Annotated in this window: 55 protein-coding genes, 1 pseudogene and 1 riboswitch (1 of these 57 cut by a window edge); of the genes and pseudogenes, 24 read left to right on the top strand and 32 right to left on the bottom strand. The window is 67.6% G+C overall.

What is annotated here, in order from left to right; all coding sequences use genetic code 11:
- The 5 genes from V1Y59_RS21350 to V1Y59_RS21330 all read right to left on the bottom strand — a co-directional run.
- Window positions 1-74, bottom strand: the 5' portion of a protein-coding gene (locus tag V1Y59_RS21350) for an enoyl-CoA hydratase/isomerase family protein (RefSeq protein WP_330507046.1). 961 nt of this gene lie to the left of the window's left edge; 74 of the gene's 1,035 nt are visible here — the first part of the coding sequence; the start codon lies at window positions 72-74; its stop codon lies off the left edge, out of view.
- Between the two features lie 20 nt (window positions 75-94).
- Window positions 95-1,381, bottom strand: a complete 1,287-nt coding sequence (locus V1Y59_RS21345; RefSeq protein ID WP_431309259.1) for a cryptochrome/photolyase family protein — start codon at window positions 1,379-1,381, stop codon at window positions 95-97.
- A gap of 21 nt (window positions 1,382-1,402) precedes the next feature.
- On the bottom strand, window positions 1,403-1,771 hold the full coding sequence (locus V1Y59_RS21340; RefSeq protein WP_330507045.1) for an FKBP-type peptidyl-prolyl cis-trans isomerase: 369 nt from the start codon (window positions 1,769-1,771) through the stop codon (window positions 1,403-1,405).
- Between the two features lie 78 nt (window positions 1,772-1,849).
- Window positions 1,850-3,172 (bottom strand): citrate synthase, encoded by a 1,323-nt coding sequence (locus V1Y59_RS21335; RefSeq protein ID WP_330507044.1) that lies wholly within the window; start codon window positions 3,170-3,172, stop codon window positions 1,850-1,852.
- Between the two features lie 10 nt (window positions 3,173-3,182).
- Window positions 3,183-4,187: a carbohydrate kinase family protein gene (locus tag V1Y59_RS21330; protein ID WP_330507043.1), complete on the bottom strand. Its 1,005-nt coding sequence runs from the start codon at window positions 4,185-4,187 to the stop codon at window positions 3,183-3,185.
- A 73-nt stretch (window positions 4,188-4,260) separates the two neighbouring features.
- Here V1Y59_RS21330 and V1Y59_RS21325 point away from each other — a divergent pair, with 73 nt between their 5' ends.
- The 4 genes from V1Y59_RS21325 (at window position 4,261) to V1Y59_RS21310 (ending at window position 7,883) form a co-directional block, all read left to right on the top strand.
- Window positions 4,261-4,911, top strand: a complete 651-nt coding sequence (locus tag V1Y59_RS21325) for a 5-oxoprolinase subunit B family protein (protein WP_330507042.1) — start codon at window positions 4,261-4,263, stop codon at window positions 4,909-4,911.
- Complete coding sequence (locus V1Y59_RS21320; RefSeq protein ID WP_330507041.1) at window positions 4,908-5,792, top strand: 5-oxoprolinase subunit C family protein; 885 nt, start codon at window positions 4,908-4,910, stop codon at window positions 5,790-5,792. The genes V1Y59_RS21325 and V1Y59_RS21320 overlap by 4 nt, the downstream gene beginning before the upstream one ends.
- 61 nt (window positions 5,793-5,853) lie before the next feature.
- Window positions 5,854-6,891 carry an oxygenase MpaB family protein gene (locus tag V1Y59_RS21315; RefSeq protein ID WP_330507075.1) on the top strand — a complete coding sequence of 346 codons (1,038 nt, stop codon included), beginning with the start codon at window positions 5,854-5,856 and terminating at the stop codon, window positions 6,889-6,891.
- Window positions 6,888-7,883 (top strand): oxygenase MpaB family protein, encoded by a 996-nt coding sequence (locus tag V1Y59_RS21310; RefSeq protein WP_330507040.1) that lies wholly within the window; start codon window positions 6,888-6,890, stop codon window positions 7,881-7,883. The genes V1Y59_RS21315 and V1Y59_RS21310 overlap by 4 nt, the downstream gene beginning before the upstream one ends.
- A 96-nt stretch (window positions 7,884-7,979) precedes the next feature.
- Here the strand turns inward: V1Y59_RS21310 and V1Y59_RS21305 are convergent, their stop codons facing one another.
- The 3 genes from V1Y59_RS21305 to pdxH all read right to left on the bottom strand — a co-directional run bounded on the left by V1Y59_RS21305 (window position 7,980) and on the right by pdxH (window position 11,272).
- Entirely contained in the window at window positions 7,980-9,110 is a 1,131-nt protein-coding gene (locus V1Y59_RS21305; RefSeq protein WP_330507039.1) for an HNH endonuclease signature motif containing protein, read from the bottom strand.
- A 219-nt stretch (window positions 9,111-9,329) separates the two neighbouring features.
- Window positions 9,330-10,412, bottom strand: a complete 1,083-nt coding sequence (locus tag V1Y59_RS21300; protein WP_330507038.1) for an isopenicillin N synthase family dioxygenase — start codon at window positions 10,410-10,412, stop codon at window positions 9,330-9,332.
- A 164-nt stretch (window positions 10,413-10,576) separates the two neighbouring features.
- Entirely contained in the window at window positions 10,577-11,272 is a 696-nt protein-coding gene (gene pdxH, locus V1Y59_RS21295) for a pyridoxamine 5'-phosphate oxidase (protein ID WP_330507074.1), read from the bottom strand.
- Between the two features lie 179 nt (window positions 11,273-11,451).
- On the opposite strand from pdxH, the gene V1Y59_RS21290 reads away from it, so the two are divergent.
- Both V1Y59_RS21290 and V1Y59_RS21285 read left to right on the top strand, forming a co-directional pair.
- Window positions 11,452-12,582 carry a citrate synthase 2 gene (locus V1Y59_RS21290; RefSeq protein WP_330507037.1) on the top strand — a complete coding sequence of 377 codons (1,131 nt, stop codon included), beginning with the start codon at window positions 11,452-11,454 and terminating at the stop codon, window positions 12,580-12,582.
- A 273-nt stretch (window positions 12,583-12,855) separates the two neighbouring features.
- Window positions 12,856-14,685, top strand: coding sequence for a BCCT family transporter (locus tag V1Y59_RS21285; RefSeq protein ID WP_330507036.1), 1,830 nt, complete (start codon window positions 12,856-12,858; stop codon window positions 14,683-14,685).
- On the opposite strand, the gene V1Y59_RS21280 is transcribed toward V1Y59_RS21285, so the two are convergent.
- The 3 genes from V1Y59_RS21280 to V1Y59_RS21270 are packed head-to-tail and all read right to left on the bottom strand — an operon-like array spanning window position 14,642 to window position 17,858.
- The gene (locus tag V1Y59_RS21280) at window positions 14,642-16,291 is read right to left on the bottom strand and encodes an ABC transporter permease (RefSeq protein WP_330507035.1); all 1,650 of its coding nucleotides are present in this window, start codon (window positions 16,289-16,291) and stop codon (window positions 14,642-14,644) included. The two genes, V1Y59_RS21285 and V1Y59_RS21280, sit on opposite strands and share 44 nt — an antisense overlap.
- Window positions 16,288-17,205 (bottom strand): ABC transporter ATP-binding protein, encoded by a 918-nt coding sequence (locus tag V1Y59_RS21275; protein WP_330507034.1) that lies wholly within the window; start codon window positions 17,203-17,205, stop codon window positions 16,288-16,290. Before V1Y59_RS21275 ends, V1Y59_RS21280 begins: the two co-directional genes overlap by 4 nt.
- On the bottom strand, window positions 17,202-17,858 hold the full coding sequence (locus tag V1Y59_RS21270; RefSeq protein WP_330507033.1) for a TetR/AcrR family transcriptional regulator: 657 nt from the start codon (window positions 17,856-17,858) through the stop codon (window positions 17,202-17,204). The genes V1Y59_RS21275 and V1Y59_RS21270 overlap by 4 nt, the downstream gene beginning before the upstream one ends.
- A 97-nt stretch (window positions 17,859-17,955) precedes the next feature.
- On the opposite strand from V1Y59_RS21270, the gene serC reads away from it, so the two are divergent.
- The 3 genes from serC (at window position 17,956) to V1Y59_RS21255 (ending at window position 21,264) form a co-directional block, all read left to right on the top strand.
- On the top strand, window positions 17,956-19,101 hold the full coding sequence (gene serC / locus V1Y59_RS21265) for a phosphoserine transaminase (protein WP_330507032.1): 1,146 nt from the start codon (window positions 17,956-17,958) through the stop codon (window positions 19,099-19,101).
- A 376-nt stretch (window positions 19,102-19,477) separates the two neighbouring features.
- Entirely contained in the window at window positions 19,478-20,464 is a 987-nt protein-coding gene (gene sepH / locus V1Y59_RS21260) for a septation protein SepH (RefSeq protein ID WP_330507031.1), read from the top strand.
- 8 nt (window positions 20,465-20,472) lie between these two features.
- Window positions 20,473-21,264 carry a DUF6928 family protein gene (locus V1Y59_RS21255; RefSeq protein WP_330507030.1) on the top strand — a complete coding sequence of 264 codons (792 nt, stop codon included), beginning with the start codon at window positions 20,473-20,475 and terminating at the stop codon, window positions 21,262-21,264.
- 18 nt (window positions 21,265-21,282) lie between these two features.
- Here the strand turns inward: V1Y59_RS21255 and V1Y59_RS21250 are convergent, their stop codons facing one another.
- Window positions 21,283-21,588: a DUF2537 domain-containing protein gene (locus tag V1Y59_RS21250; RefSeq protein ID WP_330507073.1), complete on the bottom strand. Its 306-nt coding sequence runs from the start codon at window positions 21,586-21,588 to the stop codon at window positions 21,283-21,285.
- 29 nt (window positions 21,589-21,617) lie between these two features.
- Entirely contained in the window at window positions 21,618-22,472 is an 855-nt protein-coding gene (locus V1Y59_RS21245) for a TrmH family RNA methyltransferase (protein WP_330507029.1), read from the bottom strand.
- A 101-nt stretch (window positions 22,473-22,573) separates the two neighbouring features.
- Here V1Y59_RS21245 and V1Y59_RS21240 point away from each other — a divergent pair, with 101 nt between their 5' ends.
- Window positions 22,574-23,818 (top strand): GNAT family N-acetyltransferase, encoded by a 1,245-nt coding sequence (locus V1Y59_RS21240; protein ID WP_431309255.1) that lies wholly within the window; start codon window positions 22,574-22,576, stop codon window positions 23,816-23,818.
- Between the two features lie 21 nt (window positions 23,819-23,839).
- Here the strand turns inward: V1Y59_RS21240 and V1Y59_RS21235 are convergent, their stop codons facing one another.
- Together V1Y59_RS21235 and V1Y59_RS21230 are read right to left on the bottom strand one after the other, a co-directional pair.
- Window positions 23,840-24,277 carry a MarR family transcriptional regulator gene (locus V1Y59_RS21235; protein WP_330507027.1) on the bottom strand — a complete coding sequence of 146 codons (438 nt, stop codon included), beginning with the start codon at window positions 24,275-24,277 and terminating at the stop codon, window positions 23,840-23,842.
- A 189-nt stretch (window positions 24,278-24,466) separates the two neighbouring features.
- Window positions 24,467-25,882, bottom strand: coding sequence for an NCS2 family permease (locus tag V1Y59_RS21230; protein WP_330507026.1), 1,416 nt, complete (start codon window positions 25,880-25,882; stop codon window positions 24,467-24,469).
- Between the two features lie 178 nt (window positions 25,883-26,060).
- Here V1Y59_RS21230 and V1Y59_RS21225 point away from each other — a divergent pair, with 178 nt between their 5' ends.
- Complete coding sequence (locus V1Y59_RS21225; protein ID WP_330507025.1) at window positions 26,061-26,309, top strand: DUF2530 domain-containing protein; 249 nt, start codon at window positions 26,061-26,063, stop codon at window positions 26,307-26,309.
- Window positions 26,310-26,410: 101 nt separating this feature from the next.
- Here V1Y59_RS21225 and V1Y59_RS21220 read toward each other — a convergent pair whose 3' ends face one another.
- Together V1Y59_RS21220 and V1Y59_RS21215 are read right to left on the bottom strand one after the other, a co-directional pair.
- Window positions 26,411-27,265, bottom strand: a complete 855-nt coding sequence (locus V1Y59_RS21220) for an aldo/keto reductase (protein WP_330507024.1) — start codon at window positions 27,263-27,265, stop codon at window positions 26,411-26,413.
- 32 nt (window positions 27,266-27,297) lie between these two features.
- Window positions 27,298-27,693 (bottom strand): (R)-mandelonitrile lyase, encoded by a 396-nt coding sequence (locus V1Y59_RS21215; protein ID WP_330507023.1) that lies wholly within the window; start codon window positions 27,691-27,693, stop codon window positions 27,298-27,300.
- Window positions 27,694-27,792: 99 nt separating this feature from the next.
- Here V1Y59_RS21215 and V1Y59_RS21210 point away from each other — a divergent pair, with 99 nt between their 5' ends.
- Window positions 27,793-28,467: a TetR/AcrR family transcriptional regulator gene (locus V1Y59_RS21210; protein ID WP_330507022.1), complete on the top strand. Its 675-nt coding sequence runs from the start codon at window positions 27,793-27,795 to the stop codon at window positions 28,465-28,467.
- A 9-nt stretch (window positions 28,468-28,476) separates the two neighbouring features.
- Here V1Y59_RS21210 and V1Y59_RS21205 read toward each other — a convergent pair whose 3' ends face one another.
- Window positions 28,477-29,064 (bottom strand): TetR/AcrR family transcriptional regulator, encoded by a 588-nt coding sequence (locus V1Y59_RS21205; RefSeq protein WP_330507021.1) that lies wholly within the window; start codon window positions 29,062-29,064, stop codon window positions 28,477-28,479.
- 75 nt (window positions 29,065-29,139) lie between these two features.
- Between V1Y59_RS21205 and V1Y59_RS21200 the strand changes: the two are divergent.
- A pseudogene (locus tag V1Y59_RS21200) lies at window positions 29,140-29,988 on the top strand (alpha/beta fold hydrolase).
- Window positions 29,989-30,060: 72 nt separating this feature from the next.
- Here the strand turns inward: V1Y59_RS21200 and V1Y59_RS21195 are convergent.
- The 4 genes from V1Y59_RS21195 to V1Y59_RS21180 all read right to left on the bottom strand — a co-directional run bounded on the left by V1Y59_RS21195 (window position 30,061) and on the right by V1Y59_RS21180 (window position 33,536).
- Complete coding sequence (locus V1Y59_RS21195; protein ID WP_330507020.1) at window positions 30,061-30,786, bottom strand: DJ-1/PfpI family protein; 726 nt, start codon at window positions 30,784-30,786, stop codon at window positions 30,061-30,063.
- Window positions 30,783-31,445 (bottom strand): hypothetical protein, encoded by a 663-nt coding sequence (locus V1Y59_RS21190; RefSeq protein ID WP_330507019.1) that lies wholly within the window; start codon window positions 31,443-31,445, stop codon window positions 30,783-30,785. The genes V1Y59_RS21195 and V1Y59_RS21190 overlap by 4 nt, the downstream gene beginning before the upstream one ends.
- 83 nt (window positions 31,446-31,528) lie before the next feature.
- The gene (locus V1Y59_RS21185) at window positions 31,529-32,605 is read right to left on the bottom strand and encodes a phosphotransferase family protein (protein ID WP_330507072.1); all 1,077 of its coding nucleotides are present in this window, start codon (window positions 32,603-32,605) and stop codon (window positions 31,529-31,531) included.
- 355 nt (window positions 32,606-32,960) lie between these two features.
- Window positions 32,961-33,536 (bottom strand): phosphatase PAP2 family protein, encoded by a 576-nt coding sequence (locus V1Y59_RS21180; RefSeq protein ID WP_330507018.1) that lies wholly within the window; start codon window positions 33,534-33,536, stop codon window positions 32,961-32,963.
- Between the two features lie 153 nt (window positions 33,537-33,689).
- Here V1Y59_RS21180 and V1Y59_RS21175 point away from each other — a divergent pair, with 153 nt between their 5' ends.
- On the top strand, window positions 33,690-35,843 hold the full coding sequence (locus V1Y59_RS21175) for an MMPL family transporter (protein ID WP_330507017.1): 2,154 nt from the start codon (window positions 33,690-33,692) through the stop codon (window positions 35,841-35,843).
- A gap of 81 nt (window positions 35,844-35,924) precedes the next feature.
- Here the strand turns inward: V1Y59_RS21175 and V1Y59_RS21170 are convergent, their stop codons facing one another.
- Entirely contained in the window at window positions 35,925-37,067 is a 1,143-nt protein-coding gene (locus V1Y59_RS21170) for an acyl-CoA dehydrogenase family protein (protein ID WP_330507016.1), read from the bottom strand.
- A gap of 62 nt (window positions 37,068-37,129) precedes the next feature.
- Between V1Y59_RS21170 and V1Y59_RS21165 the strand changes: the two genes are divergently transcribed.
- Window positions 37,130-37,756 (top strand): TetR/AcrR family transcriptional regulator, encoded by a 627-nt coding sequence (locus tag V1Y59_RS21165; RefSeq protein WP_330507015.1) that lies wholly within the window; start codon window positions 37,130-37,132, stop codon window positions 37,754-37,756.
- Here V1Y59_RS21165 and V1Y59_RS21160 read toward each other — a convergent pair.
- The gene (locus tag V1Y59_RS21160; protein ID WP_330507014.1) at window positions 37,722-40,532 is read right to left on the bottom strand and encodes a sacsin N-terminal ATP-binding-like domain-containing protein; all 2,811 of its coding nucleotides are present in this window, start codon (window positions 40,530-40,532) and stop codon (window positions 37,722-37,724) included. The two genes, V1Y59_RS21165 and V1Y59_RS21160, sit on opposite strands and share 35 nt — an antisense overlap.
- 8 nt (window positions 40,533-40,540) lie before the next feature.
- Complete coding sequence (locus tag V1Y59_RS21155; RefSeq protein ID WP_431309253.1) at window positions 40,541-41,359, bottom strand: DUF3027 domain-containing protein; 819 nt, start codon at window positions 41,357-41,359, stop codon at window positions 40,541-40,543.
- A gap of 137 nt (window positions 41,360-41,496) precedes the next feature.
- Between V1Y59_RS21155 and V1Y59_RS21150 the strand changes: the two genes are divergently transcribed.
- Window positions 41,497-43,419: an MFS transporter gene (locus V1Y59_RS21150; RefSeq protein ID WP_330507071.1), complete on the top strand. Its 1,923-nt coding sequence runs from the start codon at window positions 41,497-41,499 to the stop codon at window positions 43,417-43,419.
- Window positions 43,420-43,468: 49 nt separating this feature from the next.
- Window positions 43,469-44,044 carry a DUF2771 family protein gene (locus tag V1Y59_RS21145; protein ID WP_330507012.1) on the top strand — a complete coding sequence of 192 codons (576 nt, stop codon included), beginning with the start codon at window positions 43,469-43,471 and terminating at the stop codon, window positions 44,042-44,044.
- On the opposite strand, the gene V1Y59_RS21140 is transcribed toward V1Y59_RS21145, so the two are convergent.
- Window positions 44,022-44,435 (bottom strand): cold-shock protein, encoded by a 414-nt coding sequence (locus V1Y59_RS21140; RefSeq protein ID WP_330431689.1) that lies wholly within the window; start codon window positions 44,433-44,435, stop codon window positions 44,022-44,024. The two genes, V1Y59_RS21145 and V1Y59_RS21140, sit on opposite strands and share 23 nt — an antisense overlap.
- 248 nt (window positions 44,436-44,683) lie before the next feature.
- Here V1Y59_RS21140 and V1Y59_RS21135 point away from each other — a divergent pair, with 248 nt between their 5' ends.
- From V1Y59_RS21135 to V1Y59_RS21115, 5 genes are all read left to right on the top strand, one after another.
- Window positions 44,684-44,893 carry a hypothetical protein gene (locus V1Y59_RS21135; RefSeq protein WP_330507011.1) on the top strand — a complete coding sequence of 70 codons (210 nt, stop codon included), beginning with the start codon at window positions 44,684-44,686 and terminating at the stop codon, window positions 44,891-44,893.
- A 14-nt stretch (window positions 44,894-44,907) separates the two neighbouring features.
- Window positions 44,908-45,438, top strand: coding sequence for a flavin reductase family protein (locus V1Y59_RS21130; RefSeq protein WP_330507070.1), 531 nt, complete (start codon window positions 44,908-44,910; stop codon window positions 45,436-45,438).
- Window positions 45,435-46,526, top strand: coding sequence for a GTP 3',8-cyclase MoaA (gene moaA / locus V1Y59_RS21125; protein ID WP_330507010.1), 1,092 nt, complete (start codon window positions 45,435-45,437; stop codon window positions 46,524-46,526). The genes V1Y59_RS21130 and moaA overlap by 4 nt, the downstream gene beginning before the upstream one ends.
- Before the next feature lie 5 nt (window positions 46,527-46,531).
- Window positions 46,532-46,780 carry a MoaD/ThiS family protein gene (locus tag V1Y59_RS21120; RefSeq protein ID WP_330430950.1) on the top strand — a complete coding sequence of 83 codons (249 nt, stop codon included), beginning with the start codon at window positions 46,532-46,534 and terminating at the stop codon, window positions 46,778-46,780.
- Window positions 46,781-47,044: 264 nt separating this feature from the next.
- Window positions 47,045-47,217, top strand: a riboswitch (cyclic di-AMP (ydaO/yuaA leader).
- Window positions 47,218-47,222: 5 nt separating this feature from the next.
- Window positions 47,223-47,876, top strand: coding sequence for a transglycosylase family protein (locus tag V1Y59_RS21115; protein ID WP_330507009.1), 654 nt, complete (start codon window positions 47,223-47,225; stop codon window positions 47,874-47,876).
- 349 nt (window positions 47,877-48,225) lie between these two features.
- On the opposite strand, the gene V1Y59_RS21110 is transcribed toward V1Y59_RS21115, so the two are convergent.
- From V1Y59_RS21110 to V1Y59_RS21090, 5 genes are all read right to left on the bottom strand, one after another.
- Window positions 48,226-48,732 (bottom strand): DUF6328 family protein, encoded by a 507-nt coding sequence (locus V1Y59_RS21110; protein ID WP_330507008.1) that lies wholly within the window; start codon window positions 48,730-48,732, stop codon window positions 48,226-48,228.
- Window positions 48,729-49,178: a molybdenum cofactor biosynthesis protein MoaE gene (locus V1Y59_RS21105; RefSeq protein WP_330507007.1), complete on the bottom strand. Its 450-nt coding sequence runs from the start codon at window positions 49,176-49,178 to the stop codon at window positions 48,729-48,731. Before V1Y59_RS21105 ends, V1Y59_RS21110 begins: the two co-directional genes overlap by 4 nt.
- On the bottom strand, window positions 49,175-49,642 hold the full coding sequence (locus V1Y59_RS21100; RefSeq protein WP_330507006.1) for a MogA/MoaB family molybdenum cofactor biosynthesis protein: 468 nt from the start codon (window positions 49,640-49,642) through the stop codon (window positions 49,175-49,177). The genes V1Y59_RS21105 and V1Y59_RS21100 overlap by 4 nt, the downstream gene beginning before the upstream one ends.
- A gap of 37 nt (window positions 49,643-49,679) precedes the next feature.
- Window positions 49,680-50,108, bottom strand: a complete 429-nt coding sequence (moaC, locus tag V1Y59_RS21095) for a cyclic pyranopterin monophosphate synthase MoaC (RefSeq protein ID WP_431309258.1) — start codon at window positions 50,106-50,108, stop codon at window positions 49,680-49,682.
- 76 nt (window positions 50,109-50,184) lie between these two features.
- On the bottom strand, window positions 50,185-50,379 hold the full coding sequence (locus V1Y59_RS21090; protein WP_330507004.1) for a hypothetical protein: 195 nt from the start codon (window positions 50,377-50,379) through the stop codon (window positions 50,185-50,187).
- A 78-nt stretch (window positions 50,380-50,457) separates the two neighbouring features.
- On the opposite strand from V1Y59_RS21090, the gene V1Y59_RS21085 reads away from it, so the two are divergent.
- Together V1Y59_RS21085 and V1Y59_RS21080 are read left to right on the top strand one after the other, a co-directional pair.
- The gene (locus tag V1Y59_RS21085; RefSeq protein ID WP_330507003.1) at window positions 50,458-52,794 is read left to right on the top strand and encodes a helicase-associated domain-containing protein; all 2,337 of its coding nucleotides are present in this window, start codon (window positions 50,458-50,460) and stop codon (window positions 52,792-52,794) included.
- Between the two features lie 73 nt (window positions 52,795-52,867).
- Window positions 52,868-54,535 carry a DNA repair helicase XPB gene (locus V1Y59_RS21080; protein ID WP_330507002.1) on the top strand — a complete coding sequence of 556 codons (1,668 nt, stop codon included), beginning with the start codon at window positions 52,868-52,870 and terminating at the stop codon, window positions 54,533-54,535.
- Between the two features lie 1,897 nt (window positions 54,536-56,432).
- Here V1Y59_RS21080 and V1Y59_RS21075 read toward each other — a convergent pair.
- The coding region (locus V1Y59_RS21075) for an integrase core domain-containing protein (protein ID WP_330507001.1) at window positions 56,433-56,719 on the bottom strand (287 nt) is incomplete at its 5' end.

Below are 56,719 nucleotides of genomic sequence, written 5' to 3'. Positions count from 1 at the left end.
GCCGACCAGTTCAGGCCTTCCCACTCGGGGCCCGCGGTGACCTCGGCGACGAACGGGTCGAGTGGGACGGTCACCGAGTCAGCCTAGCCGTCGATCAGATCTGCCGGAATCGGCGCAGCGCTTCCTCACGCTCGGCCTTGTGATCGACCATCGGCGCCGGGTAATCGTCGGAGCCGTACTCCGGGACCCATCGCCGGACGTAGTCCCCGTCCGGATCGAACCGGTCGGCCTGGGTGTTGGGGTTGAACACCCGGAAGTACGGCGCCGCATCGGTTCCGGTTCCCGCCGCCCATTGCCAGCCGTGCTGATTGGACGCCATGTCTCCGTCGATCAGTTGATCGAGGAACCATTGCGCGCCCCACCACCACGGCAGGTGCAGATCCTTCACCAGGAACGACGCGGTGAGCATCCGAACTCGGTTGTGCATGAAACCGGTTTCGGCGAGTTGACGCATACCGGCGTCGACCAGCGGAAAGCCGGTCCGACCTTCTTTCCAGGCCTCGAAGCGCGCGTAGGCGGCCTTGTCGGTGTCGAGTGCGATGTCGTCGAACTGCCTGTTCCAGTTCCGCCATGCACTATCCGGCCAGTGGTACAACACGTCGGCATAGAAGTCGCGGAAGGCGAGCTCCCGCAGATAGGCCTGTGCGCCTTTCGATCTGCCGAGATCGGCGGCCATGGTCCGGGGATGGATGTTGCCGTACTTCAGGTAGGCCGACATCCGGCTGGTCACATCGAGGTCCGGCCGATCACGATCGCTGTCGTAGCCGGCGAGATCGTCGTCGACGAACGCCTGCCAGCGCTTCCGAGCAGCTCGCTCGCCTGCCGGCAGTGGCGATTTCACCGGTGCCGCAGGAACTTTGATGCGGCCGGAGCGCTTGATGTCGCTCGGGTCCATCAGCCCGGCCGGCTCGACCGACGACGTGGCCGGTTTCCGCCAGCCATGTTCGCGCCATTGCTTGAAGTACGGCGTGAACACCTTGTACGGGTCGCCGTCGGGCTTGGTCACGCGGCCCGGTGACACCAGGTACGGGGAGCCCACCGCCTCGAGTGGAACGTCGCCGAGCGCCTCGGCGACCGCCGCGTCCCGCCGACGGCCGAACGGCGAGAAATCCCCGCTGATGTGCACCGACGTCGCGTCGACGGCATCCGCCAACCGCGGGATCTCCTCGTCGGGCCGCCCGCGCACCACCAACAGTCGCCCCGAGAGCTGATCATCGAGGTCACGCAGCGAGTCGAACAGGAAACTCAGACGTCGTGGACCCGACGACTTCTCCAGTCGCGGGTCCACGACGAAACAGACCAATACCTCGTCGCCCGCCTCCTGCGCCGCGATGAGCGGCGGGAGATCATGGCAGCGCAGATCGCGCCGGAGCCAGAGCAGCGAGGGCTTCGTGGAGATCGCCTACCCGACGCCCAGCAGGTCGATCACGAACACCAGGGTCTTGCCGGACAGGCGGTGTCCGGCGCCCGCCGGGCCGTAGGCGAGTTGCGGCGGCACGGTCAGCCGGCGGCGGCCGCCGACCTTCATGCCGGGGATACCTTCCTGCCAGCCGGGAATCAGGCGGTCGAGCGGGAAGTTCGCCGACTGTCCGCGATCCCACGAGGAATCGAACTCCTCACCGGAGTCGAACTCGACACCGACGTAGTGGACGTCCACGACGCCACCACGCTGCGCCTCGGCGCCGTCGCCGACGACGAGGTCGGTGATCTGGAGTTCGGACGGCGCGGGGCCCTCCGGGAAATCGACTTCGGGCTTCTCAGCGCTGGTCAACGGGACTCTCCTTTGAGTCGTCGGATCAGAATCTGTCGCGGCCCGCGCAGTCGCGGGCCGCAGGCCCCCCGGACTCGGTCAGCGCTCGCCCATGGCGAGATAGTCGCGTTCGGTGTAGCCGGTGTAGAGCTGACGCGGGCGACCGATCTTGCCGGCCGGGTCCTCGTGCATCTCGCGCCAGTGCGCGATCCAGCCGGGCAGCCGGCCGAGTGCGAACAGGACGGTGAACATCCGGGTCGGGAAGCCCATCGCACGGTAGATGACCCCGGTGTAGAAGTCCACATTCGGGTACAGCTTGCGCTCGATGAAGTAGTCGTCATTGAGGGCGACCTCTTCGAGCCCCTTCGCGATGTCGAGCAGATCATCCTGCACACCAAGGGATTCCAGGATCGAATCCGCAGTCTTCTTGACGATCGCGGCACGCGGATCGTAGTTCTTGTAGACGCGGTGACCGAAGCCCATCAGCTTCACGCCGGCTTCTTTGTTCTTGACCTTGTTCATGAAGGTCTGGGTGTCGCCGCCGGAGAGCCGGATCTCCTCGAGCATCTCGAGCACCGCCTGGTTGGCGCCGCCGTGCAGCGGACCCCACAGTGCGTTGATGCCGCCGGAGATGGACGTGAACAGGTTGGCCTGGGACGAACCGACCAGACGCACGGTCGAGGTCGAACAGTTCTGCTCGTGGTCGGCGTGCAGGATGAACAGCATGTCGAGCGCCTTGGCGACCTCGGGGTTCACCTCATAGGGCTCAGCCGGGAAGCCGAAGGTCATCCGCAGGAAGTTCTCCACCAGGCTCAGCGAGTTGTCCGGGTACAGGAACGGCTGTCCGGCCGACTTCTTGTACGCGTACGCGGCGATGGTGGGCAGTTTTGCGAGCAGCCTGATCGTGGACAGCTCGACCTGCTCCGGGTCTTTCGGATCGAGCGAATCCTGGTAGTAGGCCGAGAGCGCGTTGACCGCACTCGACAGCACCGGCATCGGATGCGCGTTCCGGGGGAACCCGTCGAAGAATCGCTTCAGGTCCTCGTGCAGCAGGGTGTGCCGCCGGATCTTGTCGGTGAACTCGTCGAGCTGCGTCGCGGTCGGCAACTCGCCGTAGATCAGCAGGTAGCTGACCTCGATGAACGTCGACTTCTCGGCAAGCTGGTCGATCGGGATGCCACGGTAACGAAGGATGCCCGCGTCCCCGTCGATGTAGGTGATCGACGATTTCGTCGAGGCCGTGTTGACGAAGCCGCCGTCGAACGTGGTCAGGCCGGTCTCGGCGAGGAATTTGCCGAGCGCCACGGAATCGGACCCTTCAGTGGCCTTCACGATCGGGAGTTCCAGCTGACCACCGGGGTAGGTAAAGGTCGCTGAAGCCGTATCGGACGCCGGGTCAGCTGGGACTGTTTCAGCGGACACACGTACCCCTTTACTCAGGTTTGAGCCATGTACTTCGCAGATCCGGGTAAGGATGCTGTTGGCTATCAACGTAGTCGCTTGCCAGCTCGCTCGCCCACGGAGGGTCCGCGCCTGGCCTCGCGACCGTGATCGCAGCGACGTGACCTGCGAATTCGGCGGCCGAACGCCACTGCGCCGGGCCCAGAGCGGCGATTGCCGCGGGCGAGAGCGCGCCGGTCCGATCCAGATACCGAAGCAGCCCACCGACAACACTGTCACCTGCACCGATGGTGTCGGCGACCTCGGTGGGGCGGGCGGGTACCGAAATGGTGGACCCGGCGGTGCGCACGACGATCCCGTCGGCCCCCGCGGTGGTTATGATCGCGCTCACACCCGCAGCCAGCCAGTCGTCGGGCGTGGATCCGTGCGGGCCCCGCGCCAGCCATGCCGCGTCCTCGTCGGACAGCTTCACGATGTCGACGGCGTCCATCCACGATGCGAATCTCCGGCGGTAGCCGTCTTCGTCGTCGATGACCGCCGCGCGGATGTTCGGGTCGACGATCACCGACCGCCCCTCCGCGTGGCATCGCCGGAGCAGCGACTCATACACGGACGCACCGGGTTCGAGCACCATCGACAGCGTCCCGAAACAGGCCGCGGCGACCGTCTGGGCGAACGGTTCGGGAGCGAGGACCTGCCGGTCGGCGGTTCCCTCGACATAGAACGAGTAGTGGGCGCCACCATCGGCCCCGATGGTGGCGAGTGCCAGCGAGGTGGGTTCGGCGCGGCGTTGCACCAGGCTCGTCCCCACCCCGGCGGCCTGCAGCGCCGCGACGATCGCATCGCCATACGTGTCGGTGGACACGGCCGTACACAGCGACACCGCACTCCCCAGCCGGCCCAGCGTGATCGCGACGTTGAACGGCCCGCCGCCGAGTGCGGGCTGCAGCGGCGGCAGTCGCCCACCACCTGCCGGGGCGCTCGCCGCAGCGACGACGTCCACCAACGCTTCCCCGCAGACCACGATCTCGCGCACCGGCACCTCCTACGTCGCGGGCGACACCCTCGTGCAGCCATCATCGTCGCTGTGCGGCCGGTAGGTTGGCGGTATGCGCGAGTTGCCCGCGGGTCACGATGCGGTCGTGCTCGACTTCGGGGACGAGGATCGGCCGCTCTCCGCGGTCGGGCGCGCGGCGGCAGCGTTGCGCGAGGCGACCGAGTCGGGCGCGCTGTCGGTCGGCGACATCGTGCCCACCGCGCACACCGTCCTCGTCCAGGCCGAGCCCGGAGCCGGCCTCGACATGCTCGGGGTGCATCGAGCGCTGCGCGGTGTGTCCGCCGACGATGCACCGTCGGCCGGCGACACCGCCGAGATCCGCATCCCGGTGGTCTACGACGGCCCGGACCTCCACGAGGTCGCGGAGATCGTGAACACGACGCCCGAGGACGTCATCGAGCTCCACACCGCCACGGTGTGGCAGGTCCAGTTCATGGGGTTCGCCCCGGGGTTCGGTTATCTCGTGCCCCGTGACGGCGGGGACCATCCCTTCGATCAGGTCGGCCGGCGTCCCGAGGCCCGTACGCGGGTGCCGTCCGGCGCCATCGCGATCGCCGCCGGGTACAGCGCCGTCTATCCGCGAACGAGCCCGGGCGGCTGGCAGTTGTTGGGCCACACCTCGATACCGATGTGGGACGAGACGGCCGACCCGCCCGCGCGGCTGGCGCCGGGCTCGATGGTGAGATTCGTGGTCGACGAATGAGCGCATCCGGCAAGAAGATCGTCGTCATCGACACCGGCCCACTGGCCACGGTGCAGGATCTCGGACGCAGTGGCTACGCCCATCTCGGCGTCCCGGTGTCCGGCGGCGCCGATCGCGGCTCGCTGACCCTGGCCAACCGACTCGTCGGCAATCCCGAGTCCGCCGCCGTGATCGAGACGACGATGGGCGGACTACGAATTCGCGCCCACGGCGATCTCCTCGTCGCGGTGACCGGCGCCCGATCCGACGTCCGCATCGACGGTTCCCTGGCTGGCACCGATGCCGCGAGCACGTTGCACGACAACGCGGAACTGTCGATCGGCCTCCCGAGCAACGGGTGCCGCAACTATCTCGCCGTGCGCGGCGGGCTGGATGTCGACGAGGTGCTGGGGTCCCGATCGACCGACACCCTCTCCGGCCTGGGACCCGACCCGCTGCGGGCCGAGGTCGAGCTGCCCGTCGGCACCACGACCGGGGCATGGCCGGCCACACTGACTGCGCCGGTCGGTGGCGATGCACCCGATGTCGTCGAACTCGAGATCACCGACGGACCGCGCCGCGACCATGTGCGGTCCCCCGCGGACCTGACGCGCGGGATCTGGGAGGTCAGCGCCGAGAGTGACCGCGTCGGCGTCCGCGTCGACCGGCCCGCCGGCTGCGATGACCCGCTCGTCACCCACCGGGCCGATGCCGACGAACTGGCGTCGGAGGGAGTGCCGCACGGCGCGATCCAGATCCCCCCGAGCGGCCGCCCCGTCCTGTTCCTCGCCGACCACCCGGTGACCGGCGGATACCCCGTCATCGCGGTGCTCACCTCGTCGGCCGTCGATCACGCCGCGCAGCTGGTCGCCGGAAATCGAGTGCGTTTCGTACCCATCTAGCGACCGGCGTCGTTGACAGTGATCTGAGACGATCTTAGACTTTCGTCTCATGACCGAGGTGATGACGGACGAGCCGACCGAGAGTGCGCCTGCATCCCCGCAGGTCACGCCTCGCGCCGAAGATTATGCACCTTTGGGTCCCGATTCCCTGACGTGGCAGATCTGGGGCACCTGGACCGGCATGTTCCAGGGCTTGTGGGCGGGGTCGATGCAGAACATGCACCCCAAACTGGGCGCGGCGGTCTGGGAGCATTCCGACTTCTTCGGCGAGCGGTGGCAGCGCCTGATGCGGTCGCTGTATCCGATCAGCGGCGTCGTGTTCGATCCGGTCCCGTCCGACGGACCCACCACCGGTCACGAGGTGCGCGACTACCACCGCGACATCAAGGGACAGATGGATGACGGTTCGCGGTACCACGCGCTCGATCCCGACGTCTTCTACTGGGCGCACGCCACCTTCTGGTACGGCAACGTGCGCCTGTGCGAGCGATTCGGCCCCTGGCTCACCGAGGACCAGAAACGCCAACTGTTCGAGGAGTCCAAGGCCTGGTACGCGATGTACGGGGTGTCGATGCGTCCCGTCCCGGACACTTACGAGGATTTTCTCGAGTACTGGGACCACATGTGCCGCAATGTTCTTCGCGACCACCCGGCGGTGCGCGCGGTCCTCGACATCGGGCAGTTGCCACCGCCGCCGTTCCTGCGGTTCATCCCGCACGCGATCTGGTTCCGTTACATGGCCCAGCCCAACCAGCGCTTCTTCACCTGGCTGACCACCGGGTTCTACGACGAGCCGGTCCGGGAGATCCTCGGGCTGCCCTGGTCCGAGCGCGACGAGCGACGGTTCCGCCTGCTGGGCCGTGGCGTCAACCTGGTGATGCACCGCCTGCTGCCGAAACGCTTTCTGCGCCATCCCCGCCCCCGCGACGCCTGGGACCGGGTCGCGGGCCGGGTGGCCGCCGACGCACCGTTGGTACACACCCCCGAACGCAACCTGCCGTCCGGTTCCGAACGGGACAACCCCATGCACTACTGCCCCGTACACGCCGCGCGCCGGGCCACCTATCCGGGCATGATCAGTACCGGCGAAAGCCGATGAGCCTTCCATCGGCCCCGGTCGATGAAACCGTCCCCGCGCCGGCCGAACGATACGCACCGCTCGGCCCGGACTCCGTCACGTGGCGCTACTTCGGCGACTGGCGGGGCATGCTCACCGGGTTGTGGTCCGGTTCGATGCAGAACATGCACCCGAAACTCGGTGCGGCGGTGTGGGATCACTCGGACTTCTTCGGTGAGCGCTGGCAGCGGCTCATGCGGTCGTTGTATCCCATCATCGGCACGGTTTTCGATGGGACCTCGGACACCGGCCGTGAGGTGCGCGACTACCACCGCACTGTGAAGGGCCCGATGCCCGACGGCTCCCGCTACCATGCGCTCGATCCCGACGTCTTCTACTGGGCGCACGCCACCTTCTGGTACGGCAACATCCGCTGCGCCGAACGTTTCGGCCCCCGCATCACCGAGGCGGACAAAGAGGCACTGTTCCAGGAATCGCGCGCCTGGTTCGCCATGTACGGCATCAGCATGCGTCACTGCCCGGACACCTACGAGGACTTCCTCGAATACTGGGACCACATGTGCCGCAATGTTCTTCGGGACCACGCAGCCGTCCGGACGGTCCTCGACATCAGCGAGCTCCCGCCGCCGCCGTTCCTGTCACGGCTACCACGGAGCTGGTGGCGGAAGATCGCGACGCCCGGGCAACGCTTCTTCCTCTGGCTCACCACAGGCCTGTATGACGCCCCGATCCGCGAGATGATGGGCCTGACGTGGACCGACCGCGACGAACAACGTTTCACCCATTTCTGTCGTGCGGTACGCGTGGCGATGGCCCTGGTGCCGCGTCGCTACCGCGCCCATCCTCGAGCCCGCGACGCATGGGACCGTGTTTCCGGTCGGACACCGGCCGACGCACCGTTGGTCCACACACCGACACGCAACCTGCCGCCGGAGACCGAACGCGACAACCCCATGCACTACTGCCCGGTGCATGCCTCGCGCCGGGCGACCCATCCGGGTCGGGTCGGTTGATACGACGCAGATGGTCGCCCGGCGCTCAGCGTTTCGGCCACACTATTGAGTTCTCAAAGAACGAAAGCTGTTGCCGCAGTGGACCAAGCCTTGATATCAGGCAGCTGCCGGAAGTCCGTCGACGTTTAGGTTGCGCCGGTTGTAAGCGGGCCTGGGGGTGCGGGTCGGGTCGATGTCAGCCGGTGGGATCAACCTCGGATGCCGGTCTCTGCCCATCACGACCTCCCAGCCGCGGGCGTGTACCTCGGCGTGGCAAGTCGAGCACAGGAGGCAGCCGTTGTCCAGATCAGTGAGACCACCGTCGACCCAGTGGACGAGGTGGTGGACGTGGCTCCATCCAGCCGGCGCACCACATTTCACGCAGCACTCATCGCGCACGCCGATCGCCCGGCGCTGGTGGTGGGTGAAGAGACGTTTGTCGTGACCCATGTGCAAGGGCACCCGCTCGCCATCGATCACCACCTCGGACACTGTGGTGTCGCAGGCCAGCATTCGGACAGTCGCCTCCGAGACCGGACCGAGCCAGGGTAGAGCCGCCAGGTCGGGCGCATCGGCCGGGATGGTGACCATGACCAAGTGCCGTGGCGCGCCCGTCAGGTGGGTATCCCCGCCCACAGCCGCATCGAGGACCTGATCGAGCGCATCTGCGCGACGACGACCAGCCGAGCGCGGATCGGGTGACCCGTCGGGTTCGGGACGCTTGATCGACAGCGACTGGAGAAGCGCCACGAGCTTCTCCCCCACAACACTGTCCAGACTGCCGCGCACCTCGAGGCGTCCGTCGTCGTCTTGCCGCCAATCAACGACATTGAGCCCCCGATCTTCGGACGCCGGCAGCCCGCCGGTCTCGTCGGCGACCTGGTTGCCCTTGGATCTGGCGTGCGCTGCCACTTCCGCCGGCGTCGCACCCGAGAACACCTGCGCCAACAGATCGACCTCGTGCGCGGTTCGTTCGTCGTCAGGCAACGCAACCGGACTGCGGCGTTGGATGTGCGCCATCCCCTTCGCCACCGAGTCCACATGCTCAGCCGAGATTGCGCCATCGGCAGCGTGTTTCGCGAGTTTCGGCGAAGCATCGAGCGAGCCCGCGATCCGCAGCAGTCGAACAACCACCGAGGGGGCGAGGCCCATCTCGATCAGCAGCTGGCGCGTTGTTCCACCGGACCGCTTGGCCACGCCGAGCCGCTCCATGGCCCGCACATGTGCGGCCAGCTGATGATCGACCACGTTGCGGGCCTTCACCAACGACGCCGTGGCGTCGAAGACCTCTCGACCCGATGCGTTTTCCCGACGGTGACGACAGCAAGGCTGTCGATCACGTTTTGAACTCCCCCGATGTTCATGTGACCAAGGTAACCGAACATATGTTCGACTGTCAAGGGTATTTTCGAACTTGTTCGAATCAGGAATCAGAATGTGGTCGTCGGTTCTACTTACAGTTCCGGGCTACTGCTGCCCCAGCCCCCGCTGCATCGCCTGACGCACCCGTTGCGCCTCCCGCCGGGCGTACGGGTTGGCCAGCCCGGCCCGGGAACCCGCGAGCTTGGCCCCGATGTGCTCGCCGACGGTGATCGGCGAGTAACGACTCCCGGCACCGACGCATGAGGGCAGGGTGGAGATCGTCGCGTCGATGTTGCCGTCGTGGAAGAAGGCCGCCGACCGGCGCCGCTCGATCGACCCGTCCACCACCGGTGGCTTCACCCGGTGCAGCGTCGACATCCAGCGTTCGTTGGTCCAGCGCGCCATGAGATCGCCGAGGTTGATCAGCAGGGCTCCGTCGGCCGGCTCCACGTCGTGCCAGTCACCGGCGCGGTCGAGGACCTGCAGTCCCTTCACCTGGTCGGCCCAGAGAACTGTCACGATCCCGTAGTCGGTGTGCTCACCCATCCCCGTCAGCTCACCGTCGAGGTCGACATCCCCGGGCGGCAGGGCGTAGTTGTTCATCCGCAACACGTCGAGCGAGTGGTCGGTGTATCCGTCGAAGAAGTCCGGTGGCAGGTCGAGCGCCTCGGCGAAGATGCGGGTGAGCGTGTGGGCGACGCGGGACGCCTCCGCGAAGTACGCCGACACGGCCGCCTCGAAATGGTCGACGGACGGCCACGTGTTGGTGGCGTACTGGTCCTGCGGCAATTCGAGATCGGGATGGGCCGCAGCCTCGACGCCGACGTTGTACGCCTCGAAGAAGTCGTTCATCCGGTCGGCCGGCTCCACACCCAGGCTCAGCGACAGCGACAGCGACTCCGACTTCGGCGGCGAGTACCCGCGATTGATCTGCGGCGGTGTGCGGTAGGCCTTCTTGTCCTCCAGCGGCAGGGCGAAGAAGTCGTCCATCACGGCGGTGAACTCGTCGATGACCGCCGGCGGGATCTGATGACCGACGATCTGGATGAAACCGACATTGGTCGCGGCGTGGTCGATCTGGGCGGCCACGACCGCACGATCGGATGCGCTGCCGTTGGCCGTGAACGGGGTGATGTCGATGATCGGCACCGAGAACGTGCCCGTGGGGTTGTCGACTACCGCACTCATGACACCATACTGGCACCGAATCCGCGGTCCCGCTGAGCTGGCTTTTCGCGTATCTCCCGATTCCCGGCACGGAACTCGCCGGGCGCCCACGACGGTGCCGGGACACGTAGTTCGGCAACGATATTCGACACAACAAAGACCGTGCACATGCGACATCCGCTCGATCAGGGCTGCAGGCGGACGGCCTCCCACAGGTCGTCCGTCCTGGTCAGCCGAACCCGGTTGTGCAATCGGTTCGCCCTGCCCTGCCAGAACTCGACCACCTCGGGCACCAGCCGGAAACCACCCCACGACGGCGGCACCGGCACCTCGGCGCCGTCGTCGAAACCGCCGAACTCGGCGGCCACCGCGGCAGCGCGCTCCTCTAGCTCCGTGCGGCTGCCGATCGGCTCCGACTGTCGGGATGCGTACGCCGACAGCTGCGAGCCGCGGGGACGCATGTACCAGTACTCCTGCGTCTCCTCCATCGTCACGTGCTCGACCGGGCCGCGGAAGTGCACCTGCCGCTCCAGCCCGATCCATGGAAAGGTCACGGCCGCATAGGGGTTGGCCGCCAGATCGTGGCCCTTGTCGGAGTCGTAGCCGGTGTAGAACACCACACCGTCGGCGCCGACACCCTTGCACAGCACCGCCCGCGTCGACGGGCGACCCGCGGCGTCGGTCGTACCGAGGACCATCGCGTTGGGTTCGGCGATCCGCGCCTCGACGGCCTCCCGCAGCCAGACGGTGAACAGGTCCAGCCACGGCGGATCGCCACGCAGCCATGTCGGATCGAGATTTTCGCGGACCCCGTCGGCACCGGCAGCCCGGTCACCCTCACCGACGTTCGGCGGGATACCGCCGCCATAGCCGACCCGCATGTTGGGCAGGTCTATCGGATCGTCGGCCACGAGGTGAGGCTACTCCGCGACACGCCGCGCCGAGCCGTCTGGCGCGCCGGTTACCGATCGGTAGCCCGCGGCCGGGGTCCTGACCTACAGTCCTTTACAGGTTCCCGTGCGATCCGACACGGCGCAGCGTCGACGTTAGGCGGTTCCCGATGTCCAACTCAGTCCCCGACGATTTCGTCCCCGGCCTCGAGGGCGTGGTGGCGTTCACCACCGAGATCGCCGAACCGGACAAGGACGGCGGAAATCTGCGCTACCGCGGCGTCGACATCGAGGACCTGGTCGAGAACCACGTGACCTTCGCCGACGTGTGGGCACTGCTGGTCGACGGCGGATTCGGCGACGGGCTGCCGCCTGCCGAACCGTTCCCCCTGCCCGTCCACACCGGCGACGTGCGCGTCGACGTGCAGGCCGCGCTGGCGATGTTGGCCCCCATCTGGGGCTACAAACCCCTGCTGGACATCGACGACGACACCGCCCGGGCGAATCTGGCGCGCGCCTCGGTGATGGCGCTGTCCTATGTCGCCCAGTCGGCCCGCGGCATCCATCAGCCCGCGGTTCCGCAGGACGTCATCGACGAATGCGACACCGTGACGGCCCGTTTCATGACGCGATGGAAGGGCGATCCCGACCCGAAGCACATCCGGGCGATCGACGCCTACTGGGTGAGCGCGGCCGAACACGGCCTGAACGCATCGACGTTCACCGCGCGGGTCATCGCGTCGACGGGCGCCGATGTCGCAGCGGCCCTGTCGGGGGCGATCGGCGCGATGTCCGGGCCGCTGCACGGCGGCGCGCCGGCCCGTGTCCTGCCGATGATCGAGGAGGTCGAACAGACCGGGGACGCACGCGGTCTCGTCCGCGGCGTCCTGGACCGCAAAGAGAAGCTGATGGGGTTCGGCCACCGCGTCTACCGGGCCGAGGATCCACGTGCCCGGGTATTGCGGCGCACCGCACAGGAACTGGGCGTCCCTCGCTATGAGGTCGCCGCGGCCCTCGAACAGGCGGCGCTCACCGAACTGCGGGAACGCCGGCCCGACCGGGCCATCGAGACGAATGTCGAGTTCTGGGCGGCGGTGATCCTCGACTTCGCCGAGGTCCCGCCGCACATGATGCCGGCGATGTTCACGTGCGGCCGGACCGCCGGCTGGTGCGCACACATCCTCGAACAGAAGCGACTGGGAAAGCTGGTCCGACCGGCCGCGATCTACACCGGCCCCGCTCCACGACGACCCGAGGACGTCGCCGGTTGGGGCGACGTCAGCGTCGCTCCAGGCCTCTGATCTGCCACATCCGTGTGGCACGCCGCCGCGCGCACTGCGGTCATCGTGTCGTAGGGTCATAAACCAGACATAACGATTGCCCGAAATCCACCGACCGCACACCCTGGTCCTGCAGTAGCGTCCGAAACGGGAGTACGTTCCCGCCGGCCACGTCCTTGATCACGATCCGCACGGATGATCCGGTTGCAGGCAGGGCGACGGGAGCGACCGAGACCGTACACCGCTCCCCGTCGTCGACGATGTCGATGCGCACGAGTTGCAAGGGAGCGAGATATGTTCCGATCCGCCTGGCGCGAGGTGCACAAGCCGGTGTTCATCACCGCATCCCTCATCATCTTCGCGCTGATCCTGTTCTCGGTGATCGCCGCGAGCGCCGCCGCCGACGCGTTCGACCAGTTGAACGAGTGGATCACCTCCGGCATCGGCTGGTGGTACATCCTGATCGTCACCGGCTTCGTGATCTTCGCGCTCTACTGCGCCATCAGCCGCATCGGCACCATCAAACTCGGCAGAGACGACGAAGAGCCCGAGTTCGGCGTGATGAGCTGGTTCGCGATGCTGTTCGCCGCCGGCATGGGCATCGGTCTCGTGTTCTACGGTGTCGCCGAACCGTTGTCGCACTACATCACGCCGCCGGAGGCCGGCGGGATCGAGGCATCGACCGACGCCGCCGCCAATCAGGCGATGGAACTGACCCTGTTCCACTGGGGTCTGCACGCCTGGGGCATCTACGTCGTCGTCGGTCTGGGCCTGGCCTACATGACCTTTCGCAAAGGCCGTCCGCTGGCGGTGCGCTGGCTGCTGGAACCCCTACTCGGTCGCGAACGGGTCGAGGGATGGATCGGGCACCTCGTCGACGTCGTCGCCATCGTCGGCACCCTCTTCGGTGTCGCCACATCGCTGGGCTTCGGTATCCAGCAGATCTCCGCGGGTCTCGAATACCTGGGGTGGTTGACGGTGACCGACCCGATCATCGTGCTGATGATCGCCGCCATCACCGGCCTGGCGATCTTCTCGGTCGTCACCGGCGTCACCAAGGGCCTGCGCTGGCTGTCCAACATCAACATGGCGGTCGCCGCGCTGCTGGCCGCGTTCGTCTTGATCCTGGGCTCCACGCTGTTCTTGCTCCAGTCGTGGGTTCAGAACATGGGCAACTACATCGCCTCCCTGCCGGAGCTGATGCTGCGTACCGCGCCGTTCGCCGACGACGGGTGGATGGCCGGTTGGACCATCTTCTATTGGGGCTGGTGGATCAGCTGGGCGCCGTTCGTCGGCATGTTCATCGCCCGCATCTCGCGTGGCCGCTCCATCCGCGAATTCATCGCCGGTGTGCTGTTGCTGCCGACCTTCATCAGTGCCATCTGGTTCACCATCTTCGGCGACTCCGGCATCCTCCGGCAGCAGCAGGAGGGGAACATGCTCGACGCCGACGGCGCGGTCGACGCGAGCACGTCGTTGTTCCAGTTGCTCGACGGGTTCCCGCTGGCGGCGGTGACCAGCGTGATCGCGATCTTCGTCGTGATCATGTTCTTCGTGACCTCGTCGGACTCGGGCTCGCTGGTGGTCGACATGCTCTCCACCGGCGGCAAGATCGAGACCCCCGTCGTCACCCGCGTGTACTGGGCGAGCCTGGAGGGCGTCGCGGCCGCGGTGTTGTTGCTGGTCGGTGGCACGGATTCGTTGACCGCGTTGCAGACGATGTCCATCGCCACAGCGGTACCGTTCTCCATCGTCATGGTGTTGGCGTGCGTGTCGCTGCTCCGAGCGTTCCACTACGACATCAAGATGCAGCCCAGGTTCTTGCACCTCAGTTTGGGCGACGACCACGAACCTGCCGAGGCCTTACCCCACCGCCACGAGAAACCTCGACGTGCGATGTCGGCGACGTTCGCCGGGCTGCCCGACAATGCCGATCAGCCCGACAACGGGTCCCTCATCGTTGCGGTCCACGAGGTGCCGCACCACGCGGTCACGGTGAACCCGGAGACCGGATCGTTCGCCATGGGCGACTACACCGAACCCGAGGACCCGCTCGCCCACGACGGTGCCGGGGATCACGTCACCCAATCTGACGACGCCGGAACCTCGTCCAGCCAATCGTGACGAAAACTGCGGCGACGCAGAGCATCACGACGACAGGCGTCCACTGCATCGGGTCCACGGGCACCAGCGGGGTGTGAGTGAACGGCGAGAGGTCGGTGACCCACTGCGGAAGGTCGAACATGCCCGACAGCGGCCCGAGCAGTAGTGATCCGATGACCACGATCCATCCGAGGTGGGCCAACGCCGGGCGGATCGCGTAGAGGGCGATCGCCAGCGTCACGACGACCAGCACCGCGGAGATCTGGGCGGCAGCGGTCTGCGCGGCGTTCGCCGCCGGGGTCGCCCACCCACCGCCGGCGAGGCCGGACCCGATCACCATGCCGACGGCGGCGACCGCCATCAGCGTGATCGCGCCCACCGCTGCGATGCCGACGTAGGTGACGTAGTAGCGGGTGCGCGACGTCGGTGTCGTGAGCACGACCTCGGCACGGTTGGCTGCTTCCTCCGCACGCAGGCGCTCGGCCAGGTTCACTCCCCAGGCGCCGGCCGCGACGGCGAGGAAGCCGAGCATCGTCATCCCGAACAGCGTGCTCAACGTGGCGTCTCCGAGTGCGGCCCGCATGATCTGATCGAATTGTTCGTTGCCCTGCGCGAGTTCCTCCACCGACGGCTGCATGAAGCCGATGACGATCGAGTACAGCACGATCCCGCCTATCCAGGAGACGAGCAACGGCATGGACAGACGCACCCCGAGCCTCTCGATGGTCGCCAGGCGCGAGCTCTCCGCGGGCCCCGGTCGCGGCGCGATCAGCCCTGCGCCGAGATCTCGGTCCATCGCCATCCGCCCGGCGACGCACAGGCCGAGCACGAACACGGTGAGCGACAGCATCGCCGGCAGCAGGTTGTCGGCGCCGAAGGGATCGATCTCCTCGGCCCACCCGACCGGGCTCAACCACCGCAACCAGTCCCATCCGTCGGTGGCATCGGCCGCCCCGCGGAGCAGGTAGCCGACGAGCAACACCGAACTGGCGGTGAGATTGGCGATATGCGCGGTCGTGGCCACCTGCGCGGCGACCAGGGCCACTGCGATCGCGGCGGCGCCGGTGGCCGCGTACTGGGCGAACACCGCAACCGCGTTCGATCCCGTGGCGCCCATCGGCACCAGGATCAACGACATGCACAACGCCACCACGACAGTGAAGATCAGAGCGACGCACGCCGCTGCTGCGACCGGCGCCAGCGACCCGACCGCCCCAGCGCGCACGAGTTCGGTGCGACCGAGTTCCTCCTCTTTGCGGGTCTGCCGCACCGTCATCACGGCGGCGCACACTCCGAGCGCGGCGATCAGGAACAGTCCGGCACGCCACGAGACCAGCGCCGCAGTGGGTTCGACGTGAGTGAGCTCGCCGAGGAGGAATCGGAAGGCAGGATTGGAGCCCGGACCGAGTTGCAGTTCGGTGCGCTGCTCGGGTGTCTCGTACATGCCCGACAGTGCCGATGCGGTCGAGATGTTGATGAGAACGAAGATCGCGAGCGTTATCGCTCCGAAGATCCACTCGCGACGAAGCCCGAGCCGCACGAGGAACACGGTCCGGGTGAACTCGCGGCCGAGCGCTCGTGCGTCGGTGTGCACATTCGGTGCGTCGGCCGTCCGCGTCGCGGTCATGTCGGCACCTCCGCCCGGTCGTCGTAGACGTGCAGGAAAAGCTCCTCGAGACTCGGCGGTTCCACCGCGAGGCCGACGACCTCATGGTGGGCGAGGACACGGGTGACCCCCGCCAGCCCGGCGTCCTCCACGGTGAACGTCACGTGATCGCCGTCGGACTCGAAGTCGTGCACACCCTCGACCGATGCCAGGTCGCGGCCACCCGATCGAATGGTCGCGGTCACCCGGGACCGGCGCAGATGCCGTAGTTCGGCAAGCGATCCGGATTGGATCGTCTTGCCCGCCCGGATGATCGTCACCGTTTCGCACAGCTGCTCGACCTCGTCGAGGAGGTGACTGGACATCAGCACGGCCGTGCCGTTCGCGGCGACCTCGCGGACGCATTCGGTGAACTCCCGCGTCATGAGCGGATCCAGACCCGAGGTGGGTTCGTCGAGCACCAGCAACTCGCAGTGCGCCGACAGCGCCGCGATCAACGCCACCTTCTGACGATTTCCCTTCGAGTAGGTCGAGGCCTTCTTCCTCGGGTCCAGATCGAATCGATCGATCAATTCTGTTTTGCGAGAAGCAGATTCGCGACGAACGCCGCGCAGGGACAACAGTAGGTCGATGCATTCGCCGCCGGACAGCTGTGGCCAGAGGTTGACGTCACCGGGCACGTACGCGAGCCTGCGGTGGATCTCGACCGCATCGGCCATGGGGTCCATTCCGAATACGGACACCCGTCCGCCGTCGGGCCGGTACATCCCGAGCATGGTTCGTATCGTGGTGGATTTCCCGGCGCCGTTGGGTCCGAGGAATCCGGCGATCTCGCCTCTGTGAACGGTCAGGTCGAGGCCGTCGAGAGCTGCGAAAGAGCCGAATCTCTTTCTCAGTCCGGCGATCTCCACGACGGTGTCGGTTGGGTGAGTCATTGTTGCCCTCCTCGGATATAGGTCAGGACTGCATCGAGCAAGGACTCGTCGGTCATCACCCCGTGCACCGCGAGTTCGGTGGCCGGGAGCACTGTCCGGTCCATGTAGGACCGGAGGATGGCGCCGGCGTCCGCCCAGTTGTCGGGCGGATTCATCACGACGTCGACGAGCAGCGCGCCCATCGCCATCGCCACCATGTACCGGGCTCGCGCGGCCTCGTCATGGGAGGGGCGAATGGTCCCGGCCTCCACACCGCCCCGGAACGTGGCCTCGGCGTCGTCGACCAGGTGGGCCAGCAGCTCACGCGCCATCTCACCACCGGCCTGCAGACTGCGGATCAGATAGACGATGCGCGGACCGTCGGCAGCGGTGTTGTCCATCCGCTGCAGGAGCGCGGCGAATGCGTGGGGCCCGGCCTGGTTCTCGAGACCTCGCTCGTTGGCCTCCCGGGTCTCGCGCAGCACGTGGGCATCACATTCGGCCCGCAAGTTCTCTTTACTGCCGAAGTGGTGGATCACCAGACCCGGACTCACGCCGGCCGCGTCGGCGATGGTCCGGACCGTCGCCGAGAACCCGTCGCGGGCGAACACCTCGATCGCGGTGTCGCGCACCCGTGCGCGGGTGGATCGGTCGTCAGCGCCCATTGAACGCATGTACAACATGCTAAACGTGCGTTCAGTCGCAATCAAGGGGTCGAGTGGGAGGGGCCAGAAACGGGGTGGTCGAGACCACAACCCTAGAATTGCCTGCATGAGTGACACCGCCACCGCACCGATCACGATTCCCGCCGACCTCCTGCCGTCGGACGGCCGCTTCGGCTGCGGTCCGTCCAAGGTGCGACCCGAACAACTGCAGTCCCTGGTCGACACCGGGGCCTCGGTGTTCGGGACCAGCCACCGGCAGGCACCGGTGAAGAACGTCGTCGGGTCGATCCGTTCGGGGCTGTCCGAGCTCTTCGCACTCCCCGACGGCTACGAGGTGGTCATCTCCAACGGTGGCACCACGGCGTTCTGGGACGCCGCGGCGTTCGGGCTGATCAAACAGCGTTCCCTGCACCTCACCTACGGGGAGTTCTCGTCGAAGTTCGCGACGGTCGCGAAAAAGGCCCCGTTCCTCGATTCGCCCGCGGTGATCTCCACCGACCCCGGAACCGCACCCGACCCGGCGGCGCTCACCGCGGACGACTTCGGCGGGATCGACCTGATCGGCTGGGCGCACAACGAGACGTCGACGGGCGTCGCCGTGCCCGTGACCCGCCCGGCCGGATCGGATGACGCACTCGTCGCCATCGACGCGACGTCGGGTGCCGGCGGGCTGCCGGTGAACGTCGCCGACGCCGACATCTACTACTTCGCTCCCCAGAAGTGCTTCGCCTCGGACGGCGGCCTGTGGATCGCGCTGATGAGCCCGCGAGCACTCGAACGCATCGCGCAGATCGCCGAGTCCGATCGCTGGTGCCCGGAGTTCCTGTCGCTGCCGACCGCGGTCGACAACAGCAGCAAGAACCAGACCTACAACACTCCGGCGGTCGGCTCGCTGCTGCTGCTCGACAACCAGATCCAGTGGATGCTCGACCAGGGCGGACTCGACTGGTGCGTGTCCCGGACCGCGGATTCGAGCTCGCGGCTCTACCAGTGGGCCGAGGCGAGCGAGTTCGCGACACCGTTCGTCGCCGACCCGTCGCATCGCAGCCAGGTCGTCGGCACCATCGACCTCGACGACGACATCGATGCCGCAGCGGTGGCGAAGACGTTGCGGGCCAACGGTGTCGTCGACACCGAGCCCTACCGCAAGCTCGGCCGCAACCAGCTGCGGATCGGCATGTTCCCGGCGATCGACCCCGATGACGTCAGCAAGCTGACCGAGTGCGTCGATTTCGTCGTCGGCAAGCTCTGAGAGCTCTACCGCTGACCCAGTAGGCCGCGAGCCGCCCCATACCGCTGGTCGAGTAGCCCGCGAGCCACCCCATACCGCTGGTCGAGTAGCGACGTGCGAGCTTGCGAGCCCGACGCGTATCGAGACCCCGTGCGCTGCAGGAGATCTCGATACGCCCGCTCGCCTAGCGGCTCGCGGGCTACTCGATCAGCGGAGGGGAAACAAAGTGACCAGCGGGATGGCCGCCCCGTTATCACCTGTAGCGTGTGCCCCATGGGTACCACCCGCCACAACCTTGCTGATCTGCGGTTTTGCCGCGTGTCCCGCCGGGGCGTAGGTGACGTGTGCATTAACCTGACCCCAATGCCCGCACTCGTGGTCACCGGAGGAGGAGCAGATGCGTGAGCTTCGAGTCGTCGGCGTCGAGGCCGACGGCACCCATGTGATCTGTCAGGATGCCGAGTCGGGTGAGAGGTATCGGGTCGCCGCCGACGAGCGGCTCCGGGCCGCGGCGCGCGGCGACATCTCACGATTGGGGCAGATCGAGATCGAAATGGAAAGCACACTTCGACCACGAGAGATCCAAGCCCGCATCCGTGCCGGAGCGACGGTGTCGGAAGTCGCCGCACTGGCCGGTGTGCCGGTCGACAAGATCGAACGCTTCGCCCACCCGGTCCTCCTCGAACGCGCTCGCGCCACGGAGCTCGCATCGATGTCCCACCCGATCCGCGAGGACGGGCCATCGGTGTCCACGCTCGGCGAAACGGTCACCGAGGCGATGGTGGCCCTCGGACAGAGCCAGCACAGCGTGGAGTGGGACGCCTGGAAGGGCGACGACGGGTACTGGGTGGTCCAGGCGTCGTGGCATGTCGGCCGCACCGACAACCACGCACATTGGCGCTTCCAGCCGGGTAGCCACGGCGGGACCGCCGACCCGCTCGACGACCTCGCAGACGAACTCACCCACCCCGAGACGATCACGCCGCGGCGCAAGCTCACGCCCGTCGCCACACCCGACCTGACCCCACACGTCGAGCACCAGGCCGAGGCACCTGTCGACCACGACGAGGTCACACTCGACGCCGACCGACTCATCGATGCCCAGCGCACCCGCAACGGAAGCATGGCGCCCAGCCACGACGAGCACGGCACCGTGGCGATCGATTTCGGCCCGCCGCCGCCCGCGGATGAGCCCGAGCGCACGAACGATCGCCCCGGCACCGCCGCCGGTCGTGAGGAGGCCTCGCCCGCAGCTGCGACCACGGCTTCCGGCGACGAGGCTCCCGAGGCCGGTTCCGCCAAGCCGCGCCGCCGTACACGCAAACCTGCCGTTCCCGCCTGGGAGGATGTCCTGCTGGGCGTCCGCAGCAACGGCAACGGCTGATCCGCGACGTGTCGGCCCGCGCAGTCACACTCTGGTTCATCGACAGCGACGATCCCGTCGCACTGCTCCGCGAAGGTCCGGTCAACGACGTCGTGGCCGCCCAGAAACTCGCCGCGACGATCTACGGTGACCGCGTGCTGGTGCCGGTCTCGGACACGGATCTCGCCACCGCCGCGGCCGCGCGGGATGCGCACGTCTACGCCGGCTGGTACGGCCGGACAGCGGTGCTGTGTTGTTCGTTGTTCGACACCACCGAGCCGTCCACCCTGACCCGCACGCTGTCCTCGATCCGACAGAGTGCGGCGGCCACCCTGTTGGTCACCGACCCGGATCGCTCCGTCGGCGCGTTCGCCCGGTGGGAACACGGCGAACTGAAACGTTCGTTCTCCGCGGACCCGGTGACGATCTTCGAGGACATTGGTCTGCCCGATCCCCTCGAGCGGCCGTTCTGGGCCGGTGAACATCCGCTGCAGTACGCGGCGGGCGTACCGGCCGAACCGTTGGCGCTTCCCTTCCACCCGCAGGAGCTCGCCGAGCAGGCCAACCGGCACTGGCTGGGTTTCCGGTTCACGTCCCCGCGGGCCGACACCGATCTGGACCCGACCCGAATCCCGGTGACCGCATTCGCCATTCACCCTGCCGATTACATACCGGCAGAGGAGGACTGGGCTCGGTACCAGAACGATCTGACCGTGTCCGGAAGTTCGGTCGCCGCCAACGGTGACTCCCCGACGTCCGACGAGCCCCGTCCGGCCAAGCGCCGCGGGCGCATCGCGAGGTACTTCGGCTTCGGCGGCTGATCCGACGCGCGAGTGGGGTCAGCGGCCGAGGGCCATCAACGCGACCGACGAGCCGAGGCCCGCCAGCAACCCGATGAGGGCGCCCCACACGATCCACCGCCAGACCGGGCGGTCACGGAGATCCCACAGGGTCCATCCCAGCCCGCCCGCGACGACGAGCACCGCAAGCAGACCCAACCAGGTGACGAACCCTCCGATCAGGTCGTAGACGCCCACGAGCAGGAGTGTCGCGAACAGCGCGTGGAAGACCGTGACGAACAGACCCAGCACCCAGGGTGTGGGTTCGTCGACGGCGAACCGGTCCCCGCCGCCGTGCGGTGACATCCGCCGGGTCCGCACGCTCTCGATGACGATCACGCGTTCATCGTCCCCGATCGGGCCCGCTCGTAGAACGCGATCGCCGCAGCCGTCGCAACGTTGAGCGAATCGGTGCCGCGACTCATCGGGATGTGGGCACGCAGATCACTGGCGCGCATCACGGTCTCCGACAGTCCGGGCCCCTCGGCGCCGACCAGGAACGCGACCTTGGCGGCGTCGACGGCCTCGCGCAACGGCACCGACCCGGGCCCCGGCGTCAGTGCCACGGTGCGGAAGCCGTGGTCGTTCAGCACCGACAGCCCACGCGGCCAGTCGTCGAAGCGGGCGAACGGGACCAGCAGGGCATGCCCCATGGAGACGCGCACGCAGCGACGGTAGAGCGGGTCGGCGCATCCGGCACCGAACAGCACAGCGTCGACACCCAGACCTGCGGCGTTGCGGAAGATGCTGCCGATGTTCTCGTGGTCGTTGACACCCTCGAGGATCGCTACGGTGTGCGCGCGCTCGACGACATCGGCGACGTCGAGCACGGGCGGTCGACGCGCCACCGCGAGAACGCCACGGTTGAGGTGAAAGCCGACGACGTCGGCCATCACGTCCGCGGATGCCCGATAGAACGGAACTCCACGCAGTGTGGGGTTCTCCAGGGCGTCATCGAGTTCGGTGAGGCGCTTGTCCACGCCGAGGAAGGCATGCGGCGCGAACCGGGAGGCGATCATCCGCTGCGCGACGAGCACGCCCTCGGCGATGACCAGGCCTTTGCCGACCCGTCCTCCGGGTAGTGCCGGGAGATCCGGACGGCGGTCGACGGAGTTGAGATCGCGGAAGTCGTCGACGCGCGGATCCGACGGATCATCGATGTCGATGACGTCGACACTGGTGCTGGCCACGTCGTCAGTGTGCCAAGACCGGATGCCGTCGCTCAGTGTGGCCCACCCCGCAGCAAGCCGGGGTTGACCACTCACACCGGAACGCTCTGTGAAACGGTGGATTGGTGACGATCTCCCAGGATGCTTCCGCTCTCGCCGTCTCGCGCGCCACCGACGCCGACTGGGACGAGATCTTCGCGACCGATGCGCGGGCATTCCTGATGACCAACCCGTTGTCGACTGCCGAGCAGGCCGACCTGCGGGGAAAGGTCGACGACGCCGACGTCGTGCTGGTCCGCGATCCGCAGGGACTGGTGGGTTCTCCCCTGGTCGGCGTCTCGATGTACTACCGCATGACCGTGACCGTCCCGGGCGGCGAGCAGCAACCGGCCGCCGGCCTCTCCTGGGTGTCCGTCGCGGCCACCCACCGTCGTCGCGGGATTCTGCGGACGATGATCACCGAGTTGTTCGACCAGTGGGAGGCCGAGGATCAGGTCTTCGCCATCCTCACCGCCAGTGAGGCGACCATCTACGAGCGGTACGGGTTCGGACCCGCCTGCCACGCGCACGAGGTCTCGGTCGACCTGAGCGCGGCGACGATGCGTCGGCCCGCGGACCCCGAGGTCTCTCCGGTCAACTATGCGACGGGAGAGGAAGTGGCCCGTCGGGTGCCCGAGATCCACGCGCGATGGGCGGCGTCGCGTTCGGGAGCCGTGCACCGTCCGGAGACGTGGTGGGAGCCGATTCTCGCCGATCGCCCGTCGCAGCGACCCGCGCAGACCAGCGGGCTGCACTACCTGCTCCACGCCGACGGATACGCGAGCTACCGGATCAACACATCGGCGGAGCCCACGCGCGGGGACGTCGCCGAGGTGTTCGCGGTGACCGATGACGCGCACACCGAGCTGTGGCGGGTGTTGACCGGCCTGGACCTGATGGCGTCGGTCACCGCCTCGGTACCGGTCGATGATCCGCTCCCGGCGAAGCTCGTCGACCATCGTGCCGTCTCGGTCACGGGGCTCACCGACAAGATGTGGTTGCGCATCCTCGACGTCCCGCGGGCATTGACCTCCCGGCGCTACTTCGCCGACCTCGACGTCGTCCTCGAGGTCACCGACGCATTCCGCGGCCGGGGCGGCGTGTTCGACATGTCGATCCGAAATGGTGGTGCGATCGTCGCGCCGAGTACGTCGGCGCCGACGGTTCGCCTCGACATCTCTGTCCTGTCGTCGTTGTTCCTGGGTGGGACGAATGCCCGCACGTTCGCCGCAGCGGATCGGCTGTGGACGGCTGATCCCTCGACGTTGAGTGCGCTGGACCGCGCGTTCACACCTGAGCAGGCGCCGTTCTCCGGAACGTTCTTCTGAGCCCGTCTAGCCGCCGTTCACTCAGCGATCGTCGCTACCGTTGATGATCTTGTTGACGATGGGGACGACGGCGGCCAGCGTGGCACGTTCATCCGGCGACAGTTCGTCGAGCCTCGCGCTGAGCCATTCCTCGCGAGCATCACGCTCGGCGTTGACGACGTCGATGCCCTTGTCCGACAGCGTCACGATCGCCTGACGACCGTCGGTGGGATGCGGTTCCCGCTTGACCATGCCCAGGTCGGACAAGGATGCGATCACCCGGGTCATCGACGGCGGCTGAACACGTTCTGCCAGCGCGAGCGCGCCCGGGGTCATCGGCCCCTCGTGATGAAGTGTGTACAGCGCGGACAGCTGGGTGAGCGAGACGACCTTGCTCACCCGCCGCCCGCGAAGCCGTCTGGCGAGCCGGACCACCGCCATGGACAGTTCGCCGGACAGGGTCCGGTCCGACAGTGTCATGCCTGCGATTGTCAGTTGTGAGATCGTCGTCATGTCGCAGCGTCCGTTCCCGAGCGATTCAAATCTGAGACCAGCTGGTTCCCGATGCTAAGCGTAATTCACTTCCACGATCGTGCAATGCCTTAACGTCTTTTTTTGCTAAAGCGAACCAGCGGTCATGTCGTACCACGGACTGCCGACACGATCAGATCACCCGACGAGCGCGTAGATCGGCGCGCGGGCGAAGTAGGCGACGAACACCCCGGCGACGATCCACAGCAGCGGATGCACCGTCCTGGCCTTGCCCGTTGCGGCCGCCAGGACCACCCAGCTGATGAACCCGACGCCGATACCGTTGGCGATCGAGTAGGTGAACGGCATGATCACCACGGTCAGGAATGCCGGCAATGCGTGGGAGAACTTGGTGAAGTCGACCGCGGTCAGCTGGCCGATCATCATCGCACCGACCACCACGAGCGCCGGCGCGACTGCTTCCAGCGGAACGATCTCGTAGAGCGGCGTCAAGAACATGGCGAGCAGGAACAACGCGCCGGTCACGACGTTGGCAAGGCCCGTTCGCGCCCCCTCGGCGATGCCGCTCGCGGATTCGACGAACACCGTGTTCGACGACGACGAGGCGACACCGCCGGCGATCGCGCCGGTGCCCTCGACGACGAGAGCCTTGCCGACCCCGGGCAGTGTGCCCTTGTCGTCCATCAGGCCGGCTTCCTTGCCGAGACCGGTCATCGTGCCCATCGCGTCGAAGAAGTTGGACAGCACGAGCGTGAACACCAGGACCGAGGCCGCGAGCGCCCCGATGCTCGCCGGGTCGAACGCCCCGAACACGTCGACCTGACCGACCAGCGACAGATCCGGCATCCCGCCGAGTCCGTCGGGGATCTGAGGTATCGCCAGACTCCAGCCGTCCGGATTGTCGGAGCTCGACCCGAGGTCGAGTGTTGCCTCGAGAATGATCGACGCGATGGTGACGACGATGATCCCGATCAGCAGCCCCCCGGGCACCTTGCGCACCACCAGGACACCCATCAGCAGCACGCCGATACAGAACATCAGCGTGGGGATGGTGTCGATCGACCCGTCGTTGCCGAGCTGGACCGGCACCGTCGTGTTCGCGGCGTCGGGCACTCGACGGACGAAACCGGCGTCGACCAAACCGATGAAGGCGATGAACGCACCGATGCCCGCGGCGATGGCGGCCTTGAGTTCCGGGGGTACCGCGTTGAACACCGCCGTCCGGAATCCGGTGACCGCCAGCAGCACGATGATGATGCCGTCGATGACGACCAGCCCCATCGCCTCCGGCCACGTCACCTGGGGTGCGATCGTCACCGCCAGCAGGCTGTTGATGCCGAGGCCGGTCGCGATCGCGAACGGGTACCGCGCCACGAGGCCGAAGATGACGGACATGACGCCGGCGACGAGCGCCGTGACCGCCGCGACCTGCGCCAGCGGCAGCACGTTGCCGAGCACGTCGGCGTTCTTGGGCTCACCGGGGATGCCGCCGATGATGATCGGGTTCAGCACGATGATGTAGGCCATCGTGAAGAAGGTGACCAGCCCGCCGCGGAATTCCCGCGTCAGCGACGATCCCCGTTCGCTGATCATGAAGTAACGGTCGATCCGGCCGGTCGGCTCGCGCGGCGGCTGAGGGGGTTCTACGGCCGCCGGATTGGCTGCACTCGACGGACCTTGGGGTTCTGTCGACGGTTTGCCGGATTCTGTCGACGATGTGCTGGGCTCGCTCGACGGATCGGTGGGCACAGTCGAAAGTTACTCTGATGCCATGGCCGATGCATCCGACATCCCGGAACTCCCGCGCCCTCTACGCGCCCCCGAACCGGTGATCATCGTCGGCATGGTCGCCTGGCTCGTCGCCACACTCGTGGTGTGGATCGGCGGCTGGGGCGGCGACCGCACACTCGCGGTCTGCCTGGTGGGCCTCGGGGTCGGCGTCCTGGGGGCGACGATCGTCCTGCTCCAACGGGCCGCAGTGCGCCGGGGAGACCGGACGGCGCAGCAGGGTCTCGACTGAGTCGCCTTCGACGCCGACGGTTCTGGCCGCAGCTACAGGTTCCGGCCGCAGTTGTTGCTCCAAGCCGGAACCAGAAACTGCGGCCAGAACCGCGATCACGATCACTTCCCGCTGAACACCGGGAACGCGCTCGACTCGCCGTAGTCCTCGATCCGCATGCCACGCAGCGCATCCATGTCCTGATCGGAGATCGTGAAGTCAACCTCCGCGTTGCTGCGCATATGGTCCGGGTTCGCGGTCTTCGGCAACGACACCGCCCCGAGCTGCAACGTGTAGCGGATACAGAGCTGCGGGATGCTCACGTCGTAGCGCTGCGCCATCGTCGCGACGTCGGCGTTCTTCAGGATCTCGCCGTGCCCGATCGGCGAGTACGCCTCGACGAGGATGTTCTTCTGCTCGCAGTACGCGATGAGCTCGGACGGGGTGTTCCCCGCGTGGGCCAGGATCTGGTTCACATGCGGCGCAACGGTCGCCTCGGCGAGCAGGTTGTCCAGATCGCGCTGCTCGAAGTTGGAGACGCCTATCGAGCGGAGCTTGCCCGCCTGGTACGCGTCTTCCAGCGCACGCCAGGCCTCGCGGTTGCCCTCAGCGTAGTCGCCGCCGCGCCAATCGGCCCACGGCTGCGGGCTGTGGATCAGCATCAGATCGAGATGGTCGAGGCCCATCGTGGCCAGCGAGTCATCGATCGCCGCGGCGGCCTCTCGGTGATCCTTGATCTCTGCCGCCAGCTTTGTCGCCACGAACAATTCGTCGCGGGCGACACCGCTGTTGCGAACGCCTTCACCGACGCCGCGTTCATTGCCGTATGCCTGCGCGGTGTCGATGTTGCGGTATCCGATGTCGACGGCGGCGGTCACCGCCTGTGCTGCCTTGTCGTCGTCGATGAACCAGGTACCCAGGCCGAGCTTGGGGATCTGGACGTCGTTGGACAGGGTGTAGGTCTCGTTGAGCACCATGGCTTTTCGTTCCTCCTCAGGACGTGGGGGCGTCAGGCGTTGTACTCGGCATCGGTGACGTGGTCGAGCCAGGTGACGACCTCGCCGTTCTCGTCTGCTTCCTGCATCGCCACGTGCGCCATGAAGCGGTCCGGCGTGGCACCGTGCCAGTGCTCTTCGCCGGGTTCGATGTAGACGACGTCGCCCGGTCGGATCTCCTGCACACCGCCACCCCGGGTGGCGACCAGGCCGATTCCGTCTGTGACGTAGAGGGTTTGACCCTTCGGATGGTGATGCCACGCGGTCCGCGCGCCGGGCGCGAAGCGAACGTGTGCGCAGCCGATCGCCGTTTGGTCGTCCGGGTTGCGGATGCCGTCGATCTGCACCGTGCCGGTGAACCACTCGTCGGGTCCGGCTCCGGTCTGTCCACCACTCTGCGTGTACTGCATGGCGTCCTCCTCACACGCTAACGGATATTCCGTATCCGGTTATCCACACTAGGCTAGTAAGCGGATATCGTCAATCCGCTTAGCTGCTACGGTGGGCCCATGACCACGGCGCCCTCCCCCCGGCCAATGCGCAAGGATGCGTCGATCAACCGTGAACGTCTGCTGGACGCGGCCCGAGAGCTGTTTGCCGAGAAGGGCCTTGGCGTCACCCTCAACGACATCGCCCGCCATGCCGGCGTCGGCGTCGGTACCGCATACCGGCGATTCGCCAACAAGGAAGAGCTCATCGACACGCTGTTCGAGGAGCGCCTGCAAGCAGTGGAAGCGGTCGCCCGAGAGGCGCTCGACGAGCCGGACCCGTGGACCGCACTCACCGACTACCTCACCCGAACCCTGCAGATGCAGTTCGGAGACCGTGGCCTGCACCAGATCCTCGACGACCCGACGCTCGGCGATGCGCGGATCAACGATGTGCGCACACGTATCGCCCCGCTGATCGTCGAGCTGGTGCGCCGCGCCAAGGACGCCGGCGTCGTGCGATCGGATTTCGAGCCGACCGACGTCACGTTCATGCAGTCGGCGATGGCACCAATCATGGACAGCACACGCGATCTGGCCCCACAGGTGTACGAGCGCTACCTGACCTTCTTCCTCGATGGAATCCGCAGCGACGACCGGACTTTCACCCCACTACCGGCACCGGCGCTGAGCTCGGAGATCACCCATACTGCGATGACAAGTCGACGACGGTCGACGGCTCGCCGACGCGCGTGACCGCAACGGTCACCCAGATCTGACCACGGGATCAGCGACGAGCTCACGCGCATACGCCGCGATGCCGCGACCTGCCGCAATCAACGGATCGCGCGATCGCAACGTCCGCGACAGCACGAACGCTCCCTCGAGCGCACTGATCACAGCGGTGATCAACGCGCGGGCGTCGTCGTCGGTGAGACCACGTTCGCGAAAGAGCGCGGTACCGCCCTCGATCCACCCCTCGAACACCTCGGCTGCCACGGCCCCCAGCTCCGGCTCGACGTCGACGACCTCACCCGCGACCGTGCCGACCGGGCACATGTTCACCCAGCCCGTCTGTTCGATGTCGTCGGCGGCGGCGGTGAACGCCGCCTCGATACCGGCGGCGATGTCGTCGTAGGGCGCCAACAAGGACGCCACCAACTCCCCGTATGCCGCGCCCGACTGCCGCAGCGCCGCTTCTGCGACGGCCCGCTTGCCCCTCGGGAAATGGTGGTACAACGAACCGATCGGCGCCCCGGAGGCCTCGACGACTTGCTTGATACCCGTGGCCGCATATCCCTGGCGGCGAAGCAGCTCCGCCATCGCCACCGCGATTCGTTCATCCGTCCGCATCTGGCCATTCTAGAACACTTGCTCTAGAGTGATTGTTCTAGAACGGTCATTCCAGCCCTGCGAAGAGAGGTCAGCATGAGAGTTGTCGATCTGCCCGCCGGCCCGGTCGAATACACCGATGAGGGCGACGGCCCGCCGGTCGTCCTACTGCATGGCCTGTTCATGGACGGGACTCTGGGACACCACGATGCCGTTGCTCCCCAACGGATTTCGTTACATCCGACCAGTTTTACCGCTGGGCGCACATCGCCGACCGATGAACGCCGACGCGGATCTGAGCCTGACCGGCCTGGTGCATCTCGTCGCCGACTTCCTGGATGCGCTCGACCTGCGCGACGTCACGCTCGTGCACTCCGACTGGGGCGGTAGCCTTTTCCTCACCGCGATCGGTCGCGACGAGCGGGTCGGCGCGATGGTCATCCTGCCGTGCGAGGCGTTCGACAACTTCCCGCCCGGACTACCCGGCCGGATGGCGACCCTGGCCACGAAGCTGCCGGGTGGGACCACCCTGGCCGCGCGACAGCTCCGGATCGGATGGCTGCGTCGCACCCCACTGCTGTTCGGCTGGATGGTGCGACGACCCGTTCCGAAGGAAATGGTTCGTCGATGGACCAACCGTCACTCACCGAACCCGGTGTCCGCAGGGACCTCGAGAAATACACCGCGACACGGTTCCGATCGGACGACCTGATCCGTGACACGAGCGCGCTCAGTGACTTTCGGGGCGAATGCCTGATTCTCTGGTCGCCGGAGAACCGGGTGATGCCACCCGAGCACGGACGGCGACTCGCCGAACTCATCCCGCACTCGCGCCTCGTGGAGATCGACGACGCCTACGTGTTGTCGATGCTCGACCGGCCTGCCGATGTGGCGCGCGAGATCGGCACGTTCCTGGTCGAGCGGCGGGATCTGGCCGAGACGTGATCCTGTGGCCTTGATGGTCTCGATACGCCACTCACTACGTTCGCGGCTCCTCGACCATCGGTAAGGGGGCGGTCACTTCCGCCTGCGCCCGGCCCTCGCCCGGTCGATCGCGGCCCGCCACATCACCCGTGCGGTCGCTGACACATGGGCGGGCGTGACCGAGTCACGGGCCAGCAACGCGTTCGCCCGCGCCACCGTTCCGGTCGTCGACTTGGCTGTGCTGCCCGAGTCGAACGGAGGCTGCGGGTCGTATTCGATGGCCAGCTGAATCGCCTTGGCTCGCTCCTCGCCGGCCACCTTGGCGGCGATCCACAACGCCAGATCGATGCCGGCCGAAACACCTGCCGCGGTGACGATGTCACCGTCGTGGACGACCCGTTCGTCACCGACCGGCGTCGCGCCGAAAGCACGCAACGCTTGCAGCGCTTGCCAATGCGATGTCGCACGCCGGCCCTGCAACAGGCCGGCGGCACCGAGGATCACCGATCCCGCGCAGACAGACGTCGTCCACGAGGTGTGTTGATGCACCGATCGCAGCCAATCGAGGAGGACGTCGTCGTGAGCCTGGTTCATCACCGTGGTGCTGCCACCGGGCACGACCACGATCGCCGGCCGCGGCGTCTCGGCCAAGGTGTGGGTTGCGCCGAGCATCAGCACGCCGGAATCGGCGGCCACCGGCCCCACCTCGTGCCACACGAATCGGACGTCGGCGCCCGGCAGCATCCGCAGCACCTCGTAGGGGCCGATCAGGTCGAGCGCGGTCAGCCCCGGATAGGCGACGAGCGCAACCTGTGTCATGCAGCGGCCTCGCCGCGCACGTCACGTCGGCGGTACGGCTGCAGCCGCAGGATCTGGCGCAACATGAACCCCGCGACCGGACGCACCAGCGGCACTGCCCAGCGCCACGGCAGGAAGCCGAAGAAGCGTGGCGAACCGGCGATCTGCCAGGTCACCGTGACGGTGTTGGACCGCTTTCCGTCGACGATGGTGAAGCGCTCGACGAAGTCCTTGACCGCGAGCGGCACCGAGACCCCGGTGCCGACGAGCGTGACCCGCTCACGGTCGGTCACCTCGATCACCCGCTGACCGACCGACAGGAACGTCCCCGACATGGTGCGGCGTGCGTCGACCTGGATCTCCGAACGCTGTCGCTGATCCGGGCTCCCCCCGCGTAGCGCCCAGTCCGGTCCGCGCAGGAACGGGAGGCTCGTGAGGTAGGGAGAGTCCAGCCGATCCCACACCTCACGCCGCGACAGCGGGGTGGTCTCGATGACGGTGATCGCGAACGCGGCGCGACGCGCGATGTAGTCGTCGACGTCGCCGAGCGCGACCTCCCGGACCTTGAAGCGATTCGGATTGGTCGCCAACCCGAACAAGACCCCCAGTCCGATCAGCGCGAGGATCCCCAGCACGAGGATCACCCCCACCACGATCCAGAAGATCTCCATCCCACTCATACGTCCCCCGATGCTCGTACTTCATATATGAAACACGAATGTACGACGCCGCCTTCGCCCCGGGCAATGGGGACGCGCGACGGTCAGGCCGTGCCGATGAGTTTGTCGAGGCGACCTTCGGCGACGCCCACGAGCGAGCCGATGGCCTTGAACCGCTCGTTGGTGGTCTGACCGTGGTAGTAGCGGTAGTAGATCTGCTGTGCGATCACGGCGGACCGGAACTGGCCGAACGCCTCGTACCACTTCCACCTGTCCGGAGTCATCTCGAGACCCATTCGCTCGCAGTATCTTTCGACGAACTCGGCGCGAGTCAACATCCCGGGCAGGTTCGTCGGCACCCGGCGCATGAGCTGCAACTGCTCGTCGTCGTCGGCCTGCACCCAGTACGCCATCGAACCCGCCACGTCCATCAGCGGATCGCCGAGGGTCGCCATCTCCCAGTCGAGGATCCCGATCACGCGGGTCGGGTCGTCGCTGGACAAGACGACGTTGTCGAGCTTGTAGTCGTTGTGGATGACGCAGTTGGCGACGTCGTCGGGCTGATTGTCGGCGATCCACGACATGATCGCCTCGAAGTCGGGCACATCGTCGGTTCGGGCGTTGCGGAACCGAGCCGACCAGCCGTCCACCTGGCGGCGCACGTAGCCCAGGCCTTTGCCGAGATCGGCCAGGCCCGCCTTCTCAGGGTCGACGGAATGCAGCTCGACGAGAACGTCGATGAAGTTCAGGCACAGATCCCGTGCCTGCTCCGCCGACAACGTCACGTCCGGCGGGAACTCGGTGCCGGCGATGACGCCGTCGATCTTTCCCATGGCGTAGAAGTCGGAACCGATCACGGACGCGTCATCGCAGAACGCGATCATCGGCGCGATATACGGGAGCACAGCCGAGAGCTTGGCCTGGATACGGAACTCGCGGCCCATGTCGTGCGCACCGCGCGCCTTCGTGCCGGCAGGTGCGCGCCGCAGGATCAGCTCGCGGGTGGGATAGGACAGCAGATAGGTCAGGTTCGACGCGCCGCCGGAGAACTGCTTGACCGCCGGGACCGCGTCCAGTCCGGTGGCGTCCTCGGCATTCTCACGCAGCCATCGTGCGGCCGCCTCCACGTCGAACGCGTCCTCGGTCCGCACGTCCTGCGCACCCGCCACCTGCTGAGCCACGTCTGCCATCTCCTCCTCCGGCGACGATGCCGGTCCCGACGATCAGTGTTCGTGCCGACGTTACCCGGCGGACGACTGCGTGGCTGATGGTTGTCGGTTCAGGGTTCACGTGGCCTTCGTGACGCTCGCAAGCTCGCTCCTCAGGCACCGGGGGACGCTCGCACGCTCCAGCATTCCGCTCCCCGAGGAGCCTCGCGAGGTGAGGTTTCTGCTCCCTGAGGAGCCTCGCGAGGAACGAGCGACGCGTCACGAAGGGGCAGGCCTTCGTGACGCTCGCAAGCTCGCTCCTCAGGCACCGGGGGAACGCTCGCAAGCTCGCTCCTCAGGCACCAGGGGACGCTCGCAAGCTCGCTCCTCAGGCACCGGATCCGGCTGCGACTCGCTCGACCGGAGCCCACCGGCCGCACAACCACGCACACAGCGCGACCCACACGGCCCCGATCACCCACCCCGCGATCACGTCGGTGGCCCAGTGCACCCCGAGATACACACGCGTGCAACCGATCGCGATCGACCACAGCGGCGCGAGCACCAACACCACCGGGTGCGCCCGCACCCATGAACTCGTCCGATGAGCCGCCACCGCGATCAGACCGAAAACCACCATGCTCATCATCGCGTGGCCCGACGGGAACGAGTACGTCTCGATGTCGAGCAACCGGTCCGACACCGGCGGCCGGGGCCGGCCGAACAACTGTTTCAGCGACACCATCACCGCGTAACCGAGGATCGATCCGACGCCCACCATGACCGCCTCGGCCCGCCACCCGCGAACGGCCAGACTGATGACGACAAGCGTCGCGAGGACTGCCAGCACCAGGGTGTTGCCGGTCGCGGTGATGATCTGAGCCAGGTCCGTCGCAAACGGGCTCCGATGGTCGATGACCGCATCGGTGATCGAGCGGTCCATCGGGTTGGGGTCGAGAAGCACCTGGTCAGTCCGCTCGCGGAGCGGTACGCAGCCGGCCCAAGTCGGGCCCAAGCGATCCACAAGTCATGACATTCACCCTAATGATGCCCCGATCCGCTCCTCGGATTCCGCATGGCGCGGGCATCGGCTCCCACCGTCATGAAAAGGAACACCATGAAATCCACGCTGCTGTACCGACTCGGGCGGGCCTGCGCGGCCCACCCCGTCCGCACTCTCGTCGGCTTCGTGCTCGGCGTCGCGCTCCTGTTGGGCGCATCGTCTGCTCTCGGGGGACAGACCCAGGAGAACTGGGATGTCACCGGCACTGAATCCCACCGCGGTATCGAGCTGCTGCGCGAGCATGTGCCCGGCGCCGGAAATGCGTTCGCCACCGTGGTGGTGCACTCCGACGACGGCGAGTTGTCGCCGTCGACCACCGAAGGACTCCAGGAACGGCTCCAACGCATGCCACACGTCGCCGCCGTCGACCAGCCACGGTTCAGCGCCGATCGCGACACCGCGATCCTCACCGTCGGCTACGACGTCCCGGAGACGCATCGCGACATCATGGGTGACGCCACCGCCCTCGAAGACGCGATCGAACCGACCCGCGCCGCCGGGTTCACGGTGGAGATGAACGGCTCGCTCCCCGAGACCGCGGCAGCACCGATCAAGGGACACGCGGAGATCATCGGCATCACGTTGGCGCTGCTGATCATGGTCTTCGCGTTCGGTTCGGTGGTCGCCGCCGGTCTGCCGATCCTGAGCGCGATCGCCGGCCTGGTCGCGGGATCGGCGGGCGTCATGATCCTCGCGGCCTTCATGAACGTCAGCCCCACGGCACCGATGATGGCGACGATGGTCGGCCTCGGCGTAGGCATCGACTACGCGCTCCTGGTGGTGAGCAGGCACGTCGAGTTCCTGCGCCGCGGACACGATCCGATCGAGGCCGCCGCACGGTCGGTCGCGACTGCCGGCCGCTCGGCGGTCTTCGCCGCCACAACCGTCCTGGTGTCGCTGTTGGGTCTGCCGTTGGCCGGGCTGCCGACGTACTCCTCCTTCGGGTTCGCCACTGCGACCGCCGTTCTCGCGATGTTGGCCTCGACGCTGTTCCTGGTGCCCGTGCTGTGCCGGTTGGCCGGCCGGCGCATCGTGCCGCGAAAGGTCCGGACGTCATCGACAGTGGCACCCGCCGATGCCACCGGACCGACTCGCGCGCCGCTGTCCGCTCGGTGGGCCACCCGCGTCGGCACCCGACCGGTGGCGGCGATCGTCATCGCGGTCACCGTCATCCTCGCGCTCGCCGCGCCCGCGCTGTCGATGCGCACATGGCCACAGGACTCCGGCGCCCAGTCGACCGAACTCACCACCCGCAAGGCCCACGACCTGTTGGCCGCCGAGTACGGACCCGGCGCCAACGCCGGCGTGACGATCGTGGCGCCGACCGATCGCGTCGACGCCGCACAGCTCGACGCCGCGCTCGCAGCCGTCGAGAGCACCGACGGGGTCGAAGCCGTCACCGCGAGCACGTCGCCGGACGGCGCCATCGACATCATCGACGTGACGATCGCGCACGATCCGGCCGACGCGGCAACCGTGGACCTCCTCGACGAGATCCGCGCAGAGCTTCCCGCCGAGGCGATCCTCACCGGGCACACCGCCTATTTCGACGACATCTCCGAGTTGCTGGCGGACCGTCTGTGGGTGGTCATCGGGTTCGTCGTCGCCGCATCCGTGGTGTTGCTGACGGTGCTGTTCCGGTCGGTCGTCGTGCCGATCAAGGCCGCCCTGATGAACCTGCTGTCGGTCGCCGCCGCGTACGGCGTGATCACCGCGGTCTTCCAATGGGGATGGGGACTGTCGATCCTGGGCGTGGATCATCCTGTCGCGGTGTCGAGTTGGGTCCCGATCCTCATCTTCGCGGTGCTGTTCGGTCTGTCGATGGACTACGAGGTCTTCCTGCTCTCGCGCATTCGCGAAGAGTGGCTGGCCACCGGCGACGCTCGCGCCGCCGTGATCGCCGGACTGGCGAAGACCGGCCGGGTGATCACCACGGCCGCAGCGATCATGGTCGCCGTGTTCCTCAGCTTCGCGACCGAGACCGACATCGTGATCAAGATGCTCGGGCTCGGCATGGCGGTGGCGGTTCTGTTGGACGCCACCCTGATCCGGCTGGTGCTGGTTCCGGCGACCATGTCGTTGCTGGGCCGGTACAACTGGTGGCTGCCCGGATGGCTGGACCGCCTGCTCCCCACCATCGATGTCGAAGTCGACGAGGAGGATCCGACCGCCGACCCGACTCCCGAACCCGAGCTCGCCCGCGCCTGACGGTTCTGGCCGCACCTACGGTTTCTGGCCGCACTTCCCGGTCCTAGCCGGAACCCGGAAATGCGGCCAGAACTGTGATCGTCAGCTCGAGGCCAACGACCGCGCAATCACGAGACGCTGGATCTGATTGGTGCCCTCGAAGATCTGCGTGATCTTCGCCTCGCGCATCAGGCGTTCGACCTTGAAGTCCCGGGTGTAGCCATATCCACCGAACACCTGGACGGCGTCGGTGGTGACCTTCATGGCTGCATCGGTCGCAACGAGTTTCGCGGTCGCCGCGGCACGGGAGTACGGCCTTCCCGCGTCGCGACGTCGCGCCGCATCGAGGTAGGTGGCGCGTGCCGAGTCGATCGCGGCCGCCATGTCGGCGAGGACGAAGCCGAGGCCCTGGTGGTCGATGATCTTGCGTCCGAACGCCGTCCGCTCCTGGGCGTACTCGACCGCGGCGTCGAGGGCGGACTGGGCGAGCCCGGTCGCGACCGCAGCGATGCCGAGGCGGCCGGAATCCAACGCGGAGAACGCGATCGGCAGGCCGTCCCCCTCGGCGCCCAGACGCCGGTCCTCGGTCACCAGCGCGTCGTCGTAGGTGGCCGAGGTGGTCGGCACGGCATGCAGCCCCATCTTCTCCTCGGGCTTACCGAATGCGAGGCCCTCGGTGTCCCGGGCGACGAGGAAGCAGCTGACACCCTTCGACCCCTCACCGGTGCGGGCAAAGAGGTTGTAGGCGTCGGCGATGCCGCCGTGGGTGATCCACGCCTTGGCGCCGTTGACCCGATACCCACCCTCGACCGCCGCCGCCTTGCAGGCCAGCGCTGCCGCGTCGGAACCGGCCTGTGGCTCGGACAGGCTGTAGGCACCGATGAGTCGGCCGTTGAGGAGGTCCGGCAACCACCGCTGCTTCTGCTCGTCGGTGCCGAAGTTGAACAAGGGGTGGCACGCGAGACCGTGCACGCTCACCGCGACGGCGACCGCCGCCCAACGCGCTCCGAGTTCCTCGAGCACCTGCAGGTACACCTCGTACGGCTGGCCACCACCGTCCCATTCGACCGGATACGGCAACCCAAGGAGACCCGCCTCACCCATCTCCGCGAAGAGCCCGTCGGGGTACGTCTCCGACTTCTCGTGATCGTCGACAATGGGGGCGAGTCGCTTGTCGGCGAAGTCCCTGGTCAGGGCGATGAGATCGTGCGCTTCATCGCTGGGCAGCAGGCGATCGACCGGCATGACGCAAACCTCCGAGGGATTTGAAATAGTACTGGGGTACACCCGATAGTACTATTGCGTGCATGGTCGACAACACCGCATTCGGCACGCGACGCCGCGAGGACCTGTTCGACGGACTTCTCGGGTTGTTGCTGGCGGAGGGATTCGCCCAGTTCGGTGTCGCGGAGTTGGCATCGCGGTTGCGCTGTTCCAAATCGACGCTCTACACGCTGGCGGGCAGCAAGGAGCAACTGGTCGTCAAGACGGTGACCCACTTCTTCCGTACCGCAACCGAGCAAGTCGAGGCCGCGGTCGCCGACGCCGACAGCGCCCGGGATCGGGTGGTCACGTATCTCGTCAGCGTCGGTGATGCCCTCGCACCCGCGTCGACGGCGTTCATGTCCGATCTTCACGCCTTCGAGCCGACACGAGAGCTCTACGAGCGCAACACGGCGGCGGCCGCGCGGCGGGTGCAGGAGTTCATCACCGCCGGGGTCGCGTCCGGCGAGTTCCGGGATGTCGACGCGGCGTTTGCCGCCGACCTCGCGGCATCGATGATGAGCCGCATCCAGCGCCGTGAGGTCGAGGCGGCCACCGGGCTCGACGACGCGTCCGCCTATCGGCAGTTGGCGTCGATCCTCACAGCCGGTATCGATGCTCCGACGACGGCGGAAGCTACCTCGGGCGTGTCATCCGCGGGAGGTGGGTGACACCGTTCTCGTCCACCCACCAGTGGACCCGAACGTCACGTTCACTGCTCTTGCGGCGCAATCGAACCCAGAGCTCATCGTGGAGTCGGACGTCTCCCCGACCGAGGTCGTGCCCCCACTGCGCGACGAACAGTGTCGCCTCGGCACAACCGTGGACGGCGGCGACGCCGTCACCGGGCACCTCCGCCCGGACCTCGTCGCTCGCGATCGGCAGATCGAGGATCTCGGCGAGGAGCACCGCGTCGTCGACGTCGGGCCGCGAACCGGCCAGCACCACCTCCGTCGGCGAGAGCACCTGGATCAGCCAGGGCCGGTCGAGCACGACGCCGACCTCGACAGCGTCACCGGTGGTGGACCTGACGCGTTGTGGCACAGCAAGATCTTCGGGGTCGAGGACTCCGCGCCGCGCCGCGGCGACCACGGCCGCGTGTACGTCCGCCGCAACACCTCCGACGATGTCGCGGTCGGGGTCGCCGAGGTGCGCGAGCACGGTGTCGGCGTCGGCGGCCGACTCGATCTCGAGACCACCCAGGGCGGCGGCGAGCTGATCGGCGTGCTCGTGGCGGATGGCGTCGCGGACACCGGCGACCGAGTCGTCGGAGGGTGCCCGGTACCAGCCGAGGCGTTGCCCGTCGACGACGGCGTGATGTCGCAACCACCAGGCCGTGTACCCGGCGCGGTCGGCGAGCAGCGGCGCGGTGTGCTCGTCGGTGGCCAGCAATGTCAGCGCATCGTTCCACCGGGTCTCGTCGACGAGATCCAGATCAAGCACCGCGGCAAGCGTTTCCGGCGGCTCGTCGAGCGAGTCCCACCACTGCTGTTCGTCGGGGAGGTCGTGGTCGGCCGCGACCGGGAGATCGTCGACGACCGTCATGAACCCCCAGCCGACACCGACGCGACGCAGCACGTCGACGCCGACCCGTGCGACGAGGTCGGGAGCCACCCGCCCGAACGGGGCGTCGTCGACGAGCACCGAGACCAGCGGACTGTCCGGAAGCAGGAGTTCGTCGGCCGGTACGAGGTCCCCCTCGGAGTCGGCGATCGGCATCCCGGCGAGCCATTCCGGTACTGGCGCAGCCGGATCGGCGGTGAGAAGCTCGAACACCTCGTCGGCGGTCTCGATCAGATGATCGTCGTCGGCCTCGTCGACCAGTTGCCGCAGAGCGGGGTCGGCGAGCGCGTCGGTCACGGAGATGGCGGTGGCGCCGAGGCGTTCGATCAACGGATGCCGCGCGTCCGGATCCACGGTGGGTATCCAGCTCGGCGACGTGGTGAAGCCGTCGGCGAGGAAGAGGCCGCGCGCACCGATGTTGGTGCGCCCGTCGGAGCGGGGTACGGGGAGGGTGCCGAGTTCCTCGGCGTCGGCGGCGGTCGTGACCAGCGGGGAGAGCGCCGAATACAGATCCCGCCACCACGACGGGGGACGTTCGACACCGATGAGACGCTCGGCGAGGTCGGCGAGACCGATCTCGCCGACCCCCACCGACCTGAGTCGAGTCAGATGTCGGCGTTCGGACACGGACGGGTGGGCGAGGTCGCCCATGATCGGCGACAACACGTCGGCGAGTTCGGCGGTGAGATCGCCGAAGACGACGGCCCGGCTGGGCGTCAGTTCGGTACCGTCGGCGGCGGGAAGCCATGGGCCATCGGTCAGTTCGGCGAGCACGGCGTCGGTGAGGACGGCGTCGTCCCGGTTCCGGATGCGTCCGGCCGCCGGCACCAGACGCAGCCGGGACGAGTCCTGGACCGCGCGGATCAGATCGGTGTATCCGTCTGCGGCCGAGGCGATGTCGGCGGAAGGGTGCAGGTGTCGGCGGTCCGGCGTGAGCGGCAGATCGGTGATGCACGACGCGGGTAGCGACAGTTCGATGTCGGTCGGCGTCGGTGCGCACAGGACGGACACCGCCGGCGGGTCGAGCACCGCACCGGTCTCGTCGATCTCGATCAGCCATCGGGTGCGGGCACCGGCCTGAATCCAGGTTCGGGACACCGTGTGTGCGGGTGATGACGTGGTAATCGTGAGACGTTGCGGGGCCCTTCGTGACGCTCGGCTACCGCCTCGCTCCTCAGGGACCGGGGGGTGAGGGACCGTTTCGCGCTCGATCGTGACGACGGTATCGACGACCGAGATCTCGTTCAGCCCATCGAGTTCCAGCAGGAGGTCGACGGCCTGCGACTGAGCCGCAGACATCAGAGCGTCGGCGGTGGTCCCCGCGCGCGGCCAGATGACCACCTCGGTGTCGAACGCCCCGGCGGGCATGGTGTCGGTCGGCCAGGCGAGGCGCAGCAATGGTGCGCGGGCAGCGGTGGCACCGATGTCGTCGGCGGCGATCGCGTCGGCGGTGTGCGACCGGTCGAAGACGATCGAACCAGACGTCGAGCGGACCTCGACTCGGTCGGCGACGGCAGCGGTCGCGGTGAAGCCCACGCCGTAGCGGCCCACACTGCGCGGCCCCGCGGCATCGGACTTCGCGGAGACCCGCAGCGACAGCAGGGACCGGACCCCGTCGGAGGTCAGTGGCGCACCGGTGTTCGCGATGTGGACGGTCCCCTGATCGGTGGACCAGATCGCCACGAGTCCCGTGACGCCGGCGGCGGCCGCGGCATCGGCGGCATTGGCGACGAGTTCGGTGAACAGCCTGTCGCGGTAGCCGACGGTGACGAGGTCGTCCTCGGTGGTGGCGTCCTCGAGGTAGCGGTTGCCGGAAGAACGCCAGGACGAGAGGGTCGCGGCGCGCAGTTCGCCGACGCCGAACGGGTCGGTGCCGTCGACCATGGTGTCCGTCAGGGGGTCGCGTCCCCGCCGGCGTTCGCGGTGGCCGGAACGATCTCCAGCGCGCCGTCGTCGAACGCGTCGTAGGCGGGCGATCCCTCACCTCGCGGTGCGGCGACATCGGAGTGCGCACCGCATCCGTAGTCGGCGGCCACCACGTGCCCGTCGGCGGAGTACTCGTTGGCGCACACCCCGAACGCCGGACGCAGAGCACCTGCCAAAGGCAAATAGAAACCGCATGTCACGCAGTTGAACGCGGCTGCCGCGGCCATGTCGCTGTGCGGACCGTACTCACCGTCGTGCCAGCGCTGCGCCGCCTCGTCACGCCCTTCCGGGCTGAGCAGACGGCGGCGGCCGAGTCCCACCTCACCGGCGATCTGGCCGATGTCGTCGGGATCGGTGCGGTCGTCGTCGAACCGGAACTCGTCGCCGGTGTCGATCTGATTCGGAACCAGCCGATGGTCGCCGGGCTCGGCGGCGAGGACATCGCCCGGCGACAGGTCGCCGGCTGCCACCCGCTCGTTCCACGGGACCCAGTCGGGTGCGAGCAGAGATCCCTCACCGGGGAGCAGAACGATCTCGCTGACGGTGGTCTCGTCGGCCCCGGGTGCACCGGCGACGACGACACACCATTGCCACCCGCGGTAGCCGGGCAGGTCGGCCTCGAAATAGTGGGCGACCGCCCACTCCCCCTCCGGGGTGCTCTCCAGGTGCCGCCCCGGAGACTGGCCGTCCTCGACGAGCGCTGTGCGCGCCACGTCCACGGCGGCTAGCAGCCGGTCACCGTCGAATGCAAGAGTCACCCCTCCAGTGTGCAACACGGACACCATGCGGTGGCACCGACCCGCCTCGCGGGTGGCGACCATCCGCGACCGAGTCGGTGGGATGAGGAACAATTGTCCGTGTGAACCGACCCAGTCCCCATTCGCCCCGCCGGGACGACGGTGACCCGACACGACCGGATCGCCTGGGGCCTAGTCGTGACGGCGCAGCGGAAAGCGGCCGCGGGCGGCGCAGCCCCCGGCAGCATCCGGGCACCGCGAATTATCCCGCCGACGAGGGACGTTCGGGCCGGCCGACCGGCCGCGGCTCGTCCCGCGGTCACGCCGACCATGCGTACCTGCCACCCCGAACCCACAATCCGCATCTGCCGCCGCTCGACGGCGACCCGGACGATCCGGCGAACGCCCCCACCGGCCGGATGGGCGGGACCCGGGCGATGCCGTCGACCGAGACGACCGACCCGCGGATGCCGAAGAAGATCACCGTGGCGCGGGTGGCCGCGATGCGCAGCCGGGAACTGACCGGCCGCGGCGTCGGCAAGATCTACCGGGCGGCCACCGCGGACGGCGCGGACCGATCGGGGATGACCGCCCTGACGCTGCCGGTGATCGCCAACTTCGCCGTCGACGCCGCGATGGCGGTCGCGTTGGCCAACACGTTGTTCTTCGCGGCCGCCACCGGTGAGTCGAAGACCAACGTCGGCCTCTATCTGGCCCTGACGATCGCACCGTTCGCCCTGATCGCGCCGTTGATCGGACCGCTGCTCGACCGGCTCCAACACGGTCGTCGGATCGCGATGGCCACGACCTTCGGGCTGCGGACCGTGCTGGCGCTGCTGATCATGGCGAACTCGTCGTGGAATCCGGTCACCGAGCAACTCGAGTACGACCCGTGGGTGCTCTATCCGAGTGCGCTCGGACTCTTGGTGTTGTCGAAGTCGTTCGGCGTGCTCAAATCCGCTGTGACGCCACGCGTGGTGCCACCCTCGATCGACCTCCCCCGGGTGAACTCCCGGCTGACGACGTTCGGGCTGATCGGCGGCACCCTCGTCGGCGGCGCCGTCGCCGCCGTCTTCGAACTGCTTCTGGCGCAGGTCCTGCCATTCCACATCCCCGGGGCGATGGCGTGGCTCGCCGTGATCGCCGCGGTCGGCGCATGGTTCTGCATGCGCATCCCGGCGTGGGTGGAGGTCACCGAGGGTGAGATCCCGACCACACTCACCTATCACGGTGAACCGGCGATGTCGCGCGCGCCCGAGCACGACGCCGGTGGGGCGCGCAAGGGTGCCCGCGAGACCGCGAACGAACTCGCGGCGAAGATGCGCCAGCCGTTGGGACGCAAGGTCGTCGCGGGCCTGTGGGGCAACGCGACGATCCGCATCCTGACCGGCTTCCTGACCCTCTACATCGCCTTCTACGCGAAAGCGCAGCAGGATGTGAGCTCCGACTGGACGCAGTTGCTGTTGCTGGGCGCGGTCGGCGCCGCGGCCGCGGTCGGCAACATGCTGGGCAACGGCCTCGGCACCCGCCTGGAGCTGAAGAACCCGCCCACGATCGTGTTGTGGTGCACCGCAGGCTGCTTCGTCGTCGCAGTGTTGGCCGCGATCTTCGGCAGCATCGTGGTCGCCACCGTGGCCGCCTTCGTCGCCTCGGGGACCAGCGCCATCGGCAAGGTCTGCCTCGACTCGTCGATCCAGGACGACCTGCCGGACGAGTCGAGGGCGTCGGCGTTCGGCCGGTCGGAGACCGTCCTGCAATTGGGGTGGGTGTTCGGCGCCACCCTGGGCGTGGTGTTGCCCACCACCCTGTGGATCGGCTTCACGGTGGTCGCGGCGCTGCTGGGTGTGGGCCTGGTCCAGACCGTGCTGACCAACCGCGGGTCGTCGCTGGTCCCGGGCATCGGCGGGCGGCGACCCGACTACGCCGAACCGACCGTGGCCTTCTCGGCGGTCGGCGACACCGACCGGACGTGGCGGCGTGGACCGTCCGCGTCACCGTCGAACGCGGCGACCCGGGCCCACGACGCGCCGACCACCCGGCCCGCATCGGAGATGGACGCCGGGCGCAGCACCCCACCGACCAGACCCCACCGCACGGGTCACCACTGACCCAGCCCATCTACAGCACGAGGACCCCAAGACCTGTGAGCTCAGCATCGTGAATCTCAACAGCGGAGAGAAGAAGGCGCTCGCCATCATCGCGGCCGTGGCCGTCGCGTTCGTTGCCGTCGTCGGCGGGAGCGTCGCGTTCCTGACGAAGGACTCGTGGTCGGGCGACTCCGACAGTGAGCACTCGTATCTGCACCTGGCCGTCGGCGATCGCCTGGTCCGCGTCGATCCGACGCGGATGTGCGATGTGTTCCTGGAGAACTGCGAACCGGAAGACCCGGCCGACGCCCGGATCGCCCGGGTGCCGGTGCCGATCGGCGAATCCGTGGTGCTCTCCGTGTCCCAGGACATCGCCGAATGGCCGTGGAATCTCGTCGTCCAGTACCTGACGCCGAACGGCCCGGATGGCACGGTCGTGCCGATGCGGTCGAACTCGACCTACACCACCGTGCTGCACTCGACTGCGGAACGGACCCTCATCGCGATCGAGGTCCAGCTTCCGTCCGTGGTCTCCGCCGGCGACGACACCGTCAGCATGCGCGGATTTCTCGCCGCCGACACGTCACCGGAGGGTCTGCAACTACCCGGAGCCGGCGGGGAACTCAGCGCTCCAGCTCGCGGGTGACCGCCCTGACCACCTCGGAGATCCGCTGTGACGTCTTGCGATCGGGATAGCGGCCCTTACGCAGTTCCGGCTGCACCGCACCCTCGAGGAGGGTGATCAGGTCAGCGACCATCCCGTGCAGTTCGTCGGGCGTGTGCCGTTTGGTCTCCTTGCGCGCCGCCTCCCGGGCGTTCTTTGCCACGCTCGGGGCGGGTTCCAGCACGGTGACGGTCAGCGCCTGCGGCCCGCGACGACCCGCCGCCATGCCGAACTCGACGCGCTGACCGGGTTTGAGCGCTTCCACACCCTCCGGCAGCGCGGACGAACGGACGTAGACGTCCTCCCCGCTCTCCTGCGACAGGAAGCCGAAACCCTTCTCCGCGTCGTACCACTTCACCTTGCCGGTCGGCACTGTGCTCACCCTCATCTGCGTTTTCGGACGTGTCATGACAAAAGCGCCCCTCACCTGACCCAGCAGCCGGCCCGGACTCGGGCCCGACCCTCGTTCAGATGAGCAGAGGCGCCAATGGGAATTCAGTCTAGCCAACGCCACAGGAAGCGGTCACGTGGAATACCTCACGCCGGCGACCAGCACCGGCGATGTGACGGCAACACACCACGCGGCCTCCGCGGCGCCCCGCCGTGATCTACCGTGGAAGTATGAACAGCCACCCGTCCCCTCGCCTGCTGCAGGCTGCCGGGGTCGTCTTCGCGATCGGAGTGGCGGCCATCGTCGCGCTGTTCGTGACGCCGCTGGTCACCGACGGCGGCACAGCACCCACGGCCGTCTATCTGCTGACCATGTGCGCGCCACTGGGATTCGTGCTGGGCATCGTTTTTGCACTGCGGTCCGGACGGAGGTCACGGTGAGCGTCGACGCCATCATGCCGGTGGCCGACGATCTCGCCCCGGCCACCGACTCCGCGACGTTGCGGCGCGCGTACGGATGTTTCCCGTCCGGGGTGGTCGCGGTCGCCTGCCAGGTCCCCGACGACACCGGCGCCCCGACGGCGGCCGGGATGGCCGCGAGCGCGTTCACGACGGTCTCTCTCGACCCTCCGTTGGTGTCGTTGTGCGTGCAGAACACCTCGACCACGTGGCCGAGATTGAAGGAGGCGCCCGCGATCGGGCTGAGCGTGTTCGCCAGCGATCAGTCGGACCTGTGCCGCCAACTCGCCGGGCCGGCGGCGTCCCGGTTCGACGGCATCACGCCGGTGCGCACCGACGACGGCGCGGTCTTCATCCCCGGAGCGGCGGCAAGTCTGTCCTGCTCGCTGTTCAACGAGATCCCCGCCGGCGACCACACCCTGGTCTTGCTGCGGATCGAGGCGCTGCGCAGCGATCCCGGCGTGGAACCGTTGGTGTTCCATGCCAGCACCTTCCGATCCCTGGAAGCACTGAGGGACGGCCGATGACCGTCGTCGCGCTCGGGCTCCCGACCACCCCGTCGTCCGCCGGGGTGCCGGCCACGGACGCGCCGGACACCGGCCCGCTGCGGGACAAGTTCGGCCGGGTGGTGACCGATCTCCGGGTCTCCGTCACCGATCGGTGCAATCTCCGGTGCACCTACTGCATGCCGGCCGAGGGGCTGCAGTGGCTGCCGACCGACGAGGTGCTCACCACCGACGAGCTCACCCGGGTGATGACGGTCGCGATCCGCGACCTCGGAATCCGGTCGGTCCGGTTCACCGGTGGCGAACCCTTGTTGCGGCGTGACCTCGAGGACCTGATCGGCGCGATCTCCGGACGGCCCGAACGCCCGGAGATCGCGATGACGACGAACGGCCTCGGCCTCGCACGACGCATCGACGGTCTGGTGGCGGCCGGTCTGCACCGGGTCAACATCTCCCTGGACACCGTGGACCCCGCCCGGTTCGCCGAGATCACCCGACGCGACCGGCTCAACGACGTGCTCGCCGGCTTGTCGGCGGCGCGCTCCGCCGGCCTGCGGACGGTGAAGGTGAACGCGGTCCTCGCCGGTCACGAAGATCTGGCCCGGCTCCCCGACCTCACCCGCTTCTGCCTCGAGCACGGCTATCAGCTCCGCATCATCGAGCAGATGCCGCTCGATGCCGACCATCGCTGGGACCGGGCGTCGATGGTGACCGCCGACGAGATCCTGGCCGTCCTGCGGTCGCACTTCCCGTTGCGCGCCGATCCGCGGCCCCGGGGCAGCGCACCTGCGGCCACGTGGCTGGTCGACGGCTACCAGGTCGACGAGGCGCCGGCTCGTATCGGGGTGATCGCCTCGGTGACACGACCGTTCTGCGGGGACTGCGACCGTACTCGCCTCACCGCCGACGGCGCGTTGCGTAACTGCCTGTTCGCGCAGGGTGAGACCGACCTGCGTGCAGTTCTCCGGAGCGGCCTGCCGGCGGAGGAACTCGACGCCGCGATCGCGCAGCGCTGGCGGGGCAACACCTGGATCAAGGCCGCCGGCCACGGCGTCAACGATCCCGACTTCCACCAACCGACACGGCCGATGTCGGCCATCGGGGGCTGACGACGATGCAGTTGACCGTCCGGTACTTCGCTGCCGCCCGCGCCGCCGCCGGCACCGAATCCGCCGTCCTCGAGGTCGACACCGATTCGACGCTCGGCGAGCTGGAGGCGTTGCTCGCCAAGGACAATCCCGATCTCGAGCGCGTCCTCGAACGCTGCTCATATCTCCGCGACTCCGTCGCGATGTGTGACCGCGGAGCGCGGCTCGGCGACTGCGCGACCGTCGATGTTCTGCCCCCATTTGCCGGTGGCTGACGACACTCCCACGTTGTGAGCTTTGTCACATCACGGATTGATCACGAGTAGGACACGACTCGACCATCATGCCGTGAGCAGGCAGGACGCGAATTTTCCCTCTCAGCCCATGTTCAGGGTCCGAAAACCGGCTTGCCAACAACGTGATTCGCGCTGCGAAAGGTCGTACTGTGACTGAACGACGCCCTCGGGGGGTCACGAGCAAGTAACCACAAGGCAAAAAACGTCGCATCGGCCGCGCCGAACCTCGCTCCACCGATGGGACGCACGAGAACGACATCTAGGAGCGAGGACGGGGGACCCACCTCCCACACGGGAAACGGACGTCACACGACGCCCTTGGGGTCAAGTCCCGGAGTGACACACGTCAGGCCGGGACCGGGCACCTCTCGCCCGAACCCGACAGCTGACTTCGTAGGCGCGTGGAGAGAGGAAACACAGCATGTCCGGACGTCATCGCAAACCGACGACTGCCACCACCACCAAGACCTTCGCGAAGGTCGCCCTGACCGGGGCCGTCCTGGGCGGCGGCGCTGCTCTGCTGGGAACCGGTACCGCCAACGCAGCCACCGACGCAGAGTGGAACGCTGTCGCGCAGTGCGAGTCCGGCGGCAACTGGGCCATCAACACCGGCAACGGCTACCACGGCGGCCTGCAGTTCGCGCCGAGCACCTGGAGCGGGTACGGCGGCGGCGAGTTCGCCCCCACCGCCGATCAGGCCACCAAGGAAGAGCAGATCGTCGTTGCCGAGCGTGTGCTCGCCGGCCAGGGCAAGGGCGCATGGCCGACCTGCGGCACCGGGCTCTCGGGCGCGACCCAGCGCAGCGCACCGGCCGAGCCGAAGCCCGCCGCTCCGGTCCTGCCGCAGCTCCCCGAGCTGCCCGCGCCGTTCGACTGGGCCGCACTCCCCGATGCCGGGAGCACCTCTGAGGTGACCGGCCAGATCGACGACGCCCTCGACCAGGCGATCGACAACAACAAGATCAACCCGGAGATCCAGAACCTCTGGAAGGCCGCCAAGGACAGCGGCTACGAGCTCACCCCGGAGCAGATCGACCTGTTCAACCAGCACAAGGATCAGCTGCCGACCCCGTGATGTCAGGCAACTGAGCGCAGCCCGCTCGGGCCCACAGTCGAAGGGCCCCGCACGATGGCCATGAGCCCGTGCGGGGCCCTTGTCCATTTCTTGGAGCGTCACCCGCCCCCTGAGGCCCCTCCGAGCCCGCGACGAAGCGTTACCCACCGCCCCCTGAGGAGCCTCCGAGCCTGCGAGGAGGCGTCACCCACCGCCCCCTGAGGAGCCTCCGAGCCTGCGAGGAGGCGTCACCCACCGCCCCCTGAGGAGCTTCCGAGCCTGCGAGGAGGCGTCTCGAAGGGGCCTTCGTGACGCCCGCTCGTACCTCACGGGCTCCTCAGGCACCGGTGGGTCTAAGCACCGGGAGGGCTCAGTCGTCGCCGAGTCGTCGGCGTTCGTTGAACGGCAGCACCACCCACATCCCGATGAACACCAGGACCGCGATCACCGCGGCCGCGATGGCCGCCCACCCGCCGAACACGATGTCGAAGATCACCGCGACGATGCCGGTGAGTGCCAGGCCGAGGAAGGTGATCCCGATCAGCGTCAATGTGTGCGCGCGATCGACGAGTCGGTCGACGGCGTGCCGGCGAAACAGCAGCCGGTGCATGGCGACCGGCGAGATGAGGGTGATCGTCGACAGGACGGCGAACACAAGGCTGAGCACGAAGATGCGCTGCTGGCGGACGGTCAGCTCCTCGAATCCCTCCTGAAAGGGGATCGTCAGCATCAGACCGGTCAGGATCTGGCCACCGGTCTGCACGACGCGTAGCTCCTGCAGGAGACTCGCCCAGTTGCGATCGAGGCGTTCGGTACGCGTCTCGTTGCGTTCCGGGTCTCGCTCGGGAGCGACCGGGTCGTCACCCGCGGCGGTCACGCCGAGCCCACCCATTCGTCGGAGCCGTCGCCGAAATACTGGTGCTTCCAGACGGGCAGCTGTGCCTTCACCTCGTCCACCAGCAGCGAACACGTCGCGAACGCAGCTTGCCGATGATCGGCCGCGACGGCGACGACGAACGCGACGTCGCCGATGGCGAGATCGCCCACGCGATGGGAGACGGCCACGGCACGAACTCCGCGAGCGTCGGCCGCGATGGCTGCGACGACCTCCCGGAGCACGTCGGGCGCCGTCGGATGCGACGAGTAGACGAGGCGCGTGACGTGCCGGCCGCCGTCGTGGTCACGGACCGCGCCCACGAAACCGACGACGGCGCCGGCGGCCCCACCGGCCGCTTTGGTGACGAGTGCCTCGTGTTCGGCGAGATCGATCGCCGAGTCCGACAGGTCGGCACGGACGACGTCTGCCGGTGCCGTTTCGCTCACGTGTGATCGCCCCCTCGGATCTGATCGAGTGCATGATCGAGTACCCCGTCGAGCACCGACAAACCATCGCGCACACCACCGGTGGAGCCGGGCAGGTTGACGATCAGGCTGGAACCGGCCACCCCGGCGAGGCCGCGGGACAGCACCGCGGTCGGCACCTTCGGGAGGCCGGCCGACCGGATCGCGTCGGCGAGCCCGGGGATCTCGCGGTCCAGGATGCCGCGGGTCTCTTCGGGGGTGTGATCGGTGGGCGTCAAGCCCGTGCCCCCGGTGGTGACGATCAGGTGCGCGCCGGCCCGCACGCCGGCCTGCAGCGCGGCACCGACAGGTGGGCCGTCGGAGACGACGATCAGTTCCTCGACGACGAAGCTGCGCGCGGTGAGCCACTCGCTGATGATCGGTCCGGTGCGGTCCGGATACTCCCCGCGGCTGGCGCGGGTGGAGGCGACGACGATCCGCGCCACGCGTGACTCTCCGTGGGTCGTCCGGTGGGAGTCGGGGTCAGCCACGATGCCACGGCCCGGACTTGCCGCCGGTCTTCTCCAGCAGGCGGATATCGGTCATCGATGCCCGCCGGTCGACGGCCTTCACCATGTCGTGCAGGGTCAGCCCCGTGACCGCTACGGCCGTGAGGGCCTCCATCTCCACACCGGTCTGGCCGCTCGTGGCGACGGCGGCGGTGACGTCGATGTGATCGTCGGCGATCGCGAAGTCGATCTCCACCGACGACAAGGCCAGCTGGTGGCAGAGCGGGATCAGTTCATCGGTGCGCTTGGCTGCCATGATGCCGGCGATCCGAGCGGTCGCCAGGACATCGCCCTTGGGCAGCTTGGATTCGCTGAGCAACTCGATGACCTCGGCAGTGGTCCGGAACGTACCGCCGGCGACCGCCCGCCTGGTGGTTGTCGCCTTACCGCCCACGTCGACCATGCGGGCGGCGCCGGTCGAGTCGATGTGACTCAGACCGGCGGAGTCCGGGATGTCGCCGTGGTCGGACACCCGATGATCAGCGATTGATGGTGGTCTTCGGCTGGAGGTAGGGCAGCTCATCGAGCGGGATGGGGAACTCCGCATCGCCGAACGGCGACAGAGCGCCGGAGATATCCGTGGCGAACTCGGAGACGGCGTGCGCGGCGGCATTGCCCTCCCCGTCCTTCGGCCAGCCGTTGTCGACGTACTGCTGCTTCTTCTTCTCAGCCACGGGGTCATTGTGCCATGCGGCCTTTGCGGTCGTCCCGCGGAAACCGTCGCGTCGCTATCGCTCAGTAGAATCGGCCGAATGAGTGCGGATGACCAGGGATCCAGCCTGGCCGACGATCTGGCGCTGCGCAGCGACGACGAGTTGATCGCGTTGCTCACCGCGCGCCCCGATCTCGCATCACCCCCGCCCGCCGGCACGGCCGTGCTCGCGTCCCGCGCGCTGGCGGCCGCGTCGTCGGCGCTGGCCGGGGAGGATCTGGATCTCCTCTCCGTTGCCGTCCTCGAACAGACGATCTCCCTCGGCATCGGCGCATCGGGCCGCATCCCGGCACCGACCTCGGTGAAAGCCGTTGTCGCCGAGCTGTCCGGACGCGTGGACGCCGACGAGGTCGTCGCGCGCATCCACCTCCTCCGTTCCCGGGCGTTGCTGTGGGGGCCCGACGACGCGTTGGTCACCGGTGCACATGCGTCCGCGGCCCTGCCCTGGCGGGCGCACCACCTGACCGGTCCCCTGGCTCGGCAGACCCCGGATGAGCTGCGACGACAGACCGACGACCTCGGCGAGCGGGAGCGGTCCCTGCTGGAGACGTTGTCGCGCGGACCAGCTCTCGGGCGCAGTCGCGACGCCGCCCGCGACGCCGATCCCGCCGCACCGGTCGCCCGGCTCATCGCGGCCGGGCTCCTGGCCCGGATCGACGACCAGACGGTGGAGCTGCCGCCGATGGTCGGGCAGATCCTGCGGGGCGAACCCCCGTTGCGCACCGACGACCTGCGGCCGCCCGAACTCCACGATGCCGCCGCCAAGAGGCGGTTCTCGCACAGCGCGATCGACGCCGCGGCGGGCGGCGAGGCAATCGAGTTGCTGCGCCACACCACCGCGGTCATCCGGGCGCTCGGCGTCACCCCGGCGTCGGTGTTGCGTAGCGGCGCGCTCGGCGTGCGGGAGCTCCGCCGGATCGCCAAGGTGACCGGGCTGGAGCAACAGCGCGTCTCGTTCATCGTCGAACTTCTCGCCTACCTGCGGTTCATCGACGCCGGTTTTCCCGATCCGCCACCCGCCGCGGACACCGGGGAACTCGCCTTCGCCCCGACGACGGCGGCCGACGGCTGGCTACACCACGCCCCGGACCGGCAGTGGTGGTCGTTGGCGGGCGCATGGCTGGAGATGCCGCGTCGGGCCTGGCAGGTGGGCGAACCGGACCGTGACGGCAACGCGCTCGCCGCGTTGTCCGGGGAGCTGCACGACTCCTACGCCCCGATCCAGCGGCGCGCGATCCTGGAGACACTGGCCGGGGCGACCCGTTCGGTCCCGGTGGACACCGACGCCCTGGTCGCCGCACTGCACTGGCACCATCCCCGTCAGATCCGTCGGTTCTCCCGTCGCATCGTCGACGAGACCCTGCGCGAGGCGCGCGAACTGGGGATCGTCGCGCACGCGGCGCTGACCGGTGTGGGGCGAGCGGTGATCGACGACTCCGAGGAGCACACCGAAACGCGAATCCTCACCGCGATGCGCGCCGCCCTCCCGGAACCGGTCGACCACTTCCTGGCCCAGGCCGACCTGACGCTGACGGTTCCCGGACCGATGACCCCGGAGCTGGCGGAGCAGGTGGAACTGGTCGCCGACCTGGAGTCCGGCGGCGCCGCCTCCGTGTATCGAGTGTCCGAGAGCTCTGTGCGACGGGCACTGGATGCAGGTCGCAGCAGCAGCGAGCTGCTGACCATGTTCACCACCCACTCCAGTACGCCGGTGCCGCAGTCGTTGACGTACCTGATCGAGGACGTGGCACGGAAACACGGGCAGTTGCGTGTGGGCGTGGCGTCGGCGTTCATCCGTTGCGAGGACCCGACGACTCTGGCGGCCGTGCTGCGTAGCGACGCCGCCGATCACCTGGCGCTGCGTGCCCTGGCCCCGACCGTGGCGGTGTCACCGGCCGACGTGCGCGACGTCATCGATCGGCTCCGGGCGGCAGGGTTTGCACCCGCCGGCGAGGACTCGTCGGGAACCCTCGTCGACCTGCGGGAACGGGGCAGCCGGGTCAATGTGACGCGCCAACGCAGGCAACCGCAGCCACGACGACCAGTGCCCTCGTCTGATCAACTGCGCACCGTCATCTCGCGGATGCGCTCCCAGGATCGCGCCGCGACCGCGCGGCCGGCGTCGAAGGAGACCTCGGCGGCGCCGGTGCGCGCATCCGGGGGCGGCGAGTCGGCGACTGCACTCATCCAGTTGGCTCTGCGCGTCAATCGTCGGCTGCGGGTCGACTACGTCGACGCGCATGGCTCGGCGACGCGTCACGTGGTGATGCCACGCACGCTGGGGGCCGGCCAGCTGGTGGCGGTCGACTCGGGCAGCGAGGAGGAACAGCGGTTCTCATTGCATCGGATCACCAGCGTCGAGTTGCTGGACGGCTGATCGGTCCCGGGGCCGCGGAGCGTTCGACGAGCGCGACCTGACAGGAGTTGCGCTCGTCTGGACAATGGATCGGGTGACCGATGGACCTTTGATCGTGCAATCCGACAAGACGCTGCTACTCGAGGTGGATCACCCCGACTCGGCGGCGGCACGTTCGGCGATCGCGCCGTTCGCCGAGCTCGAACGCGCCCCCGAGCATGTGCACACCTACCGGGTGACGCCCCTGGCACTGTGGAATGCGCGCGCGGCCGGTCATGACGCCGAGCAGGTGGTCGACGCTTTGGTGACGTACTCGCGTTACGCCGTTCCGCAGCCCCTGCTCATGGATGTCGTCGAGACGATGAGCCGGTTCGGTCGGCTGCAGTTGGTCAAGCATCCGGCGCACGGTCTGACGCTCGTCAGCCTCGACCGCGCCGTCCTCGAAGAGGTGATGCGACACAAGAAGGTCGCACCCATGCTCGGTACGCGGATCGACGACGACACGGTCATCGTGCACCCGTCCGAGCGCGGGCGGCTCAAGCAGGTGCTGCTGAAGGTCGGTTGGCCTGCCGAGGATCTCGCCGGGTACGTCGACGGCGAGGCGCACGCGATCGAGCTCGACCAGAACGATTGGCATCTGCGCGACTACCAGCAGCTCGCCGCGGATTCGTTCTGGGCCGGTGGGTCGGGCGTCGTCGTGCTCCCCTGCGGTGCGGGGAAGACGATGGTCGGTGCCGCGGCCATGGCCAAGGCCGGGGCCACCACGCTGATCCTGGTGACCAACACCGTCGCGGGTCGTCAGTGGAAGCGTGAGCTGATCGCGCGGACGACGCTGACCGAGGACGAGATCGGCGAGTACTCCGGCGAACGCAAGGAGATCCGTCCGATCACGATCGCCACGTACCAGGTGATGACACGGAAGTCGAAGGGCGAGTACAAGAATCTCGATCTCTTCGATTCCCGCGACTGGGGTCTGATCATCTACGACGAGGTGCATTTGCTGCCGGCTCCGGTGTTCCGGATGACCGCTGACCTCCAGTCTCGCCGTCGTCTGGGGCTGACCGCGACGCTCGTGCGCGAGGACGGCCGTGAAGGTGACGTGTTCAGCCTCATCGGACCCAAACGGTATGACGCTCCGTGGAAGGACATCGAGGCGCAGGGCTGGATCGCGCCCGCCGACTGCGTCGAGGTCCGCGTCACCCTCACCGACGAGGAACGGCTGCAGTATGCGGTTGCCGAGTCGGACGAGAAATACAAACTGTGCTCGACGGCGCACACCAAGGTGAACGTTGTGAAGTCGATCCTCGCTCGCCACAAGGGTTCTCAGACCCTGGTGATCGGTGCATACATCGATCAGCTGGAGGAACTCGGGCGCGAGCTCGACGCCCCGGTGATCCAGGGTTCGACGAAGAACAAGGAGCGCGAGGCCCTGTTCGATCGGTTCCGGTCCGGCGAACTGCAGACCCTGGTGGTGTCGAAGGTGGCCAACTTCTCCATCGACCTCCCGGAGGCGTCTGTCGCGGTCCAGGTATCCGGCACGTTCGGCTCCCGCCAGGAGGAGGCCCAGCGGTTGGGTCGGCTGCTGCGGCCGAAACGTGATGGCGGGCAGGCGCACTTCTACTCGGTGGTGTCGCGTGACACGCTCGACGCGGACTACGCCGCCCACCGTCAGCGCTTCCTGGCAGAGCAGGGGTATGCCTACCGCATCACCGACGCGGACGACCTCCTCGGTCCCACGATCGGCGAGGAATCCGCCAGCTGAGCGGATAGCCCTGCCCGCGAGTCGCGTGTCCAAGGCGTGGGGCGAGTAGCCCGAGCCGCACCCCACCCGCTGGTCGAGTAGTCCGAGCCGCAACTTTCAACCGCTGGTCGAGTAGTCCGAGCCGCAACTCTCCCCGCTGGTCGAGTAGTCCGAGCCGCTAGGCGAGGACGTAATCGAGACCTCCGGAACCCCCCAATCCCACTGCACCACAGATCTTGTCATACCCACCCGATACGCCGTCGTCAGTTCAATTCCGCCGCGCCTTCAATCCGTTGGCCGAGTAGTCCGAGCCGCATCTTTCACCCGCTGGTCGAGTAGTCCGAGCCGCTAGGCGAGGACGTAATCGAGACCTCCGGAACCATCAAACCTACTGCACCACAATTCTTGTCACACCCAACCGATATCCTGAACACAATCGAAAAGCGCAGACTCAACGTTATCCACAGGCCGCCGCCGACCCACCAAAACTTGTCAGACCCACCCTATACTCTGACATCAGTCCCATTCCCGCACAGCACCTCCCACTCACGAAAGGCCTGGCGTGTTCACCTACACCGATCCCGCAGCCGACGACAACCTGTTGTCGTCGGTCGGTGCTGAGGGGTTGGGGGCGTTCGCGCGGGATGCGTTGCGGTTGAGTCGGCAAGCCGAAGCACGCGCCTTGCTGATGGCCTACCACATCGGCGAAAGCGCCTACAACGAGCGACTGTTCGGAGCCGATGGCCGCCACCGCATGATCTTCGGCCAGACCGCCCGCAACACCGCGGTCGGCGAGATCTCCCTGGCGTTGCGGATCAACAAAACCAAAGCCGGCGAATGGTACTCCCTGGGCGCCTCCCTGCAGGAGTACCCGAAGATCCGGATGGCCTATCTGGCCGGCGAATTCAGCACCCACCGCATGTCGGTGATGGTCCACGCCGCCGACATCGCCCCCAAAGGCGACCTGCGCGACCAACTCCCAGACGGCGACACCGACACCGACGCCGACGATGAGACTGACGAGCCGACCGACCCGACCCTCGACGACCTCCTCGACGACGAGGCCGACGACACCGATCCGGATGCCGAGGTACAACCGGAACCACAACCCGACGCTGATGAGCCGGTCAGTTTCGAAGACCTCGCCCTCGAACTGGGCAATCGGGCCTCCACCGACACCGCACTGCGCGATGATCTGGCCGACGCGGTGATCAGCCTCGACCCAGACGGTGCGGCCGAGTCGCGGGATGCGATCGCCGAAGCGTTCGAGAACATCACCTTCAGCAACGAAGCCGGCGGCCACATGAACCTGGATGCGTGCATGCCTGCCGAACACGGGGTGCATCTACGCGACCGCATCACCAAGCTCGTCGCCGCACGCGTCTGCAAGAACGACCCGCGCACCCTCGGCCGACAGCGCATCCTCGCGTTCGGCGAGATCGTGGGCATCCCCGGCTCCACCCTGACCTGCGAATGCGGCGACGACACCTGCACCGCAGGACAAGCCCGCACCAAGCGCGGCAAGCGGACGGCGCCCCGCGCCGACGCGGACACGGACGCGAACAGTTCGTCGCCGAAAGACGGCGACCAGGGTGACCACCGCCCCTCTGCCACAGCCACCGACACCACCGCCAACGACGACACCGAGACGACCACACCGTCAGCGGCCGAGCACAGCGCGGACGGCACCAGCGACGACGATGACCACGGTCGGTCGACGAACAGCGCGTCCATCGCCGCACCCACCGACGCCGCGCCGGCCACGACCACCGAGGGCGGCGACACCACCGACACCGTGGACGGCTCCGACAACCACAAAGTCGCCGATACCGCCGACAACGACATCGACACCCTCGACAGCACCGCGGATGGCGCCACAGCCGAGGCTGTGGTTCCCCCGGAATCGTGGAGGACTCCTCTATGCGGCTTTGGGTTCGGTGCGCGCGGCGTTCTCGTAGTCGACCGGGCCCACCATCCCGATCGCGCTGTGGCGGCGTTGGTGATTGTAGAAGCCGTAGCACCAGTCCAACACCACTGCCTGTGCCTGCATGATAGTGTTGAAATCGTTGCGTGACAATACTTCCCACTCTAGCGATGAGAAGAACGCCTCTGCGGCGGCGTTGTCGAAACATGATCCGACACGCCCCATCGATTGCCGGATACCCATCCGCCGGCACAGCCTGGTGAATCTCTTCGCGGTATACG

This window comes from Gordonia prachuapensis (assembly GCF_036350515.1).
GTDB classification, from domain to species: Bacteria; Actinomycetota; Actinomycetes; order Mycobacteriales; family Mycobacteriaceae; genus Gordonia; species Gordonia prachuapensis.
This window is presented reverse-complemented; position numbering and strand designations above follow the sequence as displayed.

Bases quoted from the DNA above. Each gene is read 5' to 3' on its own strand.
- V1Y59_RS21325 (WP_330507042.1), top strand. From the start codon at position 4,261: ATGCGCGAGTTGCCCGCGGGTCACGATGCGGTCGTGCTCGACTTCGGG.
- V1Y59_RS21320 (WP_330507041.1), top strand. From the start codon at position 4,908: ATGAGCGCATCCGGCAAGAAGATCGTCGTCATCGACACCGGCCCACTG.
- V1Y59_RS21315 (WP_330507075.1), top strand. From the start codon at position 5,854: ATGACGGACGAGCCGACCGAGAGTGCGCCTGCATCCCCGCAGGTCACG.
- V1Y59_RS21310 (WP_330507040.1), top strand. From the start codon at position 6,888: ATGAGCCTTCCATCGGCCCCGGTCGATGAAACCGTCCCCGCGCCGGCC.
- V1Y59_RS21300 (WP_330507038.1), bottom strand. From the start codon at position 10,412: ATGAGTGCGGTAGTCGACAACCCCACGGGCACGTTCTCGGTGCCGATC.
- pdxH (WP_330507074.1), bottom strand. From the start codon at position 11,272: ATGCGGGTCGGCTATGGCGGCGGTATCCCGCCGAACGTCGGTGAGGGT.
- V1Y59_RS21290 (WP_330507037.1), top strand. From the start codon at position 11,452: ATGTCCAACTCAGTCCCCGACGATTTCGTCCCCGGCCTCGAGGGCGTG.
- V1Y59_RS21285 (WP_330507036.1), top strand. From the start codon at position 12,856: ATGTTCCGATCCGCCTGGCGCGAGGTGCACAAGCCGGTGTTCATCACC.
- V1Y59_RS21280 (WP_330507035.1), bottom strand. From the start codon at position 16,291: ATGACCGCGACGCGGACGGCCGACGCACCGAATGTGCACACCGACGCA.
- V1Y59_RS21275 (WP_330507034.1), bottom strand. From the start codon at position 17,205: ATGACTCACCCAACCGACACCGTCGTGGAGATCGCCGGACTGAGAAAG.
- V1Y59_RS21270 (WP_330507033.1), bottom strand. From the start codon at position 17,858: ATGCGTTCAATGGGCGCTGACGACCGATCCACCCGCGCACGGGTGCGC.
- serC (WP_330507032.1), top strand. From the start codon at position 17,956: ATGAGTGACACCGCCACCGCACCGATCACGATTCCCGCCGACCTCCTG.
- sepH (WP_330507031.1), top strand. From the start codon at position 19,478: ATGCGTGAGCTTCGAGTCGTCGGCGTCGAGGCCGACGGCACCCATGTG.
- V1Y59_RS21250 (WP_330507073.1), bottom strand. From the start codon at position 21,588: ATGTCACCGCACGGCGGCGGGGACCGGTTCGCCGTCGACGAACCCACA.
- V1Y59_RS21235 (WP_330507027.1), bottom strand. From the start codon at position 24,277: ATGACACTGTCGGACCGGACCCTGTCCGGCGAACTGTCCATGGCGGTG.
- V1Y59_RS21230 (WP_330507026.1), bottom strand. From the start codon at position 25,882: ATGATCAGCGAACGGGGATCGTCGCTGACGCGGGAATTCCGCGGCGGG.
- V1Y59_RS21225 (WP_330507025.1), top strand. From the start codon at position 26,061: ATGGCCGATGCATCCGACATCCCGGAACTCCCGCGCCCTCTACGCGCC.
- V1Y59_RS21220 (WP_330507024.1), bottom strand. From the start codon at position 27,265: ATGGTGCTCAACGAGACCTACACCCTGTCCAACGACGTCCAGATCCCC.
- V1Y59_RS21215 (WP_330507023.1), bottom strand. From the start codon at position 27,693: ATGCAGTACACGCAGAGTGGTGGACAGACCGGAGCCGGACCCGACGAG.
- V1Y59_RS21210 (WP_330507022.1), top strand. From the start codon at position 27,793: ATGACCACGGCGCCCTCCCCCCGGCCAATGCGCAAGGATGCGTCGATC.
- V1Y59_RS21205 (WP_330507021.1), bottom strand. From the start codon at position 29,064: ATGCGGACGGATGAACGAATCGCGGTGGCGATGGCGGAGCTGCTTCGC.
- V1Y59_RS21195 (WP_330507020.1), bottom strand. From the start codon at position 30,786: ATGACACAGGTTGCGCTCGTCGCCTATCCGGGGCTGACCGCGCTCGAC.
- V1Y59_RS21190 (WP_330507019.1), bottom strand. From the start codon at position 31,445: ATGAGTGGGATGGAGATCTTCTGGATCGTGGTGGGGGTGATCCTCGTG.
- V1Y59_RS21175 (WP_330507017.1), top strand. From the start codon at position 33,690: ATGAAATCCACGCTGCTGTACCGACTCGGGCGGGCCTGCGCGGCCCAC.
- V1Y59_RS21170 (WP_330507016.1), bottom strand. From the start codon at position 37,067: ATGCCGGTCGATCGCCTGCTGCCCAGCGATGAAGCGCACGATCTCATC.
- V1Y59_RS21165 (WP_330507015.1), top strand. From the start codon at position 37,130: ATGGTCGACAACACCGCATTCGGCACGCGACGCCGCGAGGACCTGTTC.
- V1Y59_RS21160 (WP_330507014.1), bottom strand. From the start codon at position 40,532: ATGGTCGACGGCACCGACCCGTTCGGCGTCGGCGAACTGCGCGCCGCG.
- V1Y59_RS21155 (WP_431309253.1), bottom strand. From the start codon at position 41,359: ATGGTGTCCGTGTTGCACACTGGAGGGGTGACTCTTGCATTCGACGGT.
- V1Y59_RS21135 (WP_330507011.1), top strand. From the start codon at position 44,684: ATGAACAGCCACCCGTCCCCTCGCCTGCTGCAGGCTGCCGGGGTCGTC.
- V1Y59_RS21130 (WP_330507070.1), top strand. From the start codon at position 44,908: ATGCCGGTGGCCGACGATCTCGCCCCGGCCACCGACTCCGCGACGTTG.
- moaA (WP_330507010.1), top strand. From the start codon at position 45,435: ATGACCGTCGTCGCGCTCGGGCTCCCGACCACCCCGTCGTCCGCCGGG.
- V1Y59_RS21120 (WP_330430950.1), top strand. From the start codon at position 46,532: ATGCAGTTGACCGTCCGGTACTTCGCTGCCGCCCGCGCCGCCGCCGGC.
- V1Y59_RS21115 (WP_330507009.1), top strand. From the start codon at position 47,223: ATGTCCGGACGTCATCGCAAACCGACGACTGCCACCACCACCAAGACC.
- moaC (WP_431309258.1), bottom strand. From the start codon at position 50,108: ATGGTCGACGTGGGCGGTAAGGCGACAACCACCAGGCGGGCGGTCGCC.
- V1Y59_RS21085 (WP_330507003.1), top strand. From the start codon at position 50,458: ATGAGTGCGGATGACCAGGGATCCAGCCTGGCCGACGATCTGGCGCTG.